The following is a 56,514-nucleotide window of genomic DNA, read 5'->3' as shown; positions in this document are numbered from 1 at the left end:
CGCTTCGTGCGGTGCACGGCACGCACGCGCACGCCGCCCAGGTCGAACTCCTGACCGATCACGTCCAACTCGGACCACGCCGGCAGACCGTCCACGAGCACGTTGGCCCGGAACCGCGCCGGGTCCACCACCGTGCCGGTGCGCGACTCCAGGTCGCGGACCGAGGCCAGGTTCACCATCGACACCCAGTGCATCGCCGGGTCGCCCGCCGCGGCCGCGTCGGTGAACCTCCTGCCCGGCTCGCGCGCGAGCACCGGCGCGACGCCCGCGGGCAGGTCGAGGACGCGGGCGAAGAACCGCACCGCGTCCTCGCGGCCCGCTTCGGTGCCCAGGTCGACCTCCAGCACCTCGTGCCCCGCGACGCGCGCGGTGAGGACGTCGGTCTCCGGGTCGAGGTGCGTGTCGAGTCCGGCGAGACGGTGGTCGGAGACCAGTGCGAAGAACTCCTGCTTCGGCAGCCCGACCCGCGTCCCGGGGCGATATCTGCCGTCCGGACGCGCGAACGCGAACACGCGGTCGTTCGGAACCCCCCGGCCCGGACGGAGCGCGACCCTGTTCAGCGACTGCGCACTGAGCCCTTTCACCGGGTGCACGAACAACGCCGCCACCGAGCCCCGGCCGGACACAGAATTCCCGCCTCCTGCCGCTGACGATCGCTTCCAGCGCCGGAAGCCTAGGCACGCCCCCGCCGGACGACCAGTGCGTCCCCGGCAACACATGATTTTCCGTCCTGGAATCCAGCAGGCTCAATGATGTGTTGCCGGTTGTGCAATTGATGCCTGCTGCCGCGCGCCGTAGCGTTTTCGCATGAATTTGACCGTCCTCGCCGCCTCCGGCCGCACGGGACTCGCCCTCACGCGGCAGGCGCTGCTCCGGGGGCACACCGTCATCGCCATCGCCCGCGATCCCGCGCGCATCGCCCTCGCCGATTCCGCGGGCCTGCACAAGCGGGCGGCTGACGTGACCGATCCGGCGAGCATCCGCGCGCTCGTCGACGACTCCTCCGTCGTCCTCTCCGCGCTCGGCACGGACCGCGCGGGGGTCCTGCTCGCGGGCGCCGAGGCGCTCGTCGCCGCCGGGCCACGACGCATCATCTGGCTGGGCGCTTACGGAACCGGTGCGTCCGCCGCCGCTGCAGGAGAGGCAGCCGGGATCCTCGGAGCGCTCCTCGGTGACCGGCTCGCGGACAAGGTGGACGCCGACAAGACCGTCCTCGCCGCCGGCGGCACGGTGTTCCACGCCGGCGTGCTCGACGACGGACCGGAGAGCGCCGACCGGCGCACGGTCGGCCTGGACGCCGGTCCTCCGCTGGACCTCGGCGCGACCGTCAGCCGGCAGACCGTCGCCGCCGCGATGCTCGACGAGGCCGAGACGCCCCGCTTCCCCGGCGTGGTGGCTTTGCCGCTCGCGCGTTGGGCCCGGAGGGTTTAGGCGCCGTCTCCCACGGGCGCCCACCCCCGCCTGAGCAGCTTGATCACTGGATTGGCGCGTTTCCCGACGCCATGCGTCGGCTTTCGCTCCCGATCAGTGATCATGGTCCGGGTGCTGGGCACGCGGCAGGGGTGGGGTCGAAGGCAGGGTGCCTACGCGACTGTCCTGTGGTCCCGAAGCCTCTCGATCGACGTCCTCGGAGAGGGCTGCTTCCCGGTCGGTTCCGCGGAACCCAGCCCCGCGTGTAGCGATCTTGCGCAGGCAAGCCCCGCGGGCGCGGGCCTCATGATCACCGGCCGGGCGCGAAAACCGACACCTGGCGTCGGGAAACGCGCCGGTCCGCCGATCAAGCTCCACAGTGGCGCGCCATACGGTCTGGACCACGGGATCGTCGCCCTGCAGCCCACGGGACGTGCTCGTCCACGAGCCCGGGAGGGCGCGACGAGCATCTCGCAGCGCGCCCACCGGATCGGTCATCCCCAGACCGGGCCCAGCACGGCACCGCAGCGCGCGAAAGCGCGGCCAGCCCAGACGAGGACCTGTGGTCACACCCCGGCGCGGGGCGAGGCCGACAGGTGTGCAGCTCCGACAGCCCGACGCGAGCCGCGGTCGGAAACCGCGCCGACCCACCCCAGCCGCGGTCCGCGGAACCCACCGCCCGCGTGCTGATCTTGCGGTTGGCGAGCCCGGTCATCCCGCTGCGGAGGCCTTCCCGGGCCCCGGCCCGGCCTGCCGTGCAGCCACCCGTGTCCCGAGCTCCGCGTGCGTGAGGCCGCGGTCGGGTCGGGATCACTACCGAACCCCGTGGTGGCGCGGGCAGCCGTCCCCGACTGGAGGGCACGCCCGTTCCCGACGAGCCCGTCACCGCCGGGTGCCTACGCCACTGTCCTGTGGTCCCGACCCACCCCGATCAACATCCCTGAAACTGGATTGCCTCCCCGCCGAGTCCGCGGAACCCGCCTTCCAAGAATCTTCACCGAAGCCGTCCCCGACGGCCCGGAATTCGCCCGTCCCGACGGGTCAGCGATCCCGGCCACCGCGCCGGCGCTGAGCGGGAATCTCGAGGACCTCGCCGAGCGCCATGCGCGCATCGATCACTGGACGTTGACGCCGGACTGGTACGGCGACCGGCTCGACCCCGGCCCGATCCTGGACGCCCTGCTGCCCAAACGGCTCAAGGCGGCTGCGGCGTGACTGGGTGCACCGGCGCCCGGCGGGCGATGCTTTCCCGATGCTCCCCGGATCGCGCACCGCTCCCGCCACGCCCCGGCTCCTCCTCCGCGAGATGACCGACGCCGACCTCGACGACATGGCCGCGCTGCTGGGCGACCCGGAGGTGATGCGCCACTACCCGGCACCGAAGCGCCGCGACGAGGCGCAGGCGTGGATCGACTGGAACCGGCGGCTCTACCGCGAGCGCGGGTTCGGGCTGTGGGTCGTGGTCCTGCGCGCCACGGGCGAGTTCGTCGGCGACTGCGGTCTGACGCCCCAGCGCGTGGACGGTGTGGAGGAGGTCGAGGTCGGCTACCACATCCGGCCCGCATTGCAGGGCAACGGCTACGCCACCGAGGCGGCCGCGGCCTGCCGCGACTTCGCCCGCGACACCCTGGGTGTGCACCACCTGATCGCGATCATCGCTCCCGCCAACGTCCCGTCGCTGCGCGTCGCCACCAAGATCGGGCTCACCCGGGAGCGCCGCATGGTGGTCTCCGGCCTGCCGCGCCTCGTCCGCAGCGGCGAGATCTGACACCCCTTCCCACAACGCGCCGCCGGAGTTACAGTCGGCCCCGATATCATTCGGGTACCGAACCGTACGGGGGCCTAAATGATCAGCCGCGACGCCGAGACCTTCGACGGCCTCGGACCGGACGCCACCCTCGGCGAGGTCCTCCTCGCGCTCGGCGGGCGGCTCACCCGGCTCCAGACGGAACTGCTGGCGGGGCTCGAGCAGCCGCTCACCATCCGGCAGTGCCGGATCCTGTCGAGGGTCGGAGCCGGGCACACGTCGCTCACGGCACTGTGCAAGCTCGCGCACCGCAACCCGTCGACGATGTCCGAGAGCGTCGACAAGCTGGTCAACCAGGGCTTCCTGTCCCGCAGGCCGTCGGCCACCAGCCGGCGCACCATGCAGCTCGAGCTCACCACCAAGGGGCTCGACGCCCGCGACGCCGCACGGCGCGCGCTCGACAAATTCGCCGCCGAGCTGACCGCGGCCCTCGCCCCCGAGGTGCGCGACGAGCTCGCGCCCGCTTTCACCCGGCTCTACTTCGGCATCCAGGGCCACCTCGACGACCAGTAGTGGAGGCACGATGACCATCGGCCACGCCCCGGCGCCCGCCGGCACGGCCCTGTCACCCGACGATCGCGCGGAACTCGAGTCGCGCCACCGCAAGGTCCGCGAGGCGATGGCTGAGCAGGGCCTCGACGTGCTCCTCGCCTACGGGCCCGCGTGGCGGCGCGAGAACATCCGCTACTTCACCGACGTCACCCCGGGCGGGAGCGCGGCGCTCGTCGTGTTCCCCGCCGAGGGAGACGCGGTCGCGTTCTCCACCCGGCCGTCGGATCTCACCGCGTTCACGGCGCAGGGCTGGGTGGGCGACGCCCGGCGGCTGGACCCGGCGCACCCGGCCGAGCTGGGTTCGGTGCTCGCGGAGCTGGCGCCGCGGCGCATCGGCATCGGGCACCACGAGCTCGTCCCGCTCGTGGTCATGGACACGATCCGCGCCGCGGCACCGGGTGCCGAGGTGGTGTCGGCGACGGCGCTGCTCGACACCGCCCGGCTCGTGAAGAGCGAGTGGGAGCTCACCCGCATGCGGCGCAGCGCCGTGGTGTGCGCGGCCGGCTGGGAGGCGTTCGTCGAGGTGCTGGAACCCGGACTGCCGGAATACCGGATCGTCGCCGAGGTCGAGGCGAGGATCAAGAACCTCGGGGCCGAGGACAACTTCATGCTGATCGCGTCGGGCCGCGACGAGGTCCGCGGCATGACCCCGCCCGGTGACCGGCTGCTCGAGGCGGGCGACCTGGTGCGCACCGAACTCACGCCCAAGATGGACGGCTACTGGCTGCAGATCTGCCGGTCCGTCGTGGTCGGGAAGGCCGACGACGGGCAGCGCAGATCGTTCGACCTGTTCAACGAGGCGGTCGAGGCCGGCATCTCCGTGGTGCGGCCCGGCATCACCGCGCACGAGGTGGCGGTGGCGCAGAACGACGTGTTCCGCAAGCACGGCTACGGCGAGTACTGCACGAGTCAGTACACCCGCGTACGCGGCCACGGGCACGGCCTGCACTGCGACGAGACGCCGATCATCGAGGGCAACCACACGGTGCTGCCCGAGAACTCCGTGTTCATCATCCACCCCAACACCTACACGCCGCTGGCCGGCTACTTCGTGCTCGGCGATCCCGTCCGCGTCACCGCCGACGGCTGCGAAGTGCTCATCACGACCGAACGGAAGCTGTTCGAGACGGGGGACGCGGCGTGAAACGAGGTCTGCACGTTCTCGACCCCGCGGAGATCTCCGAGCAGGAGTGGGGGGAGCGCGTCGCCACGGTGCAGCGCGCCATGGCGGAGCAGGGCGTCGACATCGGCCTCGTCTACGGCGATGTGTCGCGCTCCGACGACATCGCGTACCTCACCAACCTCTGCATCTACTGGAACGAGGGGGTGCTGGCGGTCCCCGCCGAGGGGCCGGTCACGTTCCTCACGAAGCTCTCGCTGCGCGTGCAGAACTGGATGAAGCGCTCGTCGACGGTCACCGGGTTCAGCGGCGGCAAGAACTTCGCCGAGCTCGTGGCGAAGTACCTGGTGGGCAGCCAGGAGGGGGTGCTCGGTCTGGTCGACGCCGCGTTGTGGCCCGCCGCCGTGGCCGACGAGATCGTCGCCGCCGTGCCCGGCTGGGAGGTGCGCAGGCTCGACGGGCTGGTGCGCGAGCAGCGGCTGGTGCCCTCGCCTGCCGAGGTGGAGCTGCTGCGCAGGGCAGGCCGGATCGTCGACGACGCGATCACCGAGGCGGTGGTCGAGGGCAGCACCGCAGGCAGCCGCATCGAGGCCGTGGAACGCGCACTGCGCAACGGCGGCTTCCTCGACGTGTACCCCTACCCGCTGTCCACTTCGGACGGTGTGGCGTCGGTGGTGGTCACCGGCCAGTACCGCACGACCTGGGTGCACGCGAGCCGGGTGCTGGGCGGCGGCGCCGGGTGGGCCGGCCCGCTGGAAGAGGCGCTCGGCCGGGCGATCGCGGCGGTCACGGCCGGGGCGACCGTCGGTTCCCTCGCGGACGCGGCCGCGCCGCTGCCGGCCACGCTGCCCGCGGGCGCCACGGTCGAGGTCCGCTGGGTCAACCAGGCCGACCTGTCCACCGGCGGCGAGTTCCGCACCGACGACCCCGCCGTCGAGCTGGCCGACGGAGAGGTGGGCGCGGTGTCCGTGCAGGTCGCGTTCGCCGACGGCGGCAACGCGGCGGTGGCCGAGACCGTGCGCGTCACCACGGGCGCACCCGAACACCTGACAGGAGCACAGCGGTGAGGATCCTTTCCAACGGCGACATCGAGCAGGTGCTCACCGCCGACGAGACGCTCGACGCGCTGGAGACCGCGTACCGGGAGCTCTCGTCCGGGCAGGGTGCCAACCGGCCGCGCAACCACACGTACTTCCCGGTGGAGGACAGCCGCCACCCCGGCTTCCGCTACCGCTTCAAGTCGCAGGAGGGCGGCAACGTCTCCAGCGGCGTGTGGGCGCTGCGGATCACCTCCGACATCGCAGGGGTCGAGACCCTGCCCAGCGGTGTGCAGCGCCGCAGGCTGATCCCGGCCGCGCCGGGCGGCCGCTACGTCGGGCTCGTCACGCTCTACAGCATCACCACGCTGGAACCGCTCGCCGTCATGCACGACAGCTTCATCCAGAAGATGCGTGTGGGCGCCACCTCCGCGCTCGGCATCCGGGAGCTGTCCGATCCGGACGCCACGGTCGCGGGGATGTTCGGCTCCGGCTGGCAGGCCGAGGCCCACCTGGAGTGCCTGCTGATGGTGCGCCCCGGGATCGAGGAGGTCCGCGTCTACAGCCCCACGCCCGAGCACCGCGAGGAGTTCGCGCGGGTGTGGAGCGAGAAGACCGGCCGCAAGATCGTGGCCGTCGACGAGCGGCGCGACGCCGTGGCCGGCTGCCAGATCGTCACCTGCGCCACCGCCGCGATGGACCCGTGCTTCGACGGCGCGTGGCTCGAGCCCGGCACGCACGTCACGGCCATCACCTCACCCGACGGCACCGCCACTCGGCGCGAACTCGACGACACGACGTTCGACCGCGCGGCCCGCATCACCGTGCTCTCGCGCGAGCAGGTGCACCACGACAAGCAGTTCGACATCCTCGGGCCCGTCGAGCGCGGCCTGAAGCAATGGGACGACATCCGCGAGCTCGGGGACCTGCTGCTGGGCAACGCGCCGGGCCGCGCGAGCCGCGAGGACATCACCGTGTTCGCCAACAACACCGGTATGGGCGTGCAGTTCGCGGCCGTGTGCGCACGCGCGCTCGCGCTGGCCGAGGAGCGCGACCTCGGGCACACGGTGCCCACCGACTGGTTCCTGGAGGAGACCAGCCCCTGAGCCCGCGCGGCCACCACCGGACTTTCGAGCGGAGACATCCATGGGCAGTGAACACCGCGTCGGGGGCAAGGTCATCACCTTCGGCGAGAACGTGAACACCGACGTCATCATCCCCGGCCGCTACCTCGTGAGCATCGACCCGGCCGAGCTCGCCGAGCACGCGTTCGAACCGCTGGGACCCGAGACGCAGGCCCGGCTGCGGGCCAGCGACGTGGTCGTCGCCGGCCGCAACTTCGGCTGCGGCAGCGCGCGGGAGCAGGCGGCCACGTGCCTGATCGGCGCCGGGATCACGGCGGTCGTCGCGGCGTCCTTCTCCCGCGTGTTCTTCCGCAACGCGATCAACACCGGGCTCATCGCGGTCGAGTCGCCCGCCGCGGCGGAGGCGGCCGCCGACGGCGACGAGATGTGGATCGACTACGACGCGGGCACGGTCGAGACGGGCGGGCAGACCTTCCCGTTCAGCCCGTACCCCCCGGTGCTGCAGGAGATCATGGCCGACGGCGGCCTGATCCCGCACCTGATGGCGAGCTTCTCGGCAGGAGGATCACGGTGACCGGCCAGACCTTCGCGCAGAAGGCGATCGAGCGGGCGTCCGGGACGACCGGCCTCGTGCCCGGGCAGATCGTCGACGCGTACCCGGACCTGTACATGAGCCACACCGCGAGCTGGCGGTGCATCCGCACGCTGGAGAAGATGGGCGTCGACCGGCTCTACGACGTCGACCGCGTGGCGATGGTGATGGACCACCTGTCCCCCGCCATGAACGCGAAGACGGCCGGGCACCACGCGCTGTGCCGCGAGTTCGCGCAGAAGATGGGCGTGAAGCACTTCTTCGACGTCAACAGCGGCATCGCACACATCGTGCTCATGGAGCACGGGCTCGTGCGGCCCGGGCAGTTCATCATCGGCACCGATTCGCACTCCACGATCTACGGCGCTCTGGGTGCGTTCGGCACGGGCGTGGGGTTCAGCGAGATCACCGCCGCGTGGGTCACAGGCAAGCTGTGGATCAAGGTGCCGGAGTCGGTGCGGATCGTGATCGACGGCGAGCTGGCCCCCGGCGTCTACGCCAAGGACGTGATGCTCAAGCTCATCGGCGACCTCGGCGCCGACGGGCTCACCTACGACTCGGTCGAGTTCACCGGCTCCTACGTCGCGGGCATGTCCGTGTCGGAGCGCATGACGTTCTGCAACCTGGCCATGGAGATGGGCGCCAAGAACGCCTACGTGGCCCCGGACGACGCCACGCTCGCCTACCTCGACGAGGCCGGGGTGCCGCGCGACGAGCTCGAGGTCCTGCTGCCCGACGCGGACGCGACCTACCGGTCCACCGTGCACCTCGACGGCCCGACGCTCGCGCCGCAGATCGCGGTGCCGCACACGGTCGACAACGTCGTGGGCGTCGACGACGTCGCGGGCACCAAGCTCGACCAGGTCTTCATCGGCTCGTGCGCCAACGCCAAGTACGACGACCTCGTCATCGCGGCCGAGGTGCTCGCGGGCCACCAGGTGGCGCCGGGCCTGCGGCTCATCGTCACGCCCGCGTCGGCCACGATCATGGCGCGCGCCGCGGAGAACGGGGTGCTCACCACGCTGATCCAGGCCGGGGCGATGATCACCAACCCGGGTTGCGGCGCCTGCGCGGGCGCCGGGGGCGCGATGACCGACGGTGAGACCACCCTCTCCACCGCCAACCGCAACTTCCAGGGCCGGATGGGCAGCTACGACTCGAAGATCTTCCTCTCCAGCCCGGCCACGGCGGCGGCGTCCGCGATCCGCGGGGTCATCACCGACCCGCGCGAGATCGTGGCGGAGGTGGTGGTGTGAACCTCGTCGAGAAGATCCTCGCCCGCGCGAGCGGCCGCGGGTCGGTGGAGCCGGGCGAGATCGTGGTGGCGAAGGTCGACCGGCTGATCATGCACGACCTGTCCGCGTACCTGACCTCGCAGGTGTACGAGAAGCGCGTCAACACGACCGTCCCAGATCCCGGGCGGGCCGTGACGGTGTTCGACCACCTGTACTCCCCGCCCACCGAACAGCTGGCGGACGTGCTGCAGCACAACCGGAAGTGGTCGCTGAAGCACGGCACCACGCTGCACGACTGCGGCAACGGCAACCTGCACCACGTCGCGGTCCACAAGGGACACATCAAGCCGGGCATGATCGTGGTCGGCTCCGACAGCCACACGCCCGTGCACGGCACGCTGGGCGCGTTCGCGGTGGCGCTCGGCAACGACTCGCACGCCGGCACCGTGCTGCCGCACGGGAAGGCGTGGTTCCGCGTGCCCGCCACCACGCGCGTGCACCTCGAGGGCACCCCGAACCCGGGCGTCACGCCGCGCGACGTCGCGCTCTGGTTGGTGGGCCGCATCGGCGAGGGTGAGCTGAACTACCGGGCCGTGGAGTTCGCGGGACCGTACGTGCGCGGGCTGTCCTTCTGGGACCGGTGGCTCTTCCCGCTGCTGTGCGTCGACCTCGGCGCCAAGTGCAGCTTCGTCGAGCCGGACGAGGTCACCGAGGCGTTCGTGCGCACGCTGCCTGGCGGCGCCGTGCCGGAACTGCTGGTGCGCGGCGACGGCGACGAGGCGGAGCAGGTGCTGCGCTTCGACGTCGGCGAGGTCGACGCGCAGGTCGCGTGCCCGCCGACCGTCGGCAACGTCAAGCCGGTCGGCGAGGTCGCGGGCACCCCGATCCAGCACGCCGAACTGGGCGGTCACGGCGGTGGACGGCTCGAGGACTTCCGCGCGGCGGCGGAGGTGCTGGCCGGGCGGCGGGTCCACCCGGGTGTGCGCTTCAACCTCGTGCCCTCCAGCCGGGAGGTGTTCGCCGCGGCGGTCAGGGAAGGTCTGGTGCTCGCGTTGCACGAGGCGGGCGCGACGTGGTTCCCACCCAGCACCGGTTCGAACCAGGCCTACAACATGGGCGCCCTCGCCTCGGACGAGGCGATGATCTCCACCCACGCCCGCAACTTCCCCGGCCGCAACGGCAGCCCCGACGCGTCGATGTACCTCGCGTCGTCGGCCACCGTCGCAGCGTCGGCCGTCGCCGGGGTCATCGCAGGCACCGTGCACGAGGGGGCGAAGGCGTGAGGTTCGAGGGCCGTTGCTGGCGGTTCGGGGACAACATCCCGACCGACCGGCTCGTGAAGACGCAGTACGTGCTCGAGCCGATGGACGTGATCGTGCAGCACGTGCTGGAGGACCTGAACCCGGAGTTCCCGAGGGCGGTGCAGCCGGGCGACATCGTGTTCGCAGGCAAGCACTTCGGGCAGTCGTCGGGCCGCGCGATCGCCGCCAAGGCGCTGCAGGCCACCAGGATCGGTTGCGTGGTCGCCGAGACGTTCGCGCGCACCTTCTACCGCAACTGCTTCGAGATCGGGCTGCCCGCGCTGGAGGTCGGGCTGAACCCGGACCTCGCCGCCGACGGCGACCGGGTGCGGGTCGACCTCACGTCCGGCGAGTTCACCAACCTCACCACCGGCACCACGGTGCGTGGCGCGGCGGCCGACCCGTTCCTCGTCGACATGCTCGAGGCCGGCGGCCTGATCGACCTCGCGAGGAGCCGGCCGGAGGTGTTCCGCTGAAACCCGAGGTCCGGGCAGATGTCGTGGTCGTCGGCGGGGGCACCGCCGGCGCGATCGTCGCGGCGCGGGTGGCCGCGCACGGCGATCGCTCCGTGGTCCTCCTCGAGGCGGGCCCCGACTTCCCGGGCCCGGACGAGACGCCACCCGTGCTCCTCTACGGCGACTACGCCGAGGGCCGGGTCACCACCCGCGACTTCGCGTGGGCCTGGGACACGGTGCCGTCCGCGCCCGGCGCCGCGCCGTACGTTCTCTACAGCGGGAAGGTCATCGGCGGCGGGAGCTCGGTCAACGGCCAGGTCTGGCTGCACGGGCTGCCCGGTGACTTCGACGGCAACTGGGCGGCGCGGGGCGCGAGCGGATGGGGCTGGCGCGAGGTCGCGCCGTGGTACGCGGCGGTCGCGCGCGACCTGGACTTCCCCGCGCGCGGCGGCTCCGGCCCGGTGCCGGTACGGCGGGTGCCCCCGGCGCAGTGGCACCCCGTGCACGCAGGCTTCCTGGACGCCTGCCTGGACGCGGGCTTCCCCCACTGTCCCGACCTCAACGCCCCGGGCGCGAGCGGAGTGGGCCCGCACCCGCTCAACAACCTCGACGGCGTGCGGGTGAGCAGCGCGCTGTCACACCTGCGCTCCGCGCGCGACCTGCCGACGCTGCGGGTCCTGGGCGACCGCGACGTCGAGCGGGTGCTGTTCGACGGCGATCGCGCGGTGGGCGTCCTCGCCCGCACCCCGGCCGGAGCACCGGTGCGGGTGCTCGCCGAGCAGGAGGTGGTGCTGGCGGCGGGCGGCGTCGCCACCCCGTGGCTGCTGCTGCGTTCCGGTGTCGGCGATGCCGATCACCTGCGGCGCAACGGCGTTCCCGTCGTCCTCGACAGCGCGGGGGTCGGTGCGTCGCTGCGCGAGCACCCGCGGGTGATGGTGCGCTGGCGGGCGCGGCCCGGGTACGAGCTCAACGCCACGTCGGTGCGCGCCCCCGTCGCGCTGCGCACCACGGCCCCCGGCTCGGCGATCCCCGACGACCTCAAGCTGTCGATCGCCGCCTTCGAGGACGAGCAGGGTGCCGGGATCGAGATGACGATCTTCCTGATGCTGGCGGTGGGATCGGGCCACGTCCGGCTGGCCGAGGGCGAGCCGGCCGCCCGTCCCGTGGTCGACCCGCGCTTCCTGCGCGAACCGGAGGACGTCCGCCGGCTGCGCGAGGCCGTCCGGTTCGCGGTGGACCTCGTCGAGTCGTCGCCCGCGCTGCGCGAGGTCGTCGCCGAGCGCGTCGCCCCGGCCGGTGCCATCGACGACGACGCCGTGCTCGACGGGTGGCTGCGCCGCGCCGTGCGGGGCACGTTCCACGCGTCGTCGACGTGCGCGATCGGCCCGCCCGGGTCGGGGGCCGTCGTCGACCAGGTGGGCCGCGTGCTGGGCGTGCGGGGGCTGCGCGTCGTCGACGCCTCGGTGATGCCCGACTCGGTCCGCGCCAACATCAACGCCACCGTGGCGATGATGGCCGAGCGGTTCGCGGCGGCGATCATCACGCAGAGCGCATTGACAGGTTAGGCGACCGAACTCTATCGTCCCGAACAATTAGGGCCCCTGACCATAGGCCACGCTGAGATCACCGGAGGGCACGTGAGCATCGACCTGACCGGAAGGGTCGCGATCGTCACCGGATCGGGACGCGGCCTGGGCCGCGCGTACGCCGAGGCGCTGGCAGCGGCCGGGGCAGCGGTGGTGGTCAACGACGTCGACGCGGAGGTGGCCGAGAAGGCGGCGGCCGCGATCACCGCCGCCGGCGGCACCGCCGTCGCCCACGTGGGCGCGGTCGGCCCGACCGGGACGGCGGACGCGCTGGTCGAGCGTGCCGTCGAGGAGTTCGGCCGGCTCGACATGATGTGCACGAACGCCGGTGCCCTCCGGGACCGGACCCTGCTCAAGCTGAGCGACGAGGAACTCGACGTCGTCCTCGACAGCCACATCCGCGGCACGATCACCTGCGGGCGCGCGGCCGCGCGCCGCTTCCGCGATCAGGGCGAGGGCGGCCGCCTGATCCTGATCGGCTCCCCGGCGGGCCAGTACGGCAACTTCGGCCAGACGGCGTACGGCGCGTCCAAGGCGGCGATCATCGGGCTGGTCCGGGTGTGGTCGGTGGAGCTGGCGAAGATCGACGTCACCGTCAACGCCGTGGTGCCCAAGGCGCTCACCAGGATGGCGGCGACCATCCCTGCGCTGAAGGACATCGTGGCCGATGTCGAGGCCGGCGGGCCCGTCCCGGCGCACCTGCGCCACGAGGGCACCGGCACCGTCGAGGACGTCGCGCCGCTCGTGGTGTTCCTCAGTTCAGCGGAGTCGGCCGGGATCACCGGCCAGTACTTCGGCTTCGGCGGCGACCGGCTCGCGATCTGGGCCCACCCGAAGGAAGCGTTCGTCACCCACCGCGAAGGCGGCTGGACCGCGGACGACCTGCTGGCGGACCTCGCCGAACACGCCGGCCACCTGCAGCCCCACCCCCGCGAGGCTCAGCGCCGATCTTGACAGCTCTTGACCACGGTCAATCAGAACAAGGGAGTTCACATGATCGACTCGTCGACTCCTGATCGCGGCAGCCCGTCGTGAAGTCGGCCGAGCTCCTGCACCGGCTCGCCGGCGGGATCTTCGTCCTGTGGCTGGTCTCCGTGCTGGCCTTCCTGATGGTGCAGCTGGTGCCCGGCGACGCGGCGGACATGATCGCCGGCGAGGGCTCCACCGAGGAGCAGGTCGCCGCCATCCGCGCCCAGCTCGGCCTCGACCAGCCGGTGATCCAGCAGTACCTCGCCTGGACCGGGCGGGTCCTGAGCGGCGACCTGGGCAGCTCGGTGTTCTCCCAGACACCGGTCACCGAGCTCATGCTCGAGGCGGCCCCGGTCACGCTGTCGCTGGCGGGCGTCGCGATCGTGATCGCCATCGTGCTCGGGGTGACCGCAGGCGCCGTCGCCGCCCGCAAGCCGGGCGGGTGGGTCGACGGGATCATCTCCTCCATCGCCACGGTCAGCCTGGCGATGCCGAACTTCTGGGTGGCGATGATCCTCGTCTCGCTCCTCGCCATCGCGAACCCCTGGCTGCCCGCCACCGGATTCGCCGGTCTCGAGGAGGGCGTGGACGTCTGGCTGGCGCACATCATCATCCCGGCCGCGGCACTGGGCCTGCACTCCGCGGGAGAGCTCGCGCGCCACACCCGGGGCGCGGCCGCGGACGTGTTCGCCCGCCCCTACGTCCGCAGCGCCCGCGCGCGCGGCGCCACCGGCTGGTGGCTCGTGCGCCACCACGTGGTGCGCAACGCGTCGATCCCCGTCCTCACCATCCTCGGGCTCCAGGTCGGCCGGCTGCTGGCCGGGGTGATCGTGGTGGAGGCGGTCGCCGGGATGAACGGCATCGGCACCCTCGCCGTCACGGCGATCTCGCGCCGCGACTTCCCGGTGATCCAGGGATACGTGCTGTTCTGCGCCGTCGTCATCGTCTGCGTGAGCCTGGTGGTCGACCTGGCCTACACGTGGATCAACCCGAAGGTCCGGAGTGCCGGCTCATGACCACCTCCTCGCTCGAGTCCGCCGAGCCCGTCCGGCGCACGGCCCGCCGCGGCCTCGTCCGCACCGCGTTGCGCCGGCCGCTGCCGCTGATCGCGTTCGTCTACCTCGTGCTCCTGACACTGGCCGCGCTCGCCGCCGGGTGGATCGCCCCCTACGACCCGGACGTGCAGTCGCTCGCCGAGGTGAACGCCGACCCCAGCTGGGAGCACCTGTTCGGCACGGACCAGTTCGGCCGCGACGTCCTATCCCGGATGCTCTTCGGAGCCCGGATCGCGCTGATCGCACCGGTGATCGCGTTGACCGCGGCCGTGCTCATCGGGGTGCCGGCCGGGATCTGGGCGGGGCTGCACCGGGGCTGGCTCGACGCCGTCGCAGGCCGCCTCGCCGACACCCTGCTCAGCCTGCCCGGCCTGGTGGTCGCCCTCGCCGTCATCGCGATCCTGGGCCCCGGGCTGTGGAACGTGATGCTGGCGATCGGCATCCTGTTCGCCCCGTACCTGTTCCGCATCGTGCGGGGCGTCACCCTCGACGTCGCCGCGGAGACGTACATCGAATCCGCCCGCGCCGTCGGGTGCGGCACCTGGCGGATCATGTGGGTGCACGTCTTCCCGAACGTCGCGGCCCCCCTGCTCGTGCAGGTCAACATCCTGATGGGGATCTCCCTGCTCCTGGAGGCCAGCTTGAGCTTCCTCGGCCTCGGCATCGCACCACCGGCCTCCGACTGGGGATCGATGTTGGGCGACGCCTACCGCAGCCAGTACCAGGCGCCGCTCGCGGCGATCCCACCCGGCCTCGCGCTGTGCATCACGGTGCTGGCCTTCAACACCCTCGGCGACGGCATCCGCGACGCCCTGGCTGCCCGGAGGAGCCGATGATCGACACGGCCGGCGCGGCGTCCCCGCGGACCGACCGGGACGCCGGGGACTCCGCCCTGCTCGACGTCCGCGGGCTCTCGATCGACCTGGTGGGCGACGAGCAGCAGCGCGGCCTGGTGGAGGACGTGAGCTTCCAGGTCGGACGGCGCCGCAGCGTCGCCCTGATCGGGGAGAGCGGCTGCGGCAAGTCCCTCACCGCGTTCGCGCTGCTCGGCCTGCTCTCGCGCGCCACGCGGGTGTCCGGCGGCTCGGCCCTCTTCGAGGGGGTCGACCTGCTGACGGCCGCACCGCAGCAGTTGGCGCGGATCCGCGGCGGGCCGATCGGCGCGATCTTCCAGGACCCGATGACCAGCTTGGACCCCACCATGAAGGTGGGCGACCAGATCGCCGAGTCCCGCCGGCTGCACCTCGGCGAGTCCCGCAAGACCGCCCGCAAGCACGCGGAGCGCCTGCTCGACCAGGTCGGGATCGCCAACGCGCCCGAGCGCGCGCGGTCCTACCCGCACGAGCTGAGCGGCGGCATGCAACAGCGCGTAATGATCGCCAGCGCGATCGCGTGCGACTGCAAGCTGCTGATCGCCGACGAGCCGACCACCGCGCTCGACGTCACGATCCAGGCCCAGATCCTCGAACTGCTGGCGGACCTGCAGCGCGGCCTGGGCCTCGCGGTCCTCCTCGTCACCCACGACCTCGGCGTGGTCGCCGACTTCTGCGACGACATCGTGGTGATGTACGCCGGGCACGTCGTCGAGCGCAACTCGGTGGACGAGGCGTTCGCCCGTCCCCGGCACCCCTACACCAAGGCCCTGCTCGGCGCGGTGCCCGAGGGGCGGGAAGCCCGGGCGAAGCTCCCGACGATCCCCGGACGCGTCCCGCCCGCCGGTTCCTTCCCCGAGGGCTGCCGCTTCCAGCCGCGATGCGAGTTCGCGGTGGCCGCCTGCGGCGAACCCCAGCGAGAGGTCGAGATCGAGCCGGGCCGGCACACCCGGTGCGGTCGCGTCGCGCACGACCTGCTCCAGCTCGAGGCGAGAGGAGGAACGCACGATGAGAGCAGTGCTCGCACCTGAACCCGTCACCGACGACGACGTCGTGGTGAAGGCCCGCGGCCTGCACCGCAGCTTCCCGGTGGGCCGCAGGCTGCCGGGGCGCCGCCGCGAGCGGGTGCACGCCGTCGACGGGGTGGACGTCACGATCCCGCGCGGCCGCACGGTCGGGGTGATCGGCGAGTCCGGGTCCGGCAAGACCACGCTGGGGCGGGCGATCGCCCGCCTGACCACGGTCGACTCCGGTGCGATCGAGATCGCGGGCCGCGACGTCGCCAAGGTCCGCGGCCGCGAGCTCAAGCAGCTGCGGCGCAGCGTGCAGGTCGTGTTCCAGGACCCGTTCAGCGCGCTCGACCCGACGAAGACGATCGCGCACGCCCTGTTCGAGCCGATCCTGGTGCACGGTCTCCGGGGCGGCAGGCGGCCGGCGGACATCGCCGCCGAGCTGCTCACCCGGGTGGGTCTGCACCCGAGCCTGGCTCCCCGCTACCCGGCCGAGCTGTCCGGGGGGCAGCGCCAACGCGTCTGCATCGCGCGCGCTCTCGCCCTGGGGCCCGAGATCCTCATCGCGGACGAGCCGACCTCGGCGCTGGACCTCTCGACGCGCTCGGAGATCTTGAACCTGCTCGTCTCCCTGCAGGAGGAGACGGGGTTGTCGATCCTGTTGATCTCCCACGACGTGGCGACGATCCGGCACCTCTCGCACGAGGTCCTGGTGATGTACATGGGGCGGGTCGTCGAGTCCGGCCCGGCCGCGGAGGTGATGACCGATCCCCGCCACCCGTACACCGAGGCGCTGCTGTCCGCCGCTCCGATACCGGATCCGCAGCGGCAGCGCCTGCGTCAGCGGATCGTGCTGCACGGCGAGATGCCCAGCCCCGTGCACCCGCCGCAGGGCTGCAACTTCAGCACCCGCTGCCCGCTCGTCGTCGACGCGTGCCGCACGATGGACCCGCCCCTGGTCTCCGTGGCCGGGGCCCGCCAGGTCGCCTGCATCCGCCGGGACGGGGAGGGCCGTCATGTCGATCGATGAGTTGCCCACGCGCGCTGCCGGGCCGGTCTCGAAGGCCTGCGGCACGCTGCGCGAGGCCCTCGCGCACGTGCGCTCCGGCGCCACCGTCGCGGTGGGTGGCTTCGGCGCCTGCGGCACGCCGATCGCCCTGGTCGAGGCGCTCCTCGACCTCGGGGTCGACGACCTGCACATCATCTCCAACAACTGCGGCCAGGACGGGAGAGGACTCGCGCTCCTGCTGAAGGAGCGCCGGATCCGCAAGTTCACCGGCTCGTTCCCGGGCGCGGCGTTCGCCGAGCACTTCGCGCGTGGTGAGGTCGAGCTCGAGCTGGTTCCCCAGGGCACGGCGGCCGAGCGGCTCCGGGCAGGAGGCGCGGGAGTGCCGGCCTTCCTGCTCGCCACCGGCGTCGACACGGCGTACGCCGACGGCGGGGTACCCGTGCTCATGGACGCGGAGGGTCGCCTCGTCAAGGAGTCGGAGCCCAAGCAGAAGCAGGAGTTCGGCGGGCGCACCTACGTCCTGGAGGAGGCCCTGCGGCCCGACGTCGCGCTGGTGCACGCCCACCTGGGCGACGAGGCGGGCAACCTGCGCTTCCGGCTCACGGCCCGCAACTTCAACCCGCTCGCCGCCATGGCCGCCCTGCACACGGTCGCCCAGGTCGAGACGCTCGTGCCGACCGGTTCCATCGATCCCGACGACATCCACCTGCCCGGCGCGTTCGTGGACCGGATCGTCATCGCGGACGCGCCGCTGGGAGATGCCGATGAGTGAGTCCGTGATCGCCCGGACCGGCCGGGCACTGAGCCGCGAGGAGCTGGCGGCCCGCATCGCGCGCGACCTGTGGCCGGGCGCCACCGTCAACCTCGGGATCGGCATCCCGCTGCTCGTCGCCGACCACATCCCGGCCGACGGCTCGATCGCCATCCACACCGAGAACGGTCTCCTCGGCATGGGCCGCGCGGCCACCGGCGAGGAGATCGACCCCGACCTGATCGGCGCAGGCAAGGGGTACACCACGGCGGTGCCCGGCGCGTCGGTCTTCGACTCGAGCATCTCGTTCGGCATGATCCGGTCCGGCCGGCTCGACGTCACCGTGCTCGGTGCCCTCGAGGTGTCGGAGACCGGCGACCTGGCCAACTGGTACGTGCCCGGCGGCAGGCCGGGTGTCGGCGGAGCGATGGACCTGGTCAGCGGGGCTCGTGAGGTGTGGGTGGCCACTCAGCACGTCGACCGCGCCGGCACGCCCAAGCTGGTCCGGCAGTGCCGCTATCCGCTCACCGGTCGCGGGGTCGTCACCCGCGTCTACACCGACCTGGCGGTCTTCGAGGTGCGTGACGGCCGGCTGGTGCTGCGCGAGCTCGCTCCTGGCGTGGGCGCCGACGAGATCGCCGCGAAGACGGAGGCGGCTTTCGTCACCGACCTGTCAGGTTGACTGCCGGTCGAACCCCCAAGGTAATATGGCTCCCGAACCATTCGGTTCCCAGAGCGAGAGGAATCAGGCGTTGACAGATCCTGAAACGGAGGCCCTGGGCGACGCCGAGCTGCTCTCGGTCACAGCCTCGCGGCTGGTCCGCCTGCAGACCGAGGTGTTGGAGAACCTCGAGATCCCGCTGACGTACCGCCAGGAGCGCACGCTCACCCGCGTCCAGCAGGGCTACACCTCGGTCATCTCGCTGGCTCGACTGGCGAACCTCACGCTGCCCACCGTGTCGGAGACGGTCAGCGTGCTCGTCCGCCGCGGCCTGATCTCCCGGCAGGAGGATCCGAAGGACCGCCGACTGAGCCTGCTCGAGCTCACCCCGCTCGGCGTCAAGGCGCTCGCTGCGGCCCGCACCGCACTGGAGGAGGCGATGGGCGGCCTCTTCGACGGGCTCGACGATCGCGCACGCCGCGAGTTCCTCGCCTCGCTCGAGCACATCAGGCTGAACGCCCGCAAGTGGTTCGCCGGTCATGAATAAGGTGGCGGCTCCCCGCGAGCACTGGGACGCCCTCTTCGCCCCCAGTTCCTGCCTCGTGATCGACACCACCGTCGACGAGGCGGGCAGGATCAACGCCGCCCCGCACGCCACCTGCGTGCGGGTGGTCCACGAGCCGGTGTCGTTCGCGATCACGGTCAGCGAGTACTCCGACACCGCGGCCAACATCCTCGCCACCGGCGAGTGGGTCATCAACGTCGTCCCCTTCGACCTCGAGGTCCTCTCGAAGGTCCGCACGCTCGGCCTGCCGTTCGCCCGGGAGGTCGACGAGCTCGAGAAGGCCGGGCTGACGCCCGTGCCGGGGCTCGTCTCCAAGGCGCCCCGGATCGCCGAGTGCAAGGCCCACTTCGAGTGCACCGTCGAATGGACCCACCTCTGGGAGGGCCGGCTGATGGTCGTGGGCCGCGTGGTGGCCGTCTCCATCGACGAGGACTGCTACGACCCCTCCCGCGGCCTGATCCGGTGGCGGGAGATGAAGCCGTCTGCCTTCTGCGGCTTCCCCTACGACGGCAACTTCGTCGCCGCCGACGACCCCGTCTTCGTGCCGATCGCCTACGACGGTCCCCCCGAGTGGCGCCCCGACCTCGACGAGATCGTCGCCCGGCGCGGCATCGGCCCGTCGAGCTCCCTCGGCATCCTCGACCTTCCCAACGTGCTCGAACAGGAGACCACGACCTGATGAGCGAGTCCGAGCCCTACCTGCCCGTCGAGGAGGGGGCGATCATGCTCTTCGCCCGCGCCCTCGGGGACGAGAACCCCGTCTACCGCGACCGCGAGTACGCGCGGAACAGCGAGTTCGGCGCCGTGATCGCTCCCCCGACCTTCGTCCAGAGCGCCACGCACTTCAATCCCGACAGCGGGTTGCGACCGCGGCCCGGCGAGCCGTGGCGGGGATCGGGCCGCACGCCGACGGGCACACCGTCGTCGTCCGAAGGCGGTGCGCTGCGGCTGCACGCCGAACAGCACTTCACCTACCACCGCGTGCTGCGTGCGGGCGACGAGCTCACCTGGACCACCCGCCCGGGGCGGACGTGGACCAAGCAGCGCCGCAACGGCGACACGATGACGTTCCAGGACCAGATCACCGAGTACCGCGACCGATCGGGCGAGCTGGTCATCACCGCCCGCAGCGTGGTCGTGGAGCTCCCGTCCTCGGGGGGCTCGCGGTGACCGCGGCCACCGATCTCGCCGTCGGCACCGTGCACGAGGTCGTGGTGGTGGACGACCTCACCCGCACCCAGATCGTGCAGTACGCGGGCGTCTCCGGCGACTTCAACCCGTTGCACTCCGACGAGGTCTACGCCACGCAGGTAGCGGGCAACCCCACGGTGATGGCGCACGGCATGCTCGTGATGGGCCTGGCAGGCAAGGCGCTCACCGACTACTTCGGCGACGGCAGGCTCACGCAGTTCGGTGGCCGGTTCAAGGCATCGGCCTGGCCGGGCGACACCCTCACGGCCCGGCTGACGATCACGGCCGTCCACCCGGGTGAGGGCTCCGACCCGCCGAGCGCCGACGTCGACGTCGAGGTGGTCAACGCCGACGGCGTCGCGGTGTTCGGCGGCACGGCGAGCGCACAGCTCGACCCGCCGGCATGAGCGCACCCCAACCGGACCTCGACCGCATCGTCGCCATCGACGTGCACACCCACGTCCAGGCGTCGGTGGACGAGGCCGATCCGACCCCCAGCGAAGGCGGCAAGGCGCTCGCCGACTACTTCGGCGCGCCGCCGGTGGTGCCGACGATCCCGGACCTCGCGGCCTTCTACCGCGAGCGGCGGATGATGTGCGTCGCCTTCCCGGTGAACACCTCCTGGGCCACCGGCCGGGAGCAGCGGGTCTCCAACGACGAGGTGTGCCGGCAGGCGGCGCTCGCCGCCGACGTCGTGATCCCGTTCGGCTCGGTCGATCCGCACGGCGGCAAGGCGGCCGCACGCGAGATCCGCCGGCTCGCCACCGAGTACCCCATCAAGGGCATCAAGTTCCACCCCAGCTCGCAGGCGTTCTTCCCCGACGACCGCGACACCTACCCGCTCTACGAGGCGATGGAGGAGACCGGCCTGATCGCGCTCTTCCACAGCGGTCAGACCGGCGTCGGCGCCCGGCAGCGCGGTGGCGGCGGGATCCGCCTGAAGTACTCCCACCCGATGTGCGTCGACGACGTCGCGGTCGACTTCCCCGACCTCAAGATCATCCTCGCCCACCCCTCCTTCCCCTGGCAGGAGGAGGCGCTCGCGGTGGCCGGCCACAAGCCCAACGTCTACATCGACCTGTCCGGCTGGTCGCCGAAGTACTTCCCGCCGATCCTGGTGCAGTACGCGCGCACGCTGCTGAAGTCGAAGGTCCTCTTCGGCACCGACTACCCCGTGCTGACCCCGGAGAAGTGGCTCACCGAGTTCGACAAGCTCGGGTTCGCCGACGACGTGCGCAAGCTCGTCCTCAAGGACAACGCGGCGAAGCTCCTCGGCCTGGTCGCCGCCTGACCGCCTGCTCGGCAGGCGGTCAGCCGCGCACGGGCGGGTCCATCTCCGTGAGGGCCCAGACCTCGTCCGCGGTGAATCCCGGCGCCACCGATTCGATCGCGAGCGCCCCGTTGCGGCGGCGGAACACCGCCAGATCGGTGACGACGATGTCGGCGCAGGACTTGGCGGTCAACGGGTACGTGCACCGCTGCACCACCTTCGGCCTGCCCTGGCTGTCGTGGTGCTCCATGAGCACCATGACGGTGGCCGTCGACGCGGCCAGGTCCATGGCTCCGCCGATCCCACCACCGGCCATGCCGGGCGTGGCCCAGTTCGCCACGCTCCCCTCCGCGTCCACCTGGTAGGCGCCCAGCGCCACCACGTGGACCCGCCCGGAGCGGACCATCTCGAAGGCGGTGACGCTGTCGAAGAAGGAGATCCCCGGCTGCGGTGTGACCGGCACGCCGCTGGCGTTGAAGACGTCGGGGTAGAGCTCGTCGTCGTCGACGATCTCGCCGTAGCCGAGGATGCCGTTCTCGCCGTGCAGGACGATGTCGCGGTCCGCGATGAACGACGAGATGTAGCTCGGGATGCCGAGGCCGAGGTTCACGTACCCACTGTCCGGGAGCAGCTTCGCGGCCTGCTCGGCGATCTGCACGCGGGTCCAGCCCGGCTTGCCGCCGTACTCGCGGGCGACGTCGGAGGCCCGCCTGCGCGGCGTGTACTTCGGCAGGTCGTTGGCCAGGGTCTTCTGCACGACGCGGCTGACGAAGATTCCCGGCAGGCCGATCCGCTCCGGCGGCAGCTCCCCCGTGTCGACGATCTCGTCCACCTCGACGATCGCCACCCGGGCCGCCTTGGCGAAGCTCGGCCCGAAGTGCTGGTTGGCGCCCCGGAACTCCACGTTGCCCAGCCGGTCCGCGCGGTACGCCGAGATGAAGGCGTAGTCCGTGCGGATGGCCGTCTCGAGCAGGTAGGGCCTGCCGTCGAAGTACCGCACGTCCTTGCCGTCGGCGATCGGGGTGTTCAGCCCGGTGGGGGTGTAGAGAGCACCCAGTCCGGCTCCGGCCGCACGGAGCCGCTCCACCAGCGTGCCCTGCGGCACCAGCTCGAAGGTGAGCTTGCCGGCCGAGATCATCTCGTCGACGGTGCTCCGGCGCCCGTTCCGCGAGGTGAACGAGGTGATCAGGTGCCGGACCCGGCCCGACTCGACGATCTCCACCGCGCCGGGCGGGATGGTGTTGCCCACCAGGCACAGCTCCCGGCTTCCGCGCCGGTCCAACGCCGCCAAGAGGCTGACCGGCGATCCCGCGCTGCGGCCGAAGCCGGACACCGCGATGGACGCGCCGTCCTCGAGATCGCCGATCGCCGCTTCCGGCGATTCGCACACCTTGTCCATGACCGTCCTCTGATCAGGGCGTGGCCGAGGTCGTGACCTGGGTGAAGTCGAAATCACCGAGGACGGGGACCTCGAAGCCGTCGACGTTGTCGGGGAAGGCGTAGATCTGGGCGTTGACGCACAGCGGCGCCGTCGGCGCGCCGGCCTCGTAGACGCTGGTGACGATCTCGCCCAGGGCGGCCTGCTGCTTCTCCGGGTCGGTGCTGGCCCGCGCCTGCTCGAGGAGCTCGGGCACCCCGGGCTGGGAGTAGTCACCGGGGTTGTAGACGCCACCGGGCAGGTACATGTCCACGACGTACTGGGTGGGATCGGGCCGCGGGGCCATGATCAGGTTGACCTGCAGGTCGAAGTCCCCGGCCCGCGACTTCCGCGTGGCCTCGGCCTGGTCGGACACCTCGAGCTCGACCGTGATCCCGATCTTCGCCAGCTCCGCCTGCACGATCTGGGCGATGGCCTGCTGCTGCGAGCTGTTGGCGGTGACCAGCCGCAGCGGGAAGCCGCCGGGGTACCCGGCCTGCGCCAGCAGTTCCGTGGCCTGGGCGAGGTCGGGCTTCAGCTGCTCGTCGAGCGCGTCGACGTGCCCGACGAACTCACGGGCGAAGGGCTGGACGGTCGGCACACACCGGTCGGTGCCCCCGAACGCGGCCTGGGCCAGCGCCGACCTGTCGAGGGCCAGCGAGACCGCCTTGCGCACCTCCGGGTTCGCCAGGTGTTCCTCGCCGGTGTTGAGCGTGAGCTGCCAGATGCGGCCGGTCGGCCCGCTGACCACCTCGAGCCCGGCCTGCTCCGCCGCGTCGCGCATCTCCTGCGGCAGGTTGTACATGTCGATCTGCCCCGACTGCAGCGCCCGGAACTGGGTCGTCGAGTCGGGGTTCATCACGTAGACGAGCTCCTTGTTCTTGACCTGGCCGGCGTTCCAATAGCCGTCCCAGGTGACGTATCGGATCTCGTCCTGGCTGTACTTCTCCACCCGGTAGGGCCCCGCGCCGATGGGCTCGGTCGCAGCGGCCGGATCGGTCAACGATGCGGGGCTCATCATCATCCCGGCCTCGCTGGCCAGCACCCCCTCCAGCTGGCCCGCGGGCTCGGAGAGCTCCAGGCGCACGTGCGTGGGGTCGACGACCGTCACGCCGCTGACCGGGCTGAGGTTCGAGGCTCGCGCGTTGCCCGGCTCCTTCGCCGAGAGGATGTTCGCCTTCACCGCCTCGGCATCCATCGGCGAGCCGTCCTGGAACGTCACGCCCGCACGCAGCGTCAGATCGAAACTCGTGCCGTCGGCGGCGAGCGTCCACTCGGTGGCCAGGCCCGGCTCCAGGCTCCCGTCGGCGGTCCGCTTGATCAGGGCGTCGAAAACGGGCGTCAGGTAGATCGTGTCGATCGGCCCCGATTTGCGCGGATCCATCGACGACACCGGGTGCACGCCGACCCGCACCACACCGTCGTCGGATCGAGCGGCACCCCCGGAGGAACAGCCCGCGACGAACGCGCCGACGAGAACCACGCACGCCGCCGCCAGGACACCGCGGACGTTCCTCATCACGAGCCGCCTCCCCATTGATACGCGCCCCTAATGTTTAGGGAACCGTAGCATGCAGGTTTCGCACGTCAAGGGGGTCAGGAGGCGACGGAAGCCTTGCTGACCCGGGTGAAGTCGAAGTCGCCGAGAACGGGGATCTCGAAGCCGCTGACGTCGTCGGGGAAGGCGAAGTTCTGGGCGTTGATGCACAGCGGCATCGTCGGTGCGCCGTCCTCGTGGACGCTCGTGACGATCTCGGCCAGAGCGGCCTGCCGCTCCTCCCGGTCGATGTTTGCCTGTGCGTCCTCGAGGAGCTCGGCCACCCCGGGCAGGGAGTAGCCACCGGGGTTGTAGACGCCACCCGGCAGGTACATGTCCACGACGTACTGCGTCGGGTCGGGCCGCGGAGCCATGATCAGGTTGACCTGCAGGTCGAAGTCCCCGGCCCGCGACTTCCGCGTGGCCTCGGCCTGGTCGGACACCTCGAGCTCGACCGTGATCCCGACCTTCGCCAGTTCTGCCTGCACGATCTGGGCGATGGCCTGCTGCACCCCGCTGTTGCCGCTCACCAATCGGAGCGGGAAGCCCTCGGCGTGACCCGCCTGCCGCAGCAGGTCGCGGGCCTGGGCGAGGTCGGGCGCGACCTTGTCGTCCAGTTCGTCGACGTGCCCGACGAACTCGCGACCGAACGGCTGGACGGTCGGCACGCACTGGTCAGCGCTACCGAGAGCGGCCTGCGCCAGCGCCGTCCGGTCCACGGCCAGCGAGATCGCCTTGCGCACCTCCGGCTTCGCCAGGTGCTCCTCGCCGACGTTGAACGTCAACTGCCAGATGCGGCCCGTCGGCCCCGTGACCACCTCGAGGCCCGCTTGCTGCGCCGCCTCCTTCATCTCCTGCGGCAGGGCGTACATGTCGATCTGCCCCGACTGCAATGCCCGGAACTGGGTCGTCGCGTCGGGATTCATCACGAAGACGAGCGCCTCGTTCTTCACCTGACCGGCGTTCCAGTAACCGTCCCAGGCCTCGTACCGGATCTCGTCCGGGCTGTACTTCTCCACGCGGTACGGCCCCGCACCGATGGGCTTCGTCGCCGCAGCCGGATCGGTCAACGACGCCGGGCTCATCATCATCCCAGCCTCGCCGGCCAGCACTCCTTCGAGCTGCGCCGCAGGCCCGGACAACTCCAGCCGGACGTGCGTGGGATCGACCACCGTCACCCCGCTGACCGGGCTGAGGTGCAGGGCTCGCGCGTTGCCCGGCTCCTTCGCCGAGAGGATGTTCGCCTTCACCGCCTCGGCGTCCATCGGGGTCCCGTCCTGGAACGTCACGCCCTCACGCAGTGTCAGGTCGAACCTCGTCCCGTCGGCGGCGAGCTGCCACTCCGTGGCCAGCCCCGGCTCCACGCTGCCGTCGGGGGTCCGCTCGATCAACGTGTCGAAGACCGGCGTCAGGTAGACCGTGTCGATCGGGCCCGACTTGCGCGGATCCATCGATGACACCGGATGCACGCCGACCCGCACCACGCCGTCGTCGGAGCGGCCGGCACCACCCGAGGAGCAGCTCGCGACGAGAAGCAGGCTCGCCGCCACCAGGACACCGCGAACGTTCCTCTTCACGAGCCGCCTCCACGTTGATACGCGCCCCTAATATTTAGGGGACCGTAGCATGTCGCTTCCGCACGTCAAGGGCATGCGTGACACCTTGACGGGGATCGGCAGAGAAGTAAGGTAGCCATACACTTAGGTCCGCTAAGCATGCTCCGACTCACGACGAGGAGAGCCGATGGCAGAGGCCGAAGCCCGCGACGTCCTGCGAGGGGCGGTCGACCTGCACTGCCATTCGGGCCCGAACCCGCTGGCGCGCGAGTTCGACCACGTCGAGGCGGCGCAGGACGGCGCTCGCCTGGAGATGCGGGGCATCCTGGCCAAGTCGCACCACCACAACACCGTGATGGACCTGCTGGCGATGGCCGACCGGCTCGCCGGCGTCTCCACGCCGATCTTCGGCGGGATCGCCCTCAATTCGTGGGCGGGCGGCATCAACCCCGAGGCCGTCGCGATGTCACTGCGGATGGGCGGCCGGGCCGTGTGGTTCCCGACCCTGTCCAGCCACCAGCACCTGGCGCACCCACCGGGCCGGGCCACCCCGTCGCTGGTGGAGCTGCCGAACCGGGAGGTCACGATCTACGACGACCGCGGACGGCTCCTCGACGACGTCCTCCGCGTGCTCGACCACATCGCCGAAAACGATGCGCTCCTCTCCTCCGGCCACATGAGCTTCGACGAGGCGCGCGACGTGTTCACCGAGGCCCGCGCGCGCGGCGTCCGCCGCATGGTCATGAGCCATCCCAACCACGTCGTGGGCGCCTCCCCCGCCAACTGCCTGGAGCTGGTCGAACTCGGCGCCTACATCGAGCACGAAGCGGGCGCGTTCGACCCGCAGGGCGGCATCAAGTGGGATCCCGCGGTCCTGCACGAGTGGATCGACGCGGTCGGCGCCGCGCACACGGTGATCGCCTCGGACCTCGGCCAGCGCGGCCGTCCGATGCCGGTGGACGGCCTGACGCGCGTCTGCGCCACGCTGCTCGAACGCGGGGTGCCCGCCGCGGACGTGCGCACGATGACCGGCGCGAACCCGGCCTTCCTGCTCGGCGTCGACACCGAGCGCCCCCGACCCGCCGACCGCCGGCTCACCGCGGCGACCACGGCGTCCAGCGAGGAGGAAACGAGTGGGTGAATCCACCCTGGGTGCCTACTACCGCCACGACCAGGAGGACCCCGACGTGCGCGGGGACCGCACCGAGCACTGGTACGCGCCCGCCGTCAACTTCGTGGTCGAGACGATCCACGGACAGGTGGGCGCAACCTGCGCCGTCACCGATCCGAACGACGAGCACCTCGTCCTGCTGCCGGAGGGCTCGGCGGAGCTGAGCGTCTCGGCGGGCGGAACGCGCAAGCCCGCCCGGCCGGGCAGCCTGGTCGTCGTGCCGCCCGGCGAGTCCGCGATCGAGTTCCTGGACGAGGGCTACGCCTACCGCGTCTTCAGCGCGCTCTCCCCGATCCACGCCGAGACCAGACGGTTCGGGCGCCTCGCCGAGGGCGCGCCCGTCAAGCCCCTCTCGCCCGGCGCACCTCCACCCGGCGGGTACGCGTTGCGCGTCTACGACTTCGCCGACCACCCGGTCCAGCGCCCGAAGCGCGTGTTCCGGAGCGTGAACCTGATGGCGGTGTTCCTCGGCCCGATGCCACTCCCCCGCGGTGATCGGCTCAGCCCGCACTTCCACGAGGACTTCGAGCAGGCGAGCGTCGTCACCCAGGGCACCTACGTGCACCACATCCGCCGCACCTGGGGCACCGACGCCGCCGCCTGGCGCGACGACGATCACGAGCGAGTCGGAGCGCCGTCGGTCACGGTGATCCCACCGCCCGACATCCACACCTCGCAGACCGTCGAGACCGGGCCGTTCCAGCACGTCGACATCTTCGCTCCCCCGCGCGCCGACCTCGTCGCCTCCGGCGACGTGCTGAACGCCGACGGCTACCCCGGAGGGCCGGAATGAGCAGCCGCAAACCGGCGGCGTTCGTCGCGGGGGCCTTCGAGCACCCGCAGCGCCGCATCAGCGACAAGACGGTGCCGGAGGTGCTCGGCGAGGTCGTGCTCGGCGCGCTCGACGACGCCGGCCTCGGGCCCGGCGACGTCGACGGCTACTTCTGCTCCTCCGACGTGCCCGGCATGGGCGTGCTGTCCATGGCCGAGTACCTGGGCATGGACAACCTGCGCTACGGCGACTGCACGGAGGGCGGCGGCGCGTCCTACCTGTCCCACGTGGGTCACGCGTGCGCGGCGATCGCCGCCGGGAAGTGCAGCGTCGCGGTGATCTCGATGGCCGGCATCCCGAGCTCCGGGGCGCGGCACTCCTACCAGCCCGGGCCCGAGGATCCCTACGAGTCGTGGCTCGCCCGGCCCCCGGTCTCGCTCTACGCGCTCGCCGCCCAGCGGCACATGTACGAGTTCGGCACCACGAGCGAGCAACTCGCGGCGGTCAAGGTGGCCGCGTCCCGGCACGCGCAGCACAACCCACACGCCAGGTTGCCCCAGGTGGTGAGCATCGCCGAGGTGCTGGACTCGCCGCTCATCAGCGACCCCCTCCACCGCCTCGACTGCTGCATCACCTCCGACGGCGGCGGTGCCGTGGTGCTGGTGTCACCGGAGGTCGCGCGCACGCTGCCGCGGCGCGGCGCGGCCGTGCTGGGCCACGGCGAGGCGTTCAAGCACGCCAACAACGGCAGGACCGACGTCACCTTCACCGGCGCCGTGTGGTCGGCACCGGCGGCGTACGCCGAGGCCGCGGTCGGCCCGGCCGACATCAAGTACGCCTCGATCTACGACTCGTTCACGATCACCGTGCTCATGCTCCTCGAGGACCTCGGGTTCTGCGCGAAGGGCGAGGGCGGCCGGTTCGTCGGCGACGGGTCGGCCATCGGCCCCGGCGGCGCGCTCCCGGTGAACAGCGACGGTGGCGGCCTGTGCAACAACCACCCGAACTCCCGCGGCGGCATGATCCGGCTGATCGAGGCGGTGCGGCAGGTCCGCGGCGAGGCGCAGCCCGCGGTGCAGGTGCCCGATTGCGACCTGGCGCTGGTGCAAGGGGTCGGCAAATCCATCGGCAGCCGATCGTTCAGTTCGACGATCATCCTCGGAGCGGAGGGCGCGTGACCACGTCAGCGGCACGAGAGACGACGGGCAATGCGCCCGCCGACGAGTTCGCCACCCGCGCCGAGCAGGGTGAGCTGGCCCTCCAGCGCTGCCTGCGCTGCGAGGAGTGGGTCTGGTACCCCCGCCCGTTCTGCCCCGGCTGCGGCGGCCGCGATCTCGAGTGGCGGCAGACCAGCGGACGGGGCACGGTCTACTCCTTCACCGTGCTGCGCCGCCCGCCCCGCGGCTACGGCGACGATGCCCCGTACGTGCTCGCCTACGTGGAGCTCGACGAGGGTCCGCGGCTGCTGACCCAGCTCGTGGTCACCGGCAGCGAGCCCGTCCGGGTCGGGCTGCCGGTGACCGCAGAGACCGGTGCCGCGGAGGACGGTTCGGCCGTCGTCCGCTTCCGGCCCTCCTGAGCGGGGCTCAGCCGGGCAGGGCGGCGAGGGCCTCGAACTCCACGAGCGAGTCGTCCGACATCAGCTGCGCGATGACCATGGTCGAGGCCGGGTACGGCGCCCTGGAGAACCAGCGCGCCCGGGCCCGGCCGACCGCGGCGGCGTGGGCGCGGTCGCTGATGAAGACGGAGATCTTGATGACGTCGTCGATGCTGCCGCCGGCGGCCTTGAGCAGGCCGTCGATCGCACCGAGGATGTGATCGGCCTGCGCCTCCGCATCGCCCGGCGCCACGGGCTTGCCGTCGCCGTCCTTCGCGGTGAGACCGCTGACGACGACCAGGCGCGCGCCGGCCGGCACGACGAACGCCGACGTGAGCGGAGCCGGCATCGAGAGCGCGTCGACGCTCAGCGGCATCGCTCCCACCGCCTCGCCGCTCACGCGAACACCTTCGGGGTGCGGGGAAGCGTGCCCTCGCGCGTGACGATGGAGTTCGTCATCGTGGCGTCGTCGGACAGCAGGAACATCACCGGGCCGACCGCGTCCTCGGGCCGATCGAGCGTCGAAAAATCGGCGCCGGGATTCGCCGCGCGGTACTGCGGGGTGTCGATGATCCCGGGTCGGCAGAGGTTGACCCGCACACCGTACGGCGCGATCTCCTTGGCGAAGCTGCGAGCGAATCCGGCCACCGCACCCTTCGACGCCGCATACGGAGTGGAGTTGGGCTTGCCGATCTCGACGACCCCGGAGGCGAAATAGACGATCGAACCGCTGTTCTGCCGCGCCATCACCGGCGCCACCGCTTTCGACATCCACACCACCCCGGCCACGTTCACGTCGAACACCGCGGACAACGTCTCCGGCGTCAACTCCAGCACAGGAACGATCGGCTGGACGATGGCGCAGCACACGAGGCCGTCGATGCGCCCGTGATCGGCCATGATCTGCTCGACCGTCGCCAGCACCTCGTCGTGGTTCGCCACGTCGAGAGTGCGGAACGTGATGTTCACGTGCTCGTCGGCCACCGCCTTTCCCGCGTTCTCGTCGAGATCGAGGACCACGACGCGCGCACCCGCCTTCGCGGCCTCCCGCGCCGTGACCGCACCGATCCCGTTGGCGCCGCCGGTGATCACCACTACTCGGCCGGAGAAGTCATACCCGTGAACCACACCCACCCCCTGATCGCTATGATTAGGGAGCCTAACTGTCCGTCGGCGCATTGCCAACAGGTCGTCGACGAGGGCGCACCGCGACGCCCGTCCGAGCGCTCACACACCACCTCGGGCACTCACACACCGACTGCAACCGATGTGCCGGCACCACAACCTATGTGCGAGCCCGCGGCGCGGGCCTCATTTACTGGCGCCGCCGGCGATCATCCCGAGCGCGTCGGCCGTCGATCGGACGTCACCGAAGGTGCGGTAGACCGTCCGCAGCGTCGCGTTGTGGACCGAGTCGCGGACGTCCGCCGTACCGTCAGCGACGAACACGACGCGGTAGCCGAGGGTCGCGGCGTCGCGAGCGGTCGACTCGCAGCAGACGCTCGTCACCACACCCGTGATCAGGAGGGTGTCGACGTCCCGATCGGCCAGGCCCGCGGGGAGGGTCGACCGCCCCGGGAAGAACGCGCTCGATGCCGACTTCTCGGCCCAGACATCGCCGGCCCGCGCGTCGAGCTCGTGCCACAAACGCTCCCGCGGGGATCCGACACCACCGGACGCGGCGAACATCGCGGCAACGGAATCGCCGAAGAACCCGACAGCCCAGTCCGACGGCGGGCCGACGGCGGGTAGCACCCACGCCACCGTCCCGCCGGCATCGCGCAACGCACCGGCCAGGGCGTTGATGTTCGGCACGACACCGCGGAAGTAGGGCCCGGCGTCCGCGAAGAACGGCACCATGTCCACCACGACCAGCGCGGTACGCGCCGGATCGAGGTCGTCATAGGCGTAGCGGCGCCCCCGCCTGGCCTCCTGACGCGCGTACTCACGTCCCTCGATCGACCAGTCGTGAGGCCGCGGTGCGGCCATCCCCCCGTCATCCACCCGACGAATGTGCCAGAACCCGGGTTGATCGCACTCAGGTGGATGAACATGAAAAGCGAGGTCACGTTCGCATCCCTGGCCGTCGCCGGTGCCTGCCGACACGTCCGGCGTTCCTGAACGCCTCCGGCGGCGCCGCGCATCGTGCAGGGCCGCTCCTCCCGGGCATCCGCGTGGGCAGGCAGGGCCTGCCCGGTGGGCGCGCGGCGCCACCGGCGACCGGTCCCGCGGCCATGATCACGGCTTTGGCGCATTCCCGGGCGTTTTCGACACGGGAATGCGCCAACTCTCCGATCATGGGCCAAATTTGCGCCCCGAGGGCCTCGATCAAGGGGAAATGGTCGCTAGATGATCTCCAAGAGCGACCGTTTCGCCTTGATCGCCGCGAAACCTTCGGCTCCTCCCCAAGGGAAGCCGCCTCCTGGTGGCGCCGCGCGCCGACGGGGCAGGCCCCTGGCCTGCCCGCGAAGCCTGCCTTAGGGGCCGCAGAGGCTCGCAGCTCAAGGGTCCGCGCAGCGGATCGCGAAGCGAGGCGCAGCGCCCTTGACCGGCGAGGAGCGGTCCCGCACGATGCGCGGCGCCGCCAGGAGACCCAGGAACGATGGCATGATCATTGCTTTGGCGCATTAGCGGGCGAAATCGACCCGGGAATGCGCCAACTCTGTGATCATGGCTCCCCGGCACTCGTGTTCGGGCGCGCGTCCCGACGAACGACGCGTCGGGCACCGGGGCACGTCGTGAACCAGCAGCCCCGGCCCTCCGTGTGGGTCTATAGCCGGCGCGCGTACCGAACGGAGCTCGAGGTTGCCCGACACCCCCCTCATCGCCAGCCCGCAGTCCTACCCGCTCCTCTGCATCAACGAGCTCGACATGTGCTACTTCGTGGTCGGATGGACCGCCACGGGCACACCGGTCGGTGTCCCCGAGTCCGAGCTCGCGGCCATGGGCCACACCACCACGGGTGCCAGGGAGATCAAGGGCGGCGGCAAACTCACCTACGAGATGCCGAGGATGAACGTCTCCGCCACGGACACCTGATCACTGCGCTCAGCGAGCACGTCCTGCCGTCTCACTCCGGCGAGAACCGGGTCTGCGCGATGTGCCGGACGCCCCCGTTCATCTGGATCGGGTCGTCCTGCCGGTTGAAGTAGTAGATCGCCAGGCACGTGCCGGGCTCGATCTCTCGGACCCGCGGGTAGCCGAGGTCCCAGCTTCCCCCGTCCTGACGCAGGATGACCTCGGAACCCCAGGTCCTCCCCCCGTCCAGGCTGACCCGATAGCGGATCCCGTACGGAGGCAGGCGGTATCCGTACACGCAGACGATCCGGCCGTCGCCCAGCTCGCAGATGTCCCCCGGCGCTCCCCAGTCGTTCACTCGCGACAGGAAGTGCCAGGTGCGCCCGCCGTCCTCGCTCTCGAACAACTCCGTCCACAGGACGCTGGTGGGGTCCTGTTGGCAGCGCATGGACGCGATCAGCCGCCCGTCCCGCAGCGCGAGGGGGCGGGGGTAGAAGTAGCGGTGCGCCCCGAAGCGGGGCGAGCCGGACCGGTCGCTCACCGCCTGCCCGTCGTCGCGTTCGGGCGTCATGAACGAGAGGAAGTGCCAGTCGACGCCGTCGGCGCTCGCATAGAGCAACGGCCGCCGCTTCCAACCGTTCTCGGTCACGGCCGTCAGCGCCAGAAGGCCCATCCCGTCGGCACGCACCGCGAACGAGCCCTGTCCCGACAGCGACGGGATCCCGCGCAGCTTCGGGAGCAGCACGGGCCGCCGCCACACGCGTCCGCCGTCCGTCGACATCGTCAGCCACGGATCGGCGTTCGGCACGAACAAGGCCGGTACCCCACCGCTCGCCACGAGGACGTCCGGGTCGAGGAAGTTCACCGGGCCCTCGGGCGAATGCGTGGCCGCCCCGCCTGATCTGATCGCGTCCGCACTCGACGACAGGTCGAAGATCTCCGTGAACGTCTCCGGATCCCACGTCTCACCGTTGTCGTACGAGCGGACGCCGACGACATGACCTCGGGAGACCGCGATGTTGTCGTGGTGGATGTCGGCCGCATCGGAGTAGTTCGCAGGTATGCACTTGAAAGCGGCAACCAGCGAACCGTCACCGGTCTTCCAGAACCCGGAGATGAACGGCATGCCACAGAATTTGTCGTCCGCGCGATAGACAATGCCATTCCGAGCATTGCTCGACGCGCGCGGCACCCGCAATCGACTCAGCATTACCTCTCCCCACAGATTTGGCGCTAATCGGCGAAAGTTGGCGGATCAATCAATGCGTTCGCGGCGCTGTACCGACCGATGCGCCGGCGACGACAGCGGGAGGCAGCGGGGAGAATTCATCGACCTCGACGCCACGAACCCTCGAGGCGATGAAGTCCGTGGCGGCCTGCGCATGATCGGACAGCCGGACGTCCACGGTCGTCAGCGAGGGCGACGAGAACGCCGCGAGGCGGGTGTTGCCGACCCCGATCACCGACACGTCCTCCGGAACCCGCTTCCCGATCGCCGCGAGGCCACTCATGACGCCGATCGCCATCGAATCCGCCGTCGCCAGCACGGCGGTGGTCTCCGGATGATCCGCCAGGAGTTGGCGAGCCGCCGCGAACCCCGCCTGTGGCGAATGCTCGGCGTGCCCGATGCGCGCGTGGACCCCCGCGCGCCGCAACACGCCTTCGATGCCGACCAGTCGCTGGTTCGTGGCCTCACTGGACGTCGACCCGGTGACGACCGCGATCTCCGTGTGCCTCCGCTCCAGGATGTGCTCCGCCATCAGGGCGCCGACCGCCACGTTGTCGGCGGTGAAGGCCGGGACGTCGATCGTCCGCGGCGACAACGTCGCGACGACCACTCCCGCGGCCGTGATCTGCTGGATGAGCGCAGAGAACTCGTCGGCATGCGTTCGCTGGTCGAACCCACCACCCGCGAGGATCAACCCCGCGACCCGTTGTTCCCACAGTTGCCGGCAGTGCTTGATCTCCAACTCCGGGGACCGCTGCATGTTGGAGACGATGGCCATCATCGAATGCTTCGACTCGGCCCGCACGGTGACGGCCTCCGCGATGTCGGCGAAGTAGGGGTCGAGGATTTCCCCGATCACACAGCCGATGATGTTCCCACCACCACGCCGCAGGTTCCGGGCGACCATGTTCGGCACGTAATTCAGTTCTGCCGCAGCAGCCCGCACCCGCGCTGCCAGCCGTCGGTCGACCGACGACTCCGCCCGCATGACCCGAGCGGCGGTGGCCAACGAAACCCCTGCCCGCTCGGCGACATCAGCCAGCGTCGCCTGCTTACGACGCCGGCTTCCTTGCTGTGCCACCCTTACTCCTATCGCGTCGTCCGCCAGGACGACCCCCGACTTCCTGCGCGGCCCGAGCACCCGATGCCCGAGCCGGTTGGCTCATCGTCCCCGGAAACTCGGGGACCGCCCCTCGCTGAACGCGCGCCGGCCTTCGATCCGATCCTCGGTGTCGCGCAGGCTACCCCACACGAATGTCTCCAGTTCCAGCGCCGACGCCAACGGCAGGCCGACCCCTTCCCGCACGACACGTTTCGCAGCGCGAACTGCCAGCGGTGCGTTCTGCGCAATTCGGGATGCGATCTCCCGGGCGCGTGGCATCAGCTCGTCGGGTGGTGTGACTTCATTCACCAGACCCGAATCCAACGCCTTCCCCGAGTCGATCCGATCCCCGGTCAGCAACATGTACATGGCGAGCGAATGCGGGATCACGCGCGGGAGGTGCTGAGTGCCGCCTCCGCCCGGGATCGTGCCGTGGCGCACCTCCGCGAGACCGAATTCGGCATTGGTCGAGGCGATGCGGATGTCGCAGGCCACCGCGATCTCGAGTCCGCCACCGATCGCGAATCCGTTGATGGCGCAGATGACCGGCTTCGGCAGGCCCAGCAACCCCGTGAGCAGGTGTTGTGGCCGCGTGGAGTTGAACGTGACCTCCGCGAAGCTCTCCGCGGGCGGCATCGTCCGCTTCAGATCGGCGCCGGCACAGAACGCCCGCTCGCCCGCTCCGGTGAGCAGCGCCACCCGGACATCATCGTCATCCGCGATTCGCTGCCACGTGGCGTGGAGGCTCGCCCGCATGTCCGGATCGATCGCGTTGCGCGCCTCCGGCCGGTTCAGGGTGACCTCGGCAACCCCGTCCGTGACGACGACATCTACCGGCACGTCTCTCCTCCTGTCAGGCCCGACTTCTCGAGCGCGGCGGCGATGAGTTGCTTCCGTTCTTCGGTGACCGGGACGCACGGCGGGCGGACCCGTGACGACGGGATCACGCCCAGCTGCACGAGGGCCTCCTTGGTGGCACTCGCCTCGCTCTCGATGCCGCGGGGGATCTGGTTCTCGAACACCGCGTCCATGAGGGGAAGGCAGCTTCGGTTGAACAGGCCGCGAGCCTCGTCCAGCGGACCCTCGCGCACGAGTCTCAGCAGCTCCGCCCACAGCGACGGCTGGATGGCGCCGATACCGATCAGGGCGCCGTGGCTACCGTGAAGGAGCATCCCGAGAAGGCCGGGGGCATCCGTGGCCGCCAGGATCCTGCTCTTGCCGGACAACGCCTCCCACAGGTCGATGTACGACGAGACCTCCACCGAGGCCGCCTTGATCGCCACCACGTGTTCGAGTTCGGTCAGTCGCGCGAGGACCTCCAGCGAGTACGCGGTTCCGGTGAAGCCCGGGTACTGGTGCACCACCATCGGGAGCCCGACGCGCTCGTCGAGGGACCGGAAGAAGTGCAGGACCGAGTCCGGATTGGCCGCGAGACGGCGGTAGGGCCGGACGTCGATCGGCGGCAGCACCAGGAGCCCGTCGGCTCCCGCCGCCTTGGCCTGGAGCCCCTGCTCCACCAGATCGTCGACGTGGTGACCCATGATCCCGGTCATCACGAGCTGCCCCGGGCGTCGCACACCACGAGCGACGGAGACCACCTCGATCCGCTCCTCCGGCGACAACGCCAGGAGTTCACCGATGTGACCGTTGACCACGAGGCCGCGGACGCCGTCCGCGTCCGACGTGGCACCGAGGTGCGCCTCCAGCGCCGACACATCGATCTTGAGATCGCCGTCGAACGGCGTGATCGTCGCAGGATAGAGACCGGACAGTTCTATTGCTGCCATGAGCGGGAGGTAGCCCTTCTTCGCCGTCAACGGGATTGCTGCTGTGTTTCCTGCTCAGGCGTGCACGACCGGTGGTGACGCGCTCGGCCGCACTCCCGGGGCCGCTCCCGGCAGTTGTCCGCGGACGATCCGGCAGGCCTCGGGCGGGGCGGTCACGGACACGTACTCCGCGGTGACCCGCCGGTGCGCCGGCGCCGACGCGGTCATCGAGACGTCTCCGACCTGCAGCGAGTAGATGACCTGTTCACCGAGGTAGGCCGTGCTCTTGACGCGTGCCACCCACTGGTTCGGTCCGCTCGCCTCGCCGGTGTCGACGAGCAGCGAGCTCGGCCGGATGAGGACCGACGCCTCGGGCAGGCTGTCCGCACCCTCCTCGAGGGCCATCGCCGAGTGCACGCACCGCACCTCGCCGAGGGCCGTGGTCGCGACGGCCGTTCCCGCGTCGCTGCGGACCTCCGACGTCGGGAGCAGGTTGACCGGCCCGATGAAGTCGGCGACGAACACGTCCGCGGGCCGCTCGTAGATCTCTTCCGGTGGGCCGGCCTGCACGACGACGCCTGCCCGCATCACCAGCGTGCGGTCCGACAGCGTCAGCGCCTCCTCACGGTCGTGGGTGACGTACAGCGCCGCGAACCCGAGCCGCTGCTGCAGCTCCCGGAGCTCGAGCCGCATCCGTTCGCGGAGCTTCGCGTCCAGGTTGCTCAGCGGTTCGTCGAACAGGAGCAGGTCGGGCTCGTAGACCAGCGTCCGCGCGAGTGCGACCCGCTGCTGCTGCCCACCACTGAGCTCCGAGGGGTAGCGGCCCGCGAGATGGGCGCAGTCCATCACCTCGAGCATGCGGTCGACGCGGTCCTTGATCTCGCTGCGCCTGCTCTTGTCCGCTCTTCCGACACCGTGCTTCAGGGGGAAGGCGATGTTGTCCGCCACGGTCATGTGCGGCCACACCGCGTACGACTGGAACACCATGCCCAGTCCCCGCTTCTCAGGGGGGACGTAGGTGCCGGTCGCGGAGGAGTACACGGTGTCGCCGCCGATCTCGATGACACCGCTCGTCGGGATCTCCAGGCCCGCGATCGCGCGCAGGGTGGTGGTCTTCCCGCAACCACTCGGACCGAGGAGGCAGACGAACTCGCCCTGCTCGAGGGTGAGATCGAGGTTGTCGACCGCTTTCGTGACGCGTCCGTTCGAGACGAATTCCTTCGTCAGCCCTCGGACGTTGACGACGGGCATCGTCACTCCCTTCGATCAGCCGCTTCGGCCGGCTTCCATTGGATGAGCGTGAATTCCGGATCCGAGCCCGCCCGGGCGAAACACGCGACAAGCGGCAGGTCGAATTCGAGGGCCGACGGTTCGACGTCCACGATCGTGCCCATGACTCGTGCCGGTGGGTCGACCAGGGAGATGATCCCGACGGCGTAGGGGGTGTCCCGATAGCCCGGGGCGGTCGGGTGACCGACAACCGTCCAGCTGAAGAGATGTCCCCGTGCCTCGTGTTCCTCCCACCCGAAGGAGGCGCTCCGGCATCGGAGGCAGAACGCGCGCGGCGGCCAGCTGATCCGCTGGCACGTCGCGCACCGCGGGAGCACCAGCTTCCCGGCGGCCGCGCCCGACCAGTAGGGCTCGAAGAGCGGGTCGGTCAGATCGGGCGCCGGCACGTCACGAAGATCCACTTTGCCTCCCCAGTACCGAGATCGATCCGTCACCGAGGTTTCCCCAGCCGGTCACGGCGATGTGGCGGGCGCCGTCGACCTGCCGCGCACCGCACGTGTGCCGCAGCTGGCGCGCCGCCTCGACGACGTGGTTCAGGCCGACCATGTGGCCCTCGGAGAGCAGGCCGCCGTGCGTGTTCACCGGGAGCCTGCCGCCGAGCCGGATACCGTCCTCGGCGATCAGCCGGCCGATGGTGTCCGGCGTCGCGAAACCCGCTGCCTCGAGTTGGTGGGCGACCTCGAACGTGAAGCAGTCGTAGACCATCGCCGCGTCCATGTCCTCGGGCGCGAGCCCGATCGAGTCCCAGAGCCGGCGCGCCGCCTTCTCGAGGCCCACCGCCAGGAACGGATCGCGGCTGAGGAAGTCGTCCGGCGGGTCGGCGTGTCCCTCGGCGGTGCCCAGGATCGCCACCGCGGGCCGGCCCTCGCGTTCCCGGCCCGGCTGCGCCGAGACGATGACGGCACACGCGCCGTCCGTCTCGAGGCAGCAGTCGTAGAGGAGGTACGGTTCGGCGATCACGCGGCCGGACAGGTAGGTCTCCAGGTCGAGCGGCCGCCCGTACATCTGCGCATCCGGGTTGAGGTTGGCGTGCGCCCGGGCCGCCAGCGCGATCTCCGCCAGGTGCGCCCGCGTCAGGTCGTACTCGTGCATGTACCGCCGGCACAGGAACGCATACCGCTGGGACGGGGTGTTGCAGCCGACCACGTACTCGAGGTTCCGGCGGATGTGCTGCGACGGCAGGTGCGATTTCCGCTCCGCCTTGCGACGTCCTCCGGAGCTCCCCTTCATGGCACGGATCAACAGGACGTTCTCGGCTGCACCGCCGAGCACGTACAACGACGCCATCTGCAGCGCCGATACCGCGCTGGCACCTCCGATGTCGATGATCGCCCGCAACCCGACGTCGGGCAGCCCCATGTGGGAGATGACCTCGTCCGTGCCGATGTGGCCGTGGTAGACGATGATCCCGTCGATCTCGCCCACCTGGATCCCCGCGTCCTCGGCGGCGGCCGAGATGGCGTGCGCAGCGAGCTCCTCGACGGTGCGGTCCGCCTTCTTCGTGTACCTCGTGTTCCCGACGCCGCGGACGTACGCGTGCTCGCCGGAGCGCCGGGCCCTGCCGCTCGTCACGCCGACCACACCGCTCGGGCGTCGACCACGACAGCGCCGCGGCGGCCCACCATGACCGGATTCAGGTCGGCTTCCTGCAGCCGGCTCCCCCGGGACAGTCCCCACTCCGCGTACCGGTGCAGCAGATCGATCAGCGCCGTCCGGTCGCAGGGCGGCGCCCCGCGGTAGCCGTCCAGGAGGCGGTTCAGCATGGGGTGGCGATCGACGAGGTCGGCGAGCCCCGTCCTCGTCGTCGGCAGCACGGTGGTCTCGATGCCCCCGCCGTACAGTTCCGCGCCGACCCCACCGACGCCGATCGCCAGGATGAGGCCGAACGACGGATCCCGCTTGAGCCCGACGAGGACCTCGACACCGTCTGCCATCGACTGGACGATCACCCGCGGATCGGCGAGGCGTTCACCTTCCGCGATCCGGGTGAGCCGTGCGAGCTGGACCCTGAGCTCGTCGACGTTCGCGACACCGATCGCCACGGCACCCTTGTCGGTCTTGTGGGAGAGCTGGGGCGAGTCGAGCTTGACCGCGACGGGGAAGCCCGCCTCGGCCGCCAGGCGCTCGACCTCCGCCGCGTCGAGGCCGTCCGATCGCATCGACCGGACGCACGGGACACCCGAGGAGGTCAACGAGTCGATGCACTCGCCTGCCGTCCAGATCTCGCCACCGGTCGCGTGGGCGGTTTCCGGCGGCTCCACCTGTTCCGGCGTTGCGGCGAGGAGCTCCACGAGCTCTGCGCCGGACCGTCCGTCCCGGCCGTTGCGCCGGAACTGCGCGCTGGCCTCCGCCGCCAGAACGGCCCGGGCCGGATCCGGGAAGGCGTTGATGCCGGCCGACTCCAGGACAGCGGCGACCTGGCTGCTGATCCCCACCCACCCCACGTACAGCTCCTGGGGGATCTCGCTGCGGACGGCGGCGAGCGCCTCCGCCACGGGCAACGCCAGGGTGCCGCCGGCGCCGGTCGAGATCAGGAAACTGTCGATCGTCGAGTCGTCCGCCATCACGCGCAGCAGCCGGGGGAAGAGCTCGGGGTCGGCCCACGATCCCGTGACGTCGACCGGGTTCTGGAGATCGTGCTGGCCGGAAAGGCGTTCGAGCTCCGACCGGATGTCGTCGCTCAGCGGCGGCACCGTCCAGCCGAGGCTGCTCAGGTGGTCCACGGTGTACGCGCCGGATCCGCCCGACGAGGTGAGGACCACCGCGCGACGCCGATGCGGGATCGTGCTCCGGTGCACGGCCTGCTCGGCCAGCACCTTGGCCGTGTCGTAGAACCGCTCGAACGTCGGCACGCGGATCAGCCCGCTCTCGGCGGCGACCGCCCGGAAGGCCTCCTCCGCTCCGGCCATCCGACCGGTGTGGGTGTGAACCGCCTGCCGCCCGACGGCCGAGAGGCCCGTCTGCAACAGGATCACCGGCTTGCCGAGCACCCGTGCCCGCAGGGCGGCCCGGCGGAAGCGGGGACCGTCCGCCACACCCTCGACGAAGAGGGCGATCACCTTCGTGTCCGGGTCCTCGACCACGTGTTCGAACAGGGTCTCCAGCGACTCAGCGGCCTCGTCTCCCGTGCTGATGAGCCAGCTGTAGCCGAGGCGGCCGTGCCGGTTGATCTCCAGGAGGTACGAGATGGACGATCCGCTCTGGGAGATCATGCCCAGGGGGCCCGGCCTCAGCGCACCGTCGTGAGCCCCGGAAGCGAAGCTGCCGTTGAGCCTCGCGGTGCCCGAGAGCACACCCATCGAGTTCGGCCCGATGATCCGCATCGGATACCGGTCGGCGATCTCGCGGATCGTGGCGTGGAAGCTCGTTCGTGCAGCATCGCCGCCCGACTCCCTCGTCACGATCACACAGGTGGCCACCCCCAGCTCCCCCGCCTCGACGAGAACATCCGGTACAGCGGCCACCGGGGTGGCGATGAGGACCGTGTCGGGCACCTGCGGCAGGTTGGTCAACTTGCCGAACGCCGGAACGCCCATGATCTGGCCGCCCTCATAACGGGGGTTCACGGCATACGCGGTGATGTCGGAGCCGGCGTCGAGCAGATTGCGCAGGAGCCGGGCACCGTAGTAGTTCTTGCCGCCCAGCTCCGATGCACCGACCACAGCGACGATCCGGGGCGGCTCGAGACCGTTGTCAACGCTCATCGCACTTCCCGCTGTCATGGGATGCACGCCGATCAACGCGCACGGCCGAGCAGGTTCAGGATCGGCTCGTAGTTCGCGGCAGCCTTCTGGATGTCCGGGACGTAGATGGACTCGGGCATCTCCAGCGTCCCCGGCAGGTCGAGCACGGAGTTCGCCTTCCGGTCACCGGCCACCGCGAGCTGCCCCTCCTCGCTCATCGCGAAGTCCAGGAACACGCGAGCAGCATTGGGATGTGGCGCGTCGGCAGCGACGAAGATCGAGTTGAAGAACGTCGGAGCCGGATCGAGCACCACGTAGTCGACCGGTGCCCCGCTGTCGATCAGGTCTTCCGCCTTGTGGGTGAAGGTCGCACCGACGGCCGACTCACCACCGGCGACGCTCTCGGCGAGCGTGGTCGCGGAATCCCAGACGCGCGGGTTGAGATCCTTGATCCTCGTGATGAAGGACTCGCCGTAGTTCTCCAGGTAGAGCTGGTACAGGTTGGTGTGCGAGTCGGTGTCCGGACGCGGCAGGAAGACCGCCATCCGGTCCCGCCAGCGCGGGTCGGCCATGTCCTCCCAGCTGCGCGGGACCTCCTCCGGAGACACCAGGTCGGTGTTGTAGATGACGCAGAGCACCGTCGGCATCAGAACGGCGACGCCGTCCTTCCAGTACGCCGGGTCCCACTTCTCCGCGCTCGGCAGGGCGACGTCGGTGGCGACGATCCCGTCGGCGATCGCGTCGCGGAGCCACAGCGGGCTCGTCAAGGTCACCGAATCAGCGATCCAGTTGCCCGCATCGCGATCGTTCTGCATGCGCTCCTGGAGCGCTGCCGAGGCACCGGACCCGGGGCGGTACACATCGACGTTGATCTCCGGGTACTTCTCGGCGAAAGCGGTGGTGAGCCGATCGATGATCTCTTGGCTGATGGACATGTAGAGCTGCACTTCGCCCTCGGTCCTGGCTGCTGCCACGACGTCGGCCCACTCCGTGGGGACCGGTAGGCGCTCCTTCGTGCCGCCACCACAGGCGGTGATCGCGAGGCTGAGCGCAAGACCGAGCACGATCCACAGACGGGAGCGCCTTCTCAGGAAGGTGGGGCGGCTCGTCATCGGTTTCCTCCTGTGCTGCCGTCGACGGTCTTGTTCGGGGCGACGCTGTGGGGAATGCGGGTGGTCATCGCGCCCCCGATCTGTGGCCGAAGCGCTGCACCAGAACGGTGAGTACGGCGCACAAGGCGATGACGACGACGCTGAAGGCCGCGAGTCGTGGCACGTCCCCGTTCCCCCAGAGGTCGAGGAGCACGATCGACACGACGGGGGTCTGCGGGCTCGCGATGAGCACCGACGCGGAGACCTCCCGCGTCATCAGGACGAAGAGGAAGATCCAGCCTCCGGCGATGAGCGGGGCGACGAGGGGCAGCACGATCCGGCGGAACGTGGTCGTCCATCCGGCACCGCAGACGAAGGACGCCTCGTCCATCTCGGAGCCGACCTGCTGGAAGGCCGCGGTCGCGGTGCGCGTGCCCTGCGGCAGCAGGTGCGCGACGTAGGCGATGATCAGGAGTGCGTTCGTGCCGTAGAGGGCGATCGGCGGGCCGAGGTAGATCATGAGGAGCCCGGCGCCCAACACGGTGGCGGGCACCGCCGCCGGGAAGGTCGCGAGGTAGTCCAGTGCACGCCGCCCCTTCACCCGGCCCCGCACCACGATGAAGGCGATCAGCACCGACAGCAGCATTCCCAGGGTGGCGCCGACGAAGCTCAGGTAGCCGCTGTTGAAGATCGACTCGACCGTCCTGTTGTACCCGTCGAACACCCATCGGAAATTGTCGAGGGTGAGACCGTCGAAGCCGACCGTCGGCGCCCAGTAGGTCCGGACCGACAGATTCACGAGAGCGAACATCGGCAGGATGACCGCGATCACGACGTAACTGATCACACAGGCGAACAATGGCCACCGCCACGGACCCAGTGCGAGTCGAGTGCGGCGCAGACCCTTTCCTCCCATGGTGACGAAACGGGCACTGCGGCGCAGCAGCCGGCGCTGGATCCACAACACGACCATCGTGACCACCACCATGATCGAGCTGAGCACGGCGGCCGGCTCGAGTTCACGGGGATAACGGCGCAGCATGTCGTAGATGAGGGTCGTGTACACCTCGACGTTCCCGGTTCGGCCGATGAGGGCGGGGATCGAGAACTGGGCGATCGCCGTGATGAAGGCCAGCAGCGCCCCGGCCGTGATGGCCGGTCGCAGCAGCGGAAGGGTGACGCGCCAGAGCACCGTGAGCATCGGCGCGCCCGCCGTTCGGGCCGCCTCTTCGTACGAGCTGTCGTACTGGCGGAACGCGTTCGCGATCATGAGGTACACGTACGGCGTGATGTACAGGCCGACGACCGCCGTGACGCCCCAGACGTTGTAGATGTCGAAGGGACCGGTCGTCTTCCCGGTGATGCTCCGGATCGCCGCGTTGATCAGACCTGCCTGCGGCGCGAGCAGGACCACCCACGCGACGGCACCGACCACCGGCGGGAAGAAGAGCGGCATGACCGGGATGACGGTGAGCCATCGGGCGAAGGGCAGGTCGGTGCGCGAGACCAGCCACGCCAGCCCGACGCCGATCACCACCGCTATCACCGTGGCCCCCACCACGACGATGGCCGTGTTCACCGTGGCCGAGAGAACGAGCGGGGAAAGCAGGGTGTCCCGGTACCAGTGCAGCGTGAAACCGTCGTCGGAGAGCACGCTGTTGGAAAAGATGCCGATGCTCGGCGCCACCACGGAGAAGGCGACGAATCCGGCGACGACGACGAAGATCGCGAGCGGCCACTGGTGCGATCCCACCCGCCATCGCCGCGATTTCGTCGGCGGCGGCACGACCCTGCTTTCGACAATCAAGAACGTCACCTGCTCCCTTGCAGTGAGGGCGAACAGAACCGCCCGACAGCGACGTCTCGGAACCCCGGCGCGACTCTCGGGTAAACGGCGAGACAACGTTGTCTCGAATTAGAGCACCACCCCCCCGTGGACGTCAAGCCTCGCCGCGTCGCACCCGTCCGAGCCGGCCGCTCACACACCACCTCGGGCACCCACACACCGACTGCAACCGGTGTGCCGGCACCACAACCGATGTGCGAGCACCCGTGGCCGGCTCAACGCCTCGGGTTCAACGGCTCCCGGACGAGCGCTTGATCACGACGTGGACGACGTCGCGGTGACCGACACCCACGGAGACCGGGACCAGGCCCGTTCGATCCATCAACACCACCAGGGGAATCCGCCGTCCGGTCGGGGATGATCGGCCGGAAAAAGGGCAAACTGGAGGAGAGAACCACCCGGATCGAGCCGGATGCGGATGGTTCCCGACCGCCTACGCAGAGCAGTTGAAGCATTGGACGGAATGCGATGGCTGAGAAGATCGCGGTCCGCTGGGTCGACGACCTCACGGGCGAGGAGGTTCCGGACACCGAGATCCAGACCGTGCAGTTCGGTCTGGACGGCGCGGAGTACGAGATCGACCTCGGGCCGGAGAACGCGCAGCGACTGCGCTCGACGCTGGCCGAGTTCGCCGCGGCGGCGCGGAGGGCCCGGTCGAGGAGGACGTCCCGCACGGCGCGGTCCCGCACGGCGCCGGCTCCCCGCTCCACGGAGAGCACCGGAGCCCGTGCCTGGCTCAAGGCCAACGGGTACGAGGTCGCCGAGCGTGGCCGCATCCCGCAGCACCTCCTCGACGTCTGGCGGCAGCACAAGGACAACCCGCAGAGCGACGACGCCCAGGAGGACCCGGAGGCGGGCGAGCTGGACACGAGCGACGCCGCGGTCCTGGCCTGGCACGAGGCCAAGGGCTACAAGGTCCCGGCCAGCGGGAAGGTGAACGGGCTCATGCGGCACCGGTACCTCAAGGAGCACGGCGCCGCGTGAGCCGAGGGCTCAGGCGATCAGGTCGGAGGTCGCCTCGGTCGGTGCGAGCTTCAACGCCAGCGTCGCGACCAGGTCGTCGCGTGCGTTGAACAGCAGGCTCCGGCGCTCGGGCGTCCGGTACAGCTCGATCAGACGCTGCGACGGCGTGCTGACGACGATCGCGACCGGCGGCGAGTGCGGCGAGGTGACCGGGATCGCGATCGCCGAGATCCCCTTGTTGATGCTCTCGACGCACCGGGCGAACCCGCGCCTGCGCGTGTTCTCGAGCTCGTCGAGCAGGATCCGGTACTCGCGGTCGGAGAGCTGCGATCCACGGGCTTCGGCGGCCGGGCTGCGGTAGAGGCTCTCCACCTGCGCCTCCGGCAGCAGCGCGAGCAGCGCCCGCCCGGCCGCGCTGAGGTGGGCGGGCAGCACGTTCCCGGTGCGCTCGGGGACGTGGTCGGAATCCTCCGGCTCGACGGAGAGCAGGACGCGGGTGTGCACGCCGACGCGGGTGGCGAGGCACACCGTCTCCGCGTAGTCGCGGGCCAGGGCGTCGATCGTGGGGTGGGCGAGCTTCTGGATGTCGCGCGCCACCTCCGACGAGATGACGGGTGCGCTGAGCGCGGGCCCGGCGCAGTAGCGCCGCTGGTCGTCCTGCACTGCGAACCCGTGGAAGACGAGCATCGCCATGATCCGGTGCGCCGTGGAGTCGGCGATGCCCAGCATCTTGGCGACGTCCGAGACCCGCGCGGAGCCGAAGTCGCGCAGGATGTGGATGGCTCTGAGGGCGTTGTCGATCGAGTTCACGGAGTACGTCGGCTTCTGGTACTCGACGTTGATCGGCATGATGACCTCGCCCTCTGGGACCGGAGGAGACGGTAGTCGCGGTTTCCGCCGAGGAGAAGTTCGGCTCCTGCGCGGCCCCGCGCGCTGACGATGAGACGCAACGGCAGCTCAGAAGTCGACCAGAAATCGAGGACCCGTGACCACGGAAGCCAACGAGAACATCGAGTTCGTCACCGGAATCCCTGCGACGCTCGGACCCGAGGTCAGGGCGCTCGGCCTCCTCCCCCCGTTCCCGCCGCACCCCATCCCGAAGGGCGCGAAGCCGTCCAAGGTGCCCGGCGACCACCACCCCCACCTGAGCGTGGCGGAGCGGGACCGGCGCTGGGACGCGCTGCGCAAGGACATGCTGATGGCGGGCGTCGACGCGCTCGTGCTGCTCGGCAACGACATCTACTGGGACATGGGGATCGCGAACATCCGCTACCTCACGGGCACCGGCGCGAAGATGGGGTCGAGCGCCCTCTTCTTCCTGGACCGGGACCCGGTGCTCTACAACGCGGTGGCCCACATGAGCCAGCCCTTCCACTTCCAGGAGGCGCTGCACGGCTGGGTGGACGACATCCGCATCGGCCACGGGATCCCCGAGCTCGCCGCCGAGCTGAAGGACCGCGGGCTCGGCCGCGCACGGCTGGGCCTGGTGGGGTTCTCCTCGACGATCCAGACGACGTCCACGATCCTCTCCGGCGAGCAGGCGGCGCTCGAGGCGCTCCTCCCGGACGCGCAACTGATCGATTTCGGGTACGCGTTCCAGCGGCTGCGCGTCCGCAAGAGCGAGGAGGAGATCGAGATGCTCCGCCGTGCGGCGGGGGTCGCGGAGAAGACCATCGACGCGCTCGTGGACGCCGCGGCCGCCGGCGCCACCGAGGCGGAGGTCTACGCCGAGATGATCCGGACGCAGATCGCGAACGGTGGCGAGCCGAACGTCTTCAACCTGTTCGCCTCCGGTCCCGCCGAGCACCCGGACAGCGAGCTGTGGCACCTGCTGCACGGATCCGACCAGCCCATGGTCCCGACGACCCGCCCGCTGAACGAGGGCGACCTCATCGTGGCGGAGTGGCACACCAAGTGGGGCGGCTACCTCGTGCACACCGAGTACAGCTGCCACATCGGACCCCGGGTGCCCGAGCCGCTGTACCGGCTGTTCGACGTCGCGCTGGAGTGCTTCGAGGCGAGCCGGACCGCGCTCGTGCCGGGCAAGACGATCGACGAGGCGTTGCGTGAGATCCGCAAGCCCGCGGCCGATGCGGGGATCGACTGGATCGAGCTCGGCTTCCACGCGATGGGGCTGGCCTCGCCGGAGTTCCCCACGGTCGTCTACGCGCCGGGTTACGGATCGAACTCCCTCAACGGCGCGGGGATCGGTCACCTCGTGCTCGAGGAGGGGATGCACTTCGGCAACAACATCGACCTCCACGACCGGTCGTGGCGATCCGACGTCGGCCTGATGTACGGGGGGAGCATGGTCGTGCGCCCGGGCGGCGCCGAGGTGCTGGTCAACCCGCCGAAGGTGCTCGGGGTCAGCTGATCGGTAGTGAACGGAGGAGGGACGTGGCCCGGGGGCCGCGTCCCTCCTCCGTCGTCGCCGGGGCGGCCTCACCCCCGCGCGACGGTCTCCCTGTCGTAGCCCGCGACGCGCTGGTAGCCGAGGCTGATCGCCTGGAGCTCCTCGAGCGAGATCACGTCCTCGAGGCGCTCGTACGGCTCACCGTTCGTCCGCTGCTCCACGACCTCGATGATCGTGTCGGGGGGCGTGGTGCGGTTGGTCAGCACGATGTTGTTGACGATCGGCAGCCGCTCCCGCTCGTACGCCGACAGCCCGTCCCGCGGATCGTCCGCGGCCTCGAGCGCCTTCGCGAGCGCTTCGGCATCGAGGATGGCCTGCGCGCCGCCGTTGCCGCCGCGCGGGTACATCGGGTGCGCGGCGTCCCCGAGGAGCGTCACCCGACCGAAGGTCCACCGGTCGACCGGATCCCGGTCGACCATCGGGTAGGACAGCACGTTCTCGCCGTTGCGGATCAGCTCGCCGCAGTCCAGCCAGTCGAACTTCCAGTCCTCGAAGTGGTGCAGGAAGTCGTCGACGTCGCCCGCGGCGCTCCAGTCGACGGGCGCCTGCTCGTCGGTGACGACCTCGGCGATCCAGTTGACGAGCTGGTTCCCCTGCTGGTCGATGTCGTTCCTGATCGGGTAGACGGCGAGCTTGCCCGTCAGGAAGAGCGCGCCGATGCGCGTCGCGCTCGCTCCGCTCAGGAACGGGGGCATCCTCGTGACCCCGCGCCACATGTTGATGCCGTGGAAGACCGGGGGCCCCTCGTGCGGGTAGAAAGTCCTGCGCACCACGGAGTGCACGCCGTCGCAGCCGATCAGGACGTCGGCCTCGACCGGTCCGATGACGGTGTCCGCGGAGTCGTGGAACGTCGCCGTCACCACGGCGTCGTCCTGTGTGACGCCCACCAGCCGGTGGTCGGTGTGCACGTGATCCGGGCCGAGGCGCTCCAGCACGGCGTCCAGCAGCACCGCGTGGAGGTCGCCCCGGTGGATCGAGAAGTGCGGATGGTCGTGCCCCGCGTACCGGCCCGTCGGCTCGCGATAGACGATCTGGCCGTTGTGCGTGGCGAAGACGAACTCCTGCGCCTCCACGGCCACCTCGCTCAGCGCGTCCCGCAGCCCGAGCTGGGTGAGCACGCGGACGCAGTGCGGCATCAGGTTGATGCCGAGGCCCAACGGCTTGAACACGGGGGCGGCGTCGTAGACGTGGACGTCCACGTCGTCGAAACGCGCCTGGAGCGACAGCGCGAGCGTCAGCCCGCCGATGCCGCCGCCGGCCACCACTACCTTCATGCGTGACGTCTCCTGTCCGCTGTGCTACGCGAAGGCCTTCGCCCGCGCCGGGTCCTCGTGGTCCTCGGGGGCGACGGGCAGCCGCAGGCCGCGCCGCTCCATCCGCGGGAGCACCTCGTCGCGCAGGTGCGGGAACTCCTCGATGTAGTCGATGAGGCCGACGGCGACCCCCGACAGGCCGCTGGCGGCCAGCCGCTCGTACATGTCGACGGCGTCGTCGTAGCTGCCGACGACGGGCCAGGTCCCGGATCCGCCGATGTTGCGCCGCTTCATCGCGTGCGCCTGCAGCTGCTCCGCCGTGGACGACTGGGCCGTCAGGCGCCCGGCGGCCATGTTGTCCGCGGCCTCCCAGTCGCCCATCTCGTCGACGATGTAGTGGTAGTAGTCCTCGGCCTCCTGCCGGGTGGGCCGGCACACGAGGTGGCTGCTGGCGAACACGCCGAAGCGGCGTTCGGGGTTGCGGCGCTTCACCTCGGCCACCTTGTCGGCCATGCTGTCGAGGTCGTTGATCACCATGAACAGCGCGTCGGCGTTGCGAGCGGCGAAGGCGCTCCCCGTGGGCGAGGAGCCCGCGCTCATGATCACCGGCTCGGCGACGGGATGGGGGTGGCCCTCCACGCCCACCAGGTCGAAGAACCGGCCGTGGTGGTCGAAGAGCTCCGGCTCGTGCCAGACCTTCTTGACGATGTCGAGCCATTCCTGCGCGTAGGCGTAGCGGTCGTCGTGCTCCTTGAGCGACTCGCCGAACATCGAGAACTCCGCGGCGTTCCAGCCCGCGACGATGTTGAGCCCGAAGCGCCCGTGGCCGATGTGGTCCGCCGTCGTCATCTGCTTGGCCGCGAAGACGGGGTGGATCAGGGCGCAGTGCGTCGTGCTGAACACGCGGATGCGCGATGTGCTCGCGAGGATGCCGGTCGCCCACGTGATGGGTTCGAAGTTGCTGCTCTGGCTGTCCGTCTCACCTCCGTACCCCCGCCACCTCCCGACGGGGAGCAGGAACTCCAGCCCCGCCTCGTCGGCCAGCCGCGCAGCCCGGACGTTGTTGTCCCAGGTGTTGTGCCACCGCTCCGGCGCCTTCGTCATGGTCATGCCGTTGGAGCAGTTGAGGGCGAACAGGCCCAGCTGGAACGTGTTCTTGCTCAGCATGTGACCGTCTCTCCGTTCATCGAGCGAGTGGGCGGGTGTGCAGGTTGCGGGGGATGAAGAAGGCGGAGACGAGCGTGAGGACCGACACCGCGACCACCCAGTACGACGCCGAGACCGGCTCGCCGGTGACGCTGATCAGCCACGTGCAGATGTAGGGACCGAACCCGCCGAAGATCGTGACGCCGATGGCCATGGTGAAGGTGACCAGGAACCCGTGGTTGGGGCCGTGGAACATCTCGACGATCAGCGCGACGCCCGTGCCCAGGATGGGCGCCGAGAAGAAGGCGAGTACGAACTCGAGCAGCAGCACCGCCCAGAACTCCTTCGTCGTCGCGATGAGCGTGAAGAACGGGACGGCCAGGACCAGGTAGCCGATGCCGGAGAAGAAGATCACGGGCCGCCTGCCGACCCGGTCGGAGATCCACCCACCGACCGGGATCAGCGCTGCCGTCATCCCCGCGCCGAGCGCGGTGGCCCACAGCGAGCCCGACGCGTCCACCCCGACGATCGCGAACGCGAACGTGGGCACGTAGGTGAGCGTGATGAACGTGGTCGTGGTCCACAGCGCGATGAAGCCGAGCACGACGACGAAGACGACGCCGTTGGGCATCCGGTGGACGGGCGCGGTGTCCTGCTCCCCCACCGAGCCGTGGGCGGACCGGATCTCGCGGAACACGGGCGATTCCTCGACGTCCCGGCGCAGGAAGAAGACCACCAGGGCCAGCGCCGCACCGAGGAAGAACGGGATCCGCCACGCCCATTCGTTCACCACGGCCGTGCCGAGGGTCGTCGTGAGCATTGCACCGATCAACGCGCCCATCAGGACCCCGGTCGTCGCCGCGGAGTTGAGGAAGCTGCCGAAGAACGCCCGGCGCCCCGTCCCCGCCCACTCGACGAGGAACATCCCGGCGGAGCCCTGCTCACCGCCCGCGGAGAGTCCCTGGCACAGGCGGCCGAGGACCACGACGAGCGTCCCGAGCACGCCGGCGGTGGCGTACCCCGGCGCGACCGCGATGAGGAGCGACCCGCCCGCCATCAGCAGCATCGAGAAGAGCATGATCGTCTTGCGGCCCTTGCGGTCGATGAGCCGGCCGAAGATCAGGCCACCCACCGGCCGGGCCAGGAACCCGACGACGAACACGACGAACGTCGAGAGCAGCGCGGCGAGCGAATCCTGCTTCGGGAAGAACGTCGCGGCGATCGCCGGTGCGAAGAAGCCGTAGACGGTGAAGTCGTACCACTCGAAGACGTTGCCGATGGCGGTGAGCGTGAGGGTGCGCCGACGGGCGCGCGGCGGGGCCGCGGGTTCGTGGGCGTCGACGTCGACGGGGAGCTGGGTCATCGAGCACTCCGTTGAACTCGGGCGAGCTTGCGACGGGTGGGGGTGAACAGGGCGCGCACGGTCAGACGGTCTGCACGAGGCGCCCGAACCGGCTGCGGTGGAACACCAGCGGCGGGTGATCTCCGCCGATGTCCAGCCGCTCGACGTGGAGCAGGGCGATCAGGTGGTCCCCGGCGGGCGACTCCTCGGCGACCGAACATTCGAAGTAGGCGGTGGAGCCCGCGATCCGGATCGCGCCCGAGTCGGCGGTGGTGTGCTCGACGCCGGCGAAGCGGTCGCCGTCGCGCGCCGCCAGCGAGCGGGCCGCGGTGCCGTGGTGCTCGGCCAGGATGCTGACGCCGAGCCGCGGCAGCTCCCGCAGCACCGGCCAGGTGCGCGAGGACCGCTGGATGAACAACGCGATCAGCGGCGGGTCGAGCGACACCGGCACGAACGTGCTGACGGCCATGCCCACCCCCCACTCCCCACCGCGGGCGCACACGGCCGCGACGCCGCTGGGGAAGTGGCCGAACGCCGCGCGCAGCTCCTCCGGACCCGGCCGCGGGACGCTCATGCCGCCGCCGTCCGGGTCGCCCGGTCCCGCAGCAGGCTGTGCGTGATCGGCCGCCAGTACCGGCAGTAGGCCTCGATCGGCGCCGGCGCGGCGTCGATCACGTGGAGGGTCGGTGCCATGCACAGCCCTCCGGCCCGGCGCACGGCCGGCAGCACCGCGCGGTCGACGGTTCCCGCTTCGGCCGGCCACGAGCCGACGCCGGCGAGGAACACCACGCATCCGCCGAGGACGCCCTCCTCCAGGACGTCGAGGAGCGGGGAACAGGTCGGGTGCAGGGGAACCGCAGCCGCGAGGACCAGCAGATCGGCCTCCCGCAGTGCTGCCGCGCTCACGCTGGAGGGATCGAGGACCACCTCCGGTGGGCGCCCGGTCAAGCCGTGTGCCACCCGGCCCGCAGCAACGCGCACAACGGCGGGATCCTCCGAAGACGGACACGCCAACGCGGTCACGATCATGCTGGTCCTCCTGCGATTGCCCGCCGGTGCGGCGCCTCGGTCGACGGTAGCCAGCGGTTGTGCGGCGACCGCTCAACTTCTTGCGTGCGGAATGGCCGGCGGGCGGTCATTCCGGAACGTGGCCTCGGCAGGTTCTCCGTGGCAGAAGAGCGGCGGTCGACATGCAGGGCACACGTAGCTTCTGGCCCCGTGAAGCTTGCGACCCTGCGCACCCCCGCCGGCACGCGCGCCGCCCGCGTCGACGGGAGCACCGCGACCGAGATCGGCTCCCCCGACGTCGGCACCCTGCTCGCCGAACCGGGCTGGCGGGACCGCGCCGCCGCGGCCGGCGGGCCGGTGCACGATCTCGGTTCCGCCGAACTCGCCCCGGTCGTCCCCCGACCCGGCAAGATCTTCTGCGTCGGGCTGAACTACCGCAGCCACATCCTGGAGATGGGTCGCGAGCTGCCCGAGCACCCCACCCTGTTCGCCAAGTTCGCCGACGCGCTGGTCGGCCCGGCCGACCCGGTCGCACTCGACCCCGCCTCCGCGGCGGTCGATTGGGAGGCCGAGCTCGCCGTCGTGATCGGCGCCCCGGTGCGCCGCGCGTCCGAGGCCGAGGCGCAGGCGGCGATCGCCGGGTTCGCCGTGCTCAACGACGTCACCATGCGCGACTGGCAGTACCGCGGCGTGCAATGGCTGCAGGGGAAGACCTTCGAGGCCACCACCCCGCTCGGCCCGTACCTGGTCACCCCGGACGAGCTGCCCGGCGGCACCCGCCCCGAACTGGACCTGCACTGCGCGGTCGACGGCGACACCGTGCAATCCGCGAACACCGCCGATCTGGTGTTCGACCCGGTCGCGCTGGTCGCATACGTCTCGCGGATCGTGACCCTGCGCCCCGGCGACGTCATCGCCACCGGCACCCCGGGCGGGGTCGGGCACGCCCGCGACCCGAAGCGGTACCTGACCGACGGCGCCGTGCTGACCACGGAGATCCAGGGCCTGGGCGCGCAGCGCAACACCGCGACGATCCCCGTGTGACCGGCTCAGCCGACGAATCCGGGGCCGGACCAGTACGCACGCCAGAACGCGAGCGTGCGGCGGTCGAGGACGTCCGCCACGGTGTCCTCGACGTCCCACACCTTCGTGAGCGGCGCCCGGGCCTCGAATTCCGGCCACTCGATCTCCCCACCGCCGGTGGGATCGCCCGAGCGGAGGAAGGAGATCCATGACCGCTGGATGCGCTCGGCCAGCGCCCGATCCGCATCGGTCCAGCCCCAGTCGCGGTCGGCGTACGTCCCGAAGAGATAGAGGACGTCCGCCGTGTGGAATGCGCTGGCCTCCACCGCGTCCAGGAGACCGGAATCGGCGGGAACGGGCGGTTGCCGTTCGAACCGGAAGTGCCAGACCGGCGACCTCATGTTCTCGCTCTGCAGGATCGCCGCGTTCCACGAGGACATGGTGAAGATCTCGTCGCCTGCGAGGGACCGGCTCGCCTTCGCGACCGCGGTGTCGTCCGCGGCCGGGTACAGCGCGAACGCTTCGCGCGCGTGGTCGCCGTACGCCTCCTCGAGATGACGCCGGTAGGCCGCCACGGTGGGCAGGTAGCGGGCGCCTGCCTGTTCGTCGGCGACGTTCCCGACGATCGCGGGGACGTCCGCCGCGCGCCCTTCGGCGAAAGATCGCTGCACGGGCTCGACGAGCACGTACCCGTCGATCACGGGATATCCGGTGTCGTAACGGTGCATGCTCGCCCCGCCGGGAGCGAGATCGGAGATCCACTCGCCGTGTGTCCGGGGAAGATCGGCGCGGAGGATCACCTCGGGGTCCAGCTGCCTCGCCTCCTCCACCGAGCCGACCCCGAGTGCGGCGAACAGCTCGACGCCCGCCTGCTCGGCCGCCCGCAGCGTGGAGGCGTAACCGGGATGGCCCGGACCGTCGATCGCGGGCGTGACCCCCGGTCCGCTGTGGGCGACGACGCGGTGGAACAGCTCCCGCGCCGGCGGCGAGCAGCGCAGTTTCTGGGCGCTGTCCCCTCCCGCGGAGACCCCGCCGAGCGTCACGTTGCCCGGATCCCCGCCGAACGCCTCGATGTTGCGCCGCACCCACCGCAGCGCCGCGATCTGATCCATCAGCCCGTAGTTCCCGGAGCCGCCGTACCCGGTCTCGGCCGACAGCTCGGGGTGCGCCAGGAACCCGAGCCTCCCGAGCCGGTGGTTGACGGTCACCACGGTGATCCCCCGGCTCGCCAGGCGGGCACCGTCGTACAGCGGGTTGCTCGCCGAACCGAACGTGAAGGCACCGAAGTGGATCCACACGAGCACCGGCCGGTCGCGGTCATCCGCCGGCCCCGTCCAGACGTTGAGGGTGAGGCAGTCCTCGCTGAACGCGGACTCGTGCCCGCAGAAGAGCGAGGTGGTCGGCGGCGGGAGCTGCCGGCTCGCCGGCCCGAACTCGGTCGCGTCCCGCACCCCCGTCCAGGGGGCGACCGGCTGCGGTGGCCTCCAGCGGTTGGCGCCCGTCGGCGCAGCCGCGTAGGGGATGCCGAGGAACCGGCGGACCCCGGCGTCGGGAAGGATCGTTCCCCTGAGGGCACCGGTGTCGATGCGGACCTCCGCGCTCATAGCGGAAGCATGCGTGCGCTCAGCCCTGCTGAGCGCATCTCTTCTTCACAGGGGAAGCCGGCGGGAGAGACTCCGCCTCAGCCGAGCAGGCCGGTACCGAGCACGCCGCCGCCGTCGCCGCCGCTGTCACCGGACGACTCGTCGCCCGAGGAGTCGTCGCCGGAGGAGTCGTCGTCGGCGGCCAGGAGACCGGTGCCGAGGACCCCGTCGTCGCTGCCGGCTCCGAGGAGACCTCCCTCGTTCCCTCCCCCGGCGTCCCCGTCGCCCGTGTCGTGGTCGCCGGCGTCGCCGTCGTCGGTGTGGCTCTCGTCGGCGCGGTCATCGGAGCCGCTGCCGAAGGCGGTGTCGTCCTCGACAGCAGGGGCCGCATCGGGGCCGCCGGGATCCGCGGACGCGGGCGCGGCGGCAGGGGCGGGACCGGCCGCAGGGGCGCCGGGCGACACAACGGGGGTGGCCTCGTCGAGCGCGCCGGTGTTGGCGGCCGGGTCGATCGCCACCGGCTCGAGAGGTGCGTCGGCGGAGTCCTCCAGGTCGAGCAGGCCCTGGCCCGGGTAGGCGCCCTCGCCACCGTCGGCGGCCACGGCGACCATCTCGCCGGGAGCCGGTTCCGAGCCTCCCGCGAAGGCCGCGACGCCGACCGCCACCCCACCTGCCAGCCCGGCACCGCCCGCGATGGCGCCCCGTCGGCTGCGCCCGGACTTCTCCGGTTCGGCGCCCGGCTCCGCATCCCGCCGGTGCTGCGCCTGGGCCGAGCGGTCGGCCCCCACGGGCGGGTGCCCCTCCCGGTTCAGGATCGAGACGGCGGTGAACACCTCGGTCGCGGGTCCGTCCGCCCCGCCTGCGGATGACGTCCTGGACATGGCAACAAGCCCCCTCGCATCGACAGACACCTCGACCCAGACGTGTGATCAACACGCGCTGAGCCGGCAGGCTACCGATGAGTCGATCAGGCTGCCCGCTGGACCGGTGTCACCCCCGCCACGCGGGGTTCAGCCGGACCCGGATGTCGTCGGACGTCATCTGCTGATCCGAGCCCGCGGTCACCCGGACCCGCACCGCCCGACCGGTGCCGGCCTCGACGAAGGACAGGGGCGGGCTCCCGTCCTGCAGGTGGGTGTCGCCCCACTGCATCAGCGACAGGAACACCGGCAGCAG

Annotated in this window: 58 protein-coding genes (2 of these 58 cut by a window edge); 32 read left to right on the top strand and 26 right to left on the bottom strand. The window is 70.7% G+C overall.

Annotated features, from left to right (window positions below):
- A protein-coding gene (locus ACFPL3_RS15780; RefSeq protein WP_343941595.1) for an MOSC domain-containing protein crosses the window boundary here: on the bottom strand, positions 1-626 show its 5' portion. The gene continues 154 nt to the left of window position 1, outside the view; 626 of the gene's 780 nt are visible here — the first part of the coding sequence; the start codon lies at positions 624-626; its stop codon lies beyond the left edge, outside the window.
- A 181-nt stretch (positions 627-807) separates the two neighbouring features.
- Between ACFPL3_RS15780 and ACFPL3_RS15775 the strand changes: the two genes are divergently transcribed.
- The 24 genes from ACFPL3_RS15775 (at position 808) to ACFPL3_RS15660 (ending at position 21,554) form a co-directional block, all read left to right on the top strand.
- Entirely contained in the window at positions 808-1,431 is a 624-nt protein-coding gene (locus ACFPL3_RS15775) for an NAD(P)-dependent oxidoreductase (RefSeq protein WP_343941596.1), read from the top strand.
- An 807-nt stretch (positions 1,432-2,238) separates the two neighbouring features.
- Positions 2,239-2,625, top strand: a complete 387-nt coding sequence (locus ACFPL3_RS15770) for a hypothetical protein (RefSeq protein WP_343941597.1) — start codon at positions 2,239-2,241, stop codon at positions 2,623-2,625.
- Between the two features lie 37 nt (positions 2,626-2,662).
- Complete coding sequence (locus ACFPL3_RS15765; RefSeq protein WP_343941598.1) at positions 2,663-3,178, top strand: GNAT family N-acetyltransferase; 516 nt, start codon at positions 2,663-2,665, stop codon at positions 3,176-3,178.
- A 78-nt stretch (positions 3,179-3,256) separates the two neighbouring features.
- Positions 3,257-3,730 (top strand): MarR family winged helix-turn-helix transcriptional regulator, encoded by a 474-nt coding sequence (locus ACFPL3_RS15760; protein WP_343941599.1) that lies wholly within the window; start codon positions 3,257-3,259, stop codon positions 3,728-3,730.
- A gap of 10 nt (positions 3,731-3,740) precedes the next feature.
- Complete coding sequence (locus tag ACFPL3_RS15755; RefSeq protein ID WP_343941600.1) at positions 3,741-4,913, top strand: M24 family metallopeptidase; 1,173 nt, start codon at positions 3,741-3,743, stop codon at positions 4,911-4,913.
- Complete coding sequence (locus ACFPL3_RS15750) at positions 4,910-5,956, top strand: aminopeptidase P family N-terminal domain-containing protein (RefSeq protein WP_343941601.1); 1,047 nt, start codon at positions 4,910-4,912, stop codon at positions 5,954-5,956. Before ACFPL3_RS15755 ends, ACFPL3_RS15750 begins: the two co-directional genes overlap by 4 nt.
- Positions 5,953-7,032, top strand: a complete 1,080-nt coding sequence (locus ACFPL3_RS15745; RefSeq protein ID WP_343941602.1) for an ornithine cyclodeaminase family protein — start codon at positions 5,953-5,955, stop codon at positions 7,030-7,032. Before ACFPL3_RS15750 ends, ACFPL3_RS15745 begins: the two co-directional genes overlap by 4 nt.
- Positions 7,033-7,072: 40 nt before the next feature.
- Positions 7,073-7,585: a LeuD/DmdB family oxidoreductase small subunit gene (locus ACFPL3_RS15740; protein WP_343941603.1), complete on the top strand. Its 513-nt coding sequence runs from the start codon at positions 7,073-7,075 to the stop codon at positions 7,583-7,585.
- Positions 7,582-8,859: an aconitase/3-isopropylmalate dehydratase large subunit family protein gene (locus ACFPL3_RS15735; RefSeq protein ID WP_343941604.1), complete on the top strand. Its 1,278-nt coding sequence runs from the start codon at positions 7,582-7,584 to the stop codon at positions 8,857-8,859. Before ACFPL3_RS15740 ends, ACFPL3_RS15735 begins: the two co-directional genes overlap by 4 nt.
- Positions 8,856-10,121, top strand: coding sequence for an aconitase family protein (locus ACFPL3_RS15730; protein WP_343941605.1), 1,266 nt, complete (start codon positions 8,856-8,858; stop codon positions 10,119-10,121). Before ACFPL3_RS15735 ends, ACFPL3_RS15730 begins: the two co-directional genes overlap by 4 nt.
- Complete coding sequence (locus ACFPL3_RS15725; protein ID WP_343941606.1) at positions 10,118-10,615, top strand: LeuD/DmdB family oxidoreductase small subunit; 498 nt, start codon at positions 10,118-10,120, stop codon at positions 10,613-10,615. The genes ACFPL3_RS15730 and ACFPL3_RS15725 overlap by 4 nt, the downstream gene beginning before the upstream one ends.
- 23 nt (positions 10,616-10,638) lie before the next feature.
- On the top strand, positions 10,639-12,159 hold the full coding sequence (locus ACFPL3_RS15720) for a GMC family oxidoreductase (RefSeq protein ID WP_343941607.1): 1,521 nt from the start codon (positions 10,639-10,641) through the stop codon (positions 12,157-12,159).
- Positions 12,160-12,231: 72 nt separating this feature from the next.
- On the top strand, positions 12,232-13,134 hold the full coding sequence (locus tag ACFPL3_RS15715) for an SDR family NAD(P)-dependent oxidoreductase (RefSeq protein WP_343941608.1): 903 nt from the start codon (positions 12,232-12,234) through the stop codon (positions 13,132-13,134).
- Positions 13,135-13,211: 77 nt separating this feature from the next.
- A complete protein-coding gene (locus ACFPL3_RS15710; protein ID WP_343941609.1) occupies positions 13,212-14,165 on the top strand; it encodes an ABC transporter permease in 954 nt (317 codons plus the stop codon).
- A complete protein-coding gene (locus tag ACFPL3_RS15705; RefSeq protein ID WP_343941610.1) occupies positions 14,162-15,040 on the top strand; it encodes an ABC transporter permease in 879 nt (292 codons plus the stop codon). Before ACFPL3_RS15710 ends, ACFPL3_RS15705 begins: the two co-directional genes overlap by 4 nt.
- Entirely contained in the window at positions 15,037-16,107 is a 1,071-nt protein-coding gene (locus ACFPL3_RS15700) for an ABC transporter ATP-binding protein (protein WP_343941611.1), read from the top strand. The genes ACFPL3_RS15705 and ACFPL3_RS15700 overlap by 4 nt, the downstream gene beginning before the upstream one ends.
- A complete protein-coding gene (locus tag ACFPL3_RS15695) occupies positions 16,085-17,116 on the top strand; it encodes an ABC transporter ATP-binding protein (RefSeq protein WP_343941612.1) in 1,032 nt (343 codons plus the stop codon). The genes ACFPL3_RS15700 and ACFPL3_RS15695 overlap by 23 nt, the downstream gene beginning before the upstream one ends.
- Positions 17,103-17,867 (top strand): CoA transferase subunit A, encoded by a 765-nt coding sequence (locus ACFPL3_RS15690; protein WP_343941613.1) that lies wholly within the window; start codon positions 17,103-17,105, stop codon positions 17,865-17,867. Before ACFPL3_RS15695 ends, ACFPL3_RS15690 begins: the two co-directional genes overlap by 14 nt.
- On the top strand, positions 17,860-18,528 hold the full coding sequence (locus ACFPL3_RS15685) for a 3-oxoacid CoA-transferase subunit B (protein WP_343941614.1): 669 nt from the start codon (positions 17,860-17,862) through the stop codon (positions 18,526-18,528). Before ACFPL3_RS15690 ends, ACFPL3_RS15685 begins: the two co-directional genes overlap by 8 nt.
- 70 nt (positions 18,529-18,598) lie before the next feature.
- A complete protein-coding gene (locus tag ACFPL3_RS15680; protein WP_343941615.1) occupies positions 18,599-19,054 on the top strand; it encodes a MarR family winged helix-turn-helix transcriptional regulator in 456 nt (151 codons plus the stop codon).
- Positions 19,047-19,751: a flavin reductase family protein gene (locus ACFPL3_RS15675; RefSeq protein WP_343941616.1), complete on the top strand. Its 705-nt coding sequence runs from the start codon at positions 19,047-19,049 to the stop codon at positions 19,749-19,751. Before ACFPL3_RS15680 ends, ACFPL3_RS15675 begins: the two co-directional genes overlap by 8 nt.
- A complete protein-coding gene (locus ACFPL3_RS15670) occupies positions 19,751-20,242 on the top strand; it encodes an FAS1-like dehydratase domain-containing protein (protein ID WP_343941617.1) in 492 nt (163 codons plus the stop codon). The genes ACFPL3_RS15675 and ACFPL3_RS15670 overlap by 1 nt, the downstream gene beginning before the upstream one ends.
- Complete coding sequence (locus ACFPL3_RS15665; protein ID WP_343941618.1) at positions 20,239-20,670, top strand: MaoC/PaaZ C-terminal domain-containing protein; 432 nt, start codon at positions 20,239-20,241, stop codon at positions 20,668-20,670. The genes ACFPL3_RS15670 and ACFPL3_RS15665 overlap by 4 nt, the downstream gene beginning before the upstream one ends.
- Entirely contained in the window at positions 20,667-21,554 is an 888-nt protein-coding gene (locus ACFPL3_RS15660; RefSeq protein ID WP_343941619.1) for an amidohydrolase family protein, read from the top strand. The genes ACFPL3_RS15665 and ACFPL3_RS15660 overlap by 4 nt, the downstream gene beginning before the upstream one ends.
- A 19-nt stretch (positions 21,555-21,573) precedes the next feature.
- On the opposite strand, the gene ACFPL3_RS15655 is transcribed toward ACFPL3_RS15660, so the two are convergent.
- The 3 genes from ACFPL3_RS15655 to ACFPL3_RS15645 all read right to left on the bottom strand — a co-directional run bounded on the left by ACFPL3_RS15655 (position 21,574) and on the right by ACFPL3_RS15645 (position 26,064).
- Complete coding sequence (locus tag ACFPL3_RS15655) at positions 21,574-22,932, bottom strand: 3-oxoacid CoA-transferase (protein WP_343941620.1); 1,359 nt, start codon at positions 22,930-22,932, stop codon at positions 21,574-21,576.
- 13 nt (positions 22,933-22,945) lie between these two features.
- A complete protein-coding gene (locus ACFPL3_RS15650) occupies positions 22,946-24,469 on the bottom strand; it encodes an ABC transporter substrate-binding protein (RefSeq protein WP_343941621.1) in 1,524 nt (507 codons plus the stop codon).
- A 77-nt stretch (positions 24,470-24,546) separates the two neighbouring features.
- Complete coding sequence (locus tag ACFPL3_RS15645) at positions 24,547-26,064, bottom strand: ABC transporter substrate-binding protein (RefSeq protein ID WP_343941622.1); 1,518 nt, start codon at positions 26,062-26,064, stop codon at positions 24,547-24,549.
- Between the two features lie 166 nt (positions 26,065-26,230).
- Here ACFPL3_RS15645 and ACFPL3_RS15640 point away from each other — a divergent pair, with 166 nt between their 5' ends.
- The 4 genes from ACFPL3_RS15640 to ACFPL3_RS15625 are packed head-to-tail and all read left to right on the top strand — an operon-like array spanning position 26,231 to position 29,565.
- Positions 26,231-27,184: a DUF6282 family protein gene (locus tag ACFPL3_RS15640; protein ID WP_343941623.1), complete on the top strand. Its 954-nt coding sequence runs from the start codon at positions 26,231-26,233 to the stop codon at positions 27,182-27,184.
- Positions 27,177-28,007 (top strand): cupin domain-containing protein, encoded by an 831-nt coding sequence (locus ACFPL3_RS15635; RefSeq protein WP_343941624.1) that lies wholly within the window; start codon positions 27,177-27,179, stop codon positions 28,005-28,007. Before ACFPL3_RS15640 ends, ACFPL3_RS15635 begins: the two co-directional genes overlap by 8 nt.
- Positions 28,004-29,164 (top strand): thiolase domain-containing protein, encoded by a 1,161-nt coding sequence (locus tag ACFPL3_RS15630; RefSeq protein ID WP_343941625.1) that lies wholly within the window; start codon positions 28,004-28,006, stop codon positions 29,162-29,164. Before ACFPL3_RS15635 ends, ACFPL3_RS15630 begins: the two co-directional genes overlap by 4 nt.
- Positions 29,161-29,565: a Zn-ribbon domain-containing OB-fold protein gene (locus ACFPL3_RS15625; RefSeq protein WP_343941626.1), complete on the top strand. Its 405-nt coding sequence runs from the start codon at positions 29,161-29,163 to the stop codon at positions 29,563-29,565. Before ACFPL3_RS15630 ends, ACFPL3_RS15625 begins: the two co-directional genes overlap by 4 nt.
- A 7-nt stretch (positions 29,566-29,572) precedes the next feature.
- On the opposite strand, the gene ACFPL3_RS15620 is transcribed toward ACFPL3_RS15625, so the two are convergent.
- The 3 genes from ACFPL3_RS15620 to ACFPL3_RS15610 form a co-directional block, all read right to left on the bottom strand.
- On the bottom strand, positions 29,573-29,983 hold the full coding sequence (locus tag ACFPL3_RS15620) for a RidA family protein (RefSeq protein WP_343941627.1): 411 nt from the start codon (positions 29,981-29,983) through the stop codon (positions 29,573-29,575).
- The gene (locus ACFPL3_RS15615) at positions 29,980-30,675 is read right to left on the bottom strand and encodes an SDR family NAD(P)-dependent oxidoreductase (protein ID WP_379589177.1); all 696 of its coding nucleotides are present in this window, start codon (positions 30,673-30,675) and stop codon (positions 29,980-29,982) included. The genes ACFPL3_RS15620 and ACFPL3_RS15615 overlap by 4 nt, the downstream gene beginning before the upstream one ends.
- A gap of 219 nt (positions 30,676-30,894) precedes the next feature.
- Positions 30,895-31,572, bottom strand: a complete 678-nt coding sequence (locus ACFPL3_RS15610; protein WP_379589175.1) for an isochorismatase family protein — start codon at positions 31,570-31,572, stop codon at positions 30,895-30,897.
- A gap of 816 nt (positions 31,573-32,388) precedes the next feature.
- Between ACFPL3_RS15610 and ACFPL3_RS15605 the strand changes: the two genes are divergently transcribed.
- The gene (locus ACFPL3_RS15605; RefSeq protein ID WP_343941630.1) at positions 32,389-32,622 is read left to right on the top strand and encodes a hypothetical protein; all 234 of its coding nucleotides are present in this window, start codon (positions 32,389-32,391) and stop codon (positions 32,620-32,622) included.
- Between the two features lie 31 nt (positions 32,623-32,653).
- Here the strand turns inward: ACFPL3_RS15605 and ACFPL3_RS15600 are convergent, their stop codons facing one another.
- The 10 genes from ACFPL3_RS15600 to ACFPL3_RS15555 all read right to left on the bottom strand — a co-directional run bounded on the left by ACFPL3_RS15600 (position 32,654) and on the right by ACFPL3_RS15555 (position 44,514).
- Positions 32,654-33,793, bottom strand: a complete 1,140-nt coding sequence (locus tag ACFPL3_RS15600; RefSeq protein WP_379589173.1) for a sialidase family protein — start codon at positions 33,791-33,793, stop codon at positions 32,654-32,656.
- A gap of 67 nt (positions 33,794-33,860) precedes the next feature.
- Positions 33,861-34,910, bottom strand: coding sequence for a LacI family DNA-binding transcriptional regulator (locus ACFPL3_RS15595; RefSeq protein ID WP_343941632.1), 1,050 nt, complete (start codon positions 34,908-34,910; stop codon positions 33,861-33,863).
- Positions 34,911-34,991: 81 nt separating this feature from the next.
- The gene (locus tag ACFPL3_RS15590) at positions 34,992-35,771 is read right to left on the bottom strand and encodes an enoyl-CoA hydratase/isomerase family protein (protein WP_343941633.1); all 780 of its coding nucleotides are present in this window, start codon (positions 35,769-35,771) and stop codon (positions 34,992-34,994) included.
- Complete coding sequence (locus tag ACFPL3_RS15585) at positions 35,762-36,748, bottom strand: dihydrodipicolinate synthase family protein (RefSeq protein ID WP_343941634.1); 987 nt, start codon at positions 36,746-36,748, stop codon at positions 35,762-35,764. Before ACFPL3_RS15585 ends, ACFPL3_RS15590 begins: the two co-directional genes overlap by 10 nt.
- A gap of 24 nt (positions 36,749-36,772) precedes the next feature.
- Positions 36,773-37,948 (bottom strand): ABC transporter ATP-binding protein, encoded by a 1,176-nt coding sequence (locus tag ACFPL3_RS15580; RefSeq protein WP_343941635.1) that lies wholly within the window; start codon positions 37,946-37,948, stop codon positions 36,773-36,775.
- Positions 37,949-37,950: 2 nt separating this feature from the next.
- Positions 37,951-38,388: a Zn-ribbon domain-containing OB-fold protein gene (locus ACFPL3_RS15575; RefSeq protein WP_343941636.1), complete on the bottom strand. Its 438-nt coding sequence runs from the start codon at positions 38,386-38,388 to the stop codon at positions 37,951-37,953.
- Positions 38,375-39,559, bottom strand: a complete 1,185-nt coding sequence (locus tag ACFPL3_RS15570; RefSeq protein ID WP_343941637.1) for a thiolase family protein — start codon at positions 39,557-39,559, stop codon at positions 38,375-38,377. The genes ACFPL3_RS15575 and ACFPL3_RS15570 overlap by 14 nt, the downstream gene beginning before the upstream one ends.
- Positions 39,556-41,691, bottom strand: coding sequence for an acetate--CoA ligase family protein (locus ACFPL3_RS15565; RefSeq protein ID WP_343941638.1), 2,136 nt, complete (start codon positions 41,689-41,691; stop codon positions 39,556-39,558). Before ACFPL3_RS15565 ends, ACFPL3_RS15570 begins: the two co-directional genes overlap by 4 nt.
- A gap of 32 nt (positions 41,692-41,723) precedes the next feature.
- Positions 41,724-42,782, bottom strand: a complete 1,059-nt coding sequence (locus tag ACFPL3_RS15560) for an ABC transporter substrate-binding protein (RefSeq protein WP_343941639.1) — start codon at positions 42,780-42,782, stop codon at positions 41,724-41,726.
- A gap of 64 nt (positions 42,783-42,846) precedes the next feature.
- A complete protein-coding gene (locus tag ACFPL3_RS15555) occupies positions 42,847-44,514 on the bottom strand; it encodes an ABC transporter permease (RefSeq protein ID WP_343941640.1) in 1,668 nt (555 codons plus the stop codon).
- 561 nt (positions 44,515-45,075) lie between these two features.
- On the opposite strand from ACFPL3_RS15555, the gene ACFPL3_RS15550 reads away from it, so the two are divergent.
- Positions 45,076-45,591, top strand: a complete 516-nt coding sequence (locus ACFPL3_RS15550; RefSeq protein ID WP_343941641.1) for a histone-like nucleoid-structuring protein Lsr2 — start codon at positions 45,076-45,078, stop codon at positions 45,589-45,591.
- A 9-nt stretch (positions 45,592-45,600) separates the two neighbouring features.
- Here the strand turns inward: ACFPL3_RS15550 and ACFPL3_RS15545 are convergent, their stop codons facing one another.
- On the bottom strand, positions 45,601-46,419 hold the full coding sequence (locus ACFPL3_RS15545; RefSeq protein WP_343941642.1) for an IclR family transcriptional regulator: 819 nt from the start codon (positions 46,417-46,419) through the stop codon (positions 45,601-45,603).
- Positions 46,420-46,555: 136 nt separating this feature from the next.
- Between ACFPL3_RS15545 and ACFPL3_RS15540 the strand changes: the two genes are divergently transcribed.
- Positions 46,556-47,944, top strand: coding sequence for a M24 family metallopeptidase (locus tag ACFPL3_RS15540; RefSeq protein ID WP_343941643.1), 1,389 nt, complete (start codon positions 46,556-46,558; stop codon positions 47,942-47,944).
- Between the two features lie 68 nt (positions 47,945-48,012).
- On the opposite strand, the gene ACFPL3_RS15535 is transcribed toward ACFPL3_RS15540, so the two are convergent.
- From ACFPL3_RS15535 to ACFPL3_RS15515, 5 genes are all read right to left on the bottom strand, one after another.
- Positions 48,013-49,257, bottom strand: a complete 1,245-nt coding sequence (locus ACFPL3_RS15535; RefSeq protein WP_343941644.1) for a flavin-dependent oxidoreductase — start codon at positions 49,255-49,257, stop codon at positions 48,013-48,015.
- A 24-nt stretch (positions 49,258-49,281) separates the two neighbouring features.
- Positions 49,282-50,403: an LLM class flavin-dependent oxidoreductase gene (locus tag ACFPL3_RS15530; RefSeq protein WP_343941645.1), complete on the bottom strand. Its 1,122-nt coding sequence runs from the start codon at positions 50,401-50,403 to the stop codon at positions 49,282-49,284.
- Positions 50,404-50,419: 16 nt separating this feature from the next.
- Positions 50,420-51,745: an MFS transporter gene (locus ACFPL3_RS15525; protein ID WP_343941646.1), complete on the bottom strand. Its 1,326-nt coding sequence runs from the start codon at positions 51,743-51,745 to the stop codon at positions 50,420-50,422.
- Positions 51,746-51,806: 61 nt separating this feature from the next.
- Positions 51,807-52,298 (bottom strand): flavin reductase family protein, encoded by a 492-nt coding sequence (locus tag ACFPL3_RS15520; protein WP_343941647.1) that lies wholly within the window; start codon positions 52,296-52,298, stop codon positions 51,807-51,809.
- Positions 52,295-52,630, bottom strand: coding sequence for a hypothetical protein (locus tag ACFPL3_RS15515; RefSeq protein WP_343941648.1), 336 nt, complete (start codon positions 52,628-52,630; stop codon positions 52,295-52,297). The genes ACFPL3_RS15520 and ACFPL3_RS15515 overlap by 4 nt, the downstream gene beginning before the upstream one ends.
- 312 nt (positions 52,631-52,942) lie before the next feature.
- Here ACFPL3_RS15515 and ACFPL3_RS15510 point away from each other — a divergent pair, with 312 nt between their 5' ends.
- Positions 52,943-53,776, top strand: coding sequence for a fumarylacetoacetate hydrolase family protein (locus ACFPL3_RS15510; protein WP_343941649.1), 834 nt, complete (start codon positions 52,943-52,945; stop codon positions 53,774-53,776).
- Positions 53,777-53,781: 5 nt separating this feature from the next.
- On the opposite strand, the gene ACFPL3_RS15505 is transcribed toward ACFPL3_RS15510, so the two are convergent.
- The 3 genes from ACFPL3_RS15505 to ACFPL3_RS15495 form a co-directional block, all read right to left on the bottom strand.
- Positions 53,782-55,359, bottom strand: coding sequence for a carboxylesterase/lipase family protein (locus ACFPL3_RS15505; RefSeq protein ID WP_343941650.1), 1,578 nt, complete (start codon positions 55,357-55,359; stop codon positions 53,782-53,784).
- A 77-nt stretch (positions 55,360-55,436) separates the two neighbouring features.
- Positions 55,437-56,219: a hypothetical protein gene (locus ACFPL3_RS15500; RefSeq protein ID WP_343941651.1), complete on the bottom strand. Its 783-nt coding sequence runs from the start codon at positions 56,217-56,219 to the stop codon at positions 55,437-55,439.
- A gap of 109 nt (positions 56,220-56,328) precedes the next feature.
- Positions 56,329-56,514, bottom strand: the 3' portion of a protein-coding gene (locus ACFPL3_RS15495) for a winged helix-turn-helix transcriptional regulator (protein ID WP_343941652.1). The gene runs 144 nt beyond the window's last position; 186 of the gene's 330 nt are visible here — the last part of the coding sequence; its start codon lies beyond the right edge, outside the window; its stop codon occupies positions 56,329-56,331.

Source organism: Pseudonocardia zijingensis (assembly GCF_042657305.1).
Lineage (GTDB): Bacteria > Actinomycetota > Actinomycetes > Mycobacteriales > Pseudonocardiaceae > Pseudonocardia > Pseudonocardia zijingensis.
Note: the sequence above shows the minus strand (reverse complement) of the source record. Positions and strands in the feature narration are given on the sequence as shown.

Coding starts and splice junctions, on each gene's coding strand:
- ACFPL3_RS15655 (WP_343941620.1), bottom strand. CDS start 22,932: ATGGACAAGGTGTGCGAATCGCCGGAAGCGGCGATCGGCGATCTCGAG.
- ACFPL3_RS15685 (WP_343941614.1), top strand. CDS start 17,860: ATGAGTGAGTCCGTGATCGCCCGGACCGGCCGGGCACTGAGCCGCGAG.
- ACFPL3_RS15525 (WP_343941646.1), bottom strand. CDS start 51,745: ATGACCCAGCTCCCCGTCGACGTCGACGCCCACGAACCCGCGGCCCCG.
- ACFPL3_RS15755 (WP_343941600.1), top strand. CDS start 3,741: ATGACCATCGGCCACGCCCCGGCGCCCGCCGGCACGGCCCTGTCACCC.
- ACFPL3_RS15675 (WP_343941616.1), top strand. CDS start 19,047: ATGAATAAGGTGGCGGCTCCCCGCGAGCACTGGGACGCCCTCTTCGCC.
- ACFPL3_RS15740 (WP_343941603.1), top strand. CDS start 7,073: ATGGGCAGTGAACACCGCGTCGGGGGCAAGGTCATCACCTTCGGCGAG.
- ACFPL3_RS15630 (WP_343941625.1), top strand. CDS start 28,004: ATGAGCAGCCGCAAACCGGCGGCGTTCGTCGCGGGGGCCTTCGAGCAC.
- ACFPL3_RS15530 (WP_343941645.1), bottom strand. CDS start 50,403: ATGCTGAGCAAGAACACGTTCCAGCTGGGCCTGTTCGCCCTCAACTGC.
- ACFPL3_RS15765 (WP_343941598.1), top strand. CDS start 2,663: ATGCTCCCCGGATCGCGCACCGCTCCCGCCACGCCCCGGCTCCTCCTC.
- ACFPL3_RS15610 (WP_379589175.1), bottom strand. CDS start 31,572: ATGGCCGCACCGCGGCCTCACGACTGGTCGATCGAGGGACGTGAGTAC.
- ACFPL3_RS15670 (WP_343941617.1), top strand. CDS start 19,751: ATGAGCGAGTCCGAGCCCTACCTGCCCGTCGAGGAGGGGGCGATCATG.
- ACFPL3_RS15660 (WP_343941619.1), top strand. CDS start 20,667: ATGAGCGCACCCCAACCGGACCTCGACCGCATCGTCGCCATCGACGTG.
- ACFPL3_RS15690 (WP_343941613.1), top strand. CDS start 17,103: ATGTCGATCGATGAGTTGCCCACGCGCGCTGCCGGGCCGGTCTCGAAG.
- ACFPL3_RS15650 (WP_343941621.1), bottom strand. CDS start 24,469: ATGAGGAACGTCCGCGGTGTCCTGGCGGCGGCGTGCGTGGTTCTCGTC.
- ACFPL3_RS15500 (WP_343941651.1), bottom strand. CDS start 56,219: ATGTCCAGGACGTCATCCGCAGGCGGGGCGGACGGACCCGCGACCGAG.
- ACFPL3_RS15640 (WP_343941623.1), top strand. CDS start 26,231: ATGGCAGAGGCCGAAGCCCGCGACGTCCTGCGAGGGGCGGTCGACCTG.
- ACFPL3_RS15775 (WP_343941596.1), top strand. CDS start 808: ATGAATTTGACCGTCCTCGCCGCCTCCGGCCGCACGGGACTCGCCCTC.
- ACFPL3_RS15760 (WP_343941599.1), top strand. CDS start 3,257: ATGATCAGCCGCGACGCCGAGACCTTCGACGGCCTCGGACCGGACGCC.
- ACFPL3_RS15545 (WP_343941642.1), bottom strand. CDS start 46,419: ATGCCGATCAACGTCGAGTACCAGAAGCCGACGTACTCCGTGAACTCG.
- ACFPL3_RS15535 (WP_343941644.1), bottom strand. CDS start 49,257: ATGAAGGTAGTGGTGGCCGGCGGCGGCATCGGCGGGCTGACGCTCGCG.
- ACFPL3_RS15520 (WP_343941647.1), bottom strand. CDS start 52,298: ATGAGCGTCCCGCGGCCGGGTCCGGAGGAGCTGCGCGCGGCGTTCGGC.
- ACFPL3_RS15700 (WP_343941611.1), top strand. CDS start 15,037: ATGATCGACACGGCCGGCGCGGCGTCCCCGCGGACCGACCGGGACGCC.
- ACFPL3_RS15505 (WP_343941650.1), bottom strand. CDS start 55,359: ATGAGCGCGGAGGTCCGCATCGACACCGGTGCCCTCAGGGGAACGATC.
- ACFPL3_RS15705 (WP_343941610.1), top strand. CDS start 14,162: ATGACCACCTCCTCGCTCGAGTCCGCCGAGCCCGTCCGGCGCACGGCC.
- ACFPL3_RS15695 (WP_343941612.1), top strand. CDS start 16,085: ATGAGAGCAGTGCTCGCACCTGAACCCGTCACCGACGACGACGTCGTG.
- ACFPL3_RS15560 (WP_343941639.1), bottom strand. CDS start 42,782: ATGACGAGCCGCCCCACCTTCCTGAGAAGGCGCTCCCGTCTGTGGATC.
- ACFPL3_RS15550 (WP_343941641.1), top strand. CDS start 45,076: ATGGCTGAGAAGATCGCGGTCCGCTGGGTCGACGACCTCACGGGCGAG.
- ACFPL3_RS15565 (WP_343941638.1), bottom strand. CDS start 41,691: ATGAGCGTTGACAACGGTCTCGAGCCGCCCCGGATCGTCGCTGTGGTC.
- ACFPL3_RS15580 (WP_343941635.1), bottom strand. CDS start 37,948: ATGCCCGTCGTCAACGTCCGAGGGCTGACGAAGGAATTCGTCTCGAAC.